The sequence below is a fragment of the Actinomadura sp. NPDC049382 genome, assembly GCF_040677125.1.
GTDB lineage: Bacteria > Actinomycetota > Actinomycetes > Streptosporangiales > Streptosporangiaceae > Spirillospora > Spirillospora geliboluensis.
In genome coordinates, this window is the sequence record NZ_JBFARO010000037.1 from 21,643 (window position 1) to 70,371 (window position 48,729).

The 48,729-nt window shown below is 73.2% G+C and carries 49 protein-coding genes; 13 read left to right on the forward strand and 36 right to left on the reverse strand.

Annotated elements, in window-relative coordinates; translation table 11 throughout:
• Positions 1–683: 683 nt before the first annotated feature.
• The 6 genes from AB0K34_RS22520 to sodX all read right to left on the reverse strand — a co-directional run bounded on the left by AB0K34_RS22520 (position 684) and on the right by sodX (position 5,403).
• Positions 684–1,337: a response regulator transcription factor gene (locus tag AB0K34_RS22520; RefSeq protein WP_301174121.1), complete on the reverse strand. Its 654-nt coding sequence runs from the start codon at positions 1,335–1,337 to the stop codon at positions 684–686.
• Positions 1,334–2,470, reverse strand: a complete 1,137-nt coding sequence (locus tag AB0K34_RS22525; protein ID WP_364550614.1) for a histidine kinase — start codon at positions 2,468–2,470, stop codon at positions 1,334–1,336. Before AB0K34_RS22525 ends, AB0K34_RS22520 begins: the two co-directional genes overlap by 4 nt.
• On the reverse strand, positions 2,467–2,988 hold the full coding sequence (locus AB0K34_RS22530) for a hypothetical protein (RefSeq protein ID WP_301174123.1): 522 nt from the start codon (positions 2,986–2,988) through the stop codon (positions 2,467–2,469). The genes AB0K34_RS22525 and AB0K34_RS22530 overlap by 4 nt, the downstream gene beginning before the upstream one ends.
• A gap of 7 nt (positions 2,989–2,995) precedes the next feature.
• Positions 2,996–4,015 carry an ABC transporter permease subunit gene (locus AB0K34_RS22535; protein ID WP_301174124.1) on the reverse strand — a complete coding sequence of 340 codons (1,020 nt, stop codon included), beginning with the start codon at positions 4,013–4,015 and terminating at the stop codon, positions 2,996–2,998.
• The gene (locus AB0K34_RS22540; protein ID WP_301174125.1) at positions 4,012–4,908 is read right to left on the reverse strand and encodes an ABC transporter ATP-binding protein; all 897 of its coding nucleotides are present in this window, start codon (positions 4,906–4,908) and stop codon (positions 4,012–4,014) included. Before AB0K34_RS22540 ends, AB0K34_RS22535 begins: the two co-directional genes overlap by 4 nt.
• 105 nt (positions 4,909–5,013) lie before the next feature.
• Positions 5,014–5,403, reverse strand: a complete 390-nt coding sequence (sodX, locus tag AB0K34_RS22545) for a nickel-type superoxide dismutase maturation protease (RefSeq protein WP_301174126.1) — start codon at positions 5,401–5,403, stop codon at positions 5,014–5,016.
• A 185-nt stretch (positions 5,404–5,588) separates the two neighbouring features.
• Between sodX and sodN the strand changes: the two genes are divergently transcribed.
• Positions 5,589–5,990 (forward strand): superoxide dismutase, Ni, encoded by a 402-nt coding sequence (gene sodN / locus AB0K34_RS22550; RefSeq protein WP_205719495.1) that lies wholly within the window; start codon positions 5,589–5,591, stop codon positions 5,988–5,990.
• 76 nt (positions 5,991–6,066) lie between these two features.
• Here the strand turns inward: sodN and AB0K34_RS22555 are convergent, their stop codons facing one another.
• The 12 genes from AB0K34_RS22555 to AB0K34_RS22610 form a co-directional block, all read right to left on the reverse strand.
• A complete protein-coding gene (locus tag AB0K34_RS22555) occupies positions 6,067–6,540 on the reverse strand; it encodes a GNAT family N-acetyltransferase (RefSeq protein WP_364550618.1) in 474 nt (157 codons plus the stop codon).
• Positions 6,541–6,550: 10 nt separating this feature from the next.
• Positions 6,551–7,786 (reverse strand): enolase C-terminal domain-like protein, encoded by a 1,236-nt coding sequence (locus AB0K34_RS22560; RefSeq protein ID WP_301174128.1) that lies wholly within the window; start codon positions 7,784–7,786, stop codon positions 6,551–6,553.
• 17 nt (positions 7,787–7,803) lie between these two features.
• A complete protein-coding gene (locus AB0K34_RS22565) occupies positions 7,804–10,974 on the reverse strand; it encodes a glycoside hydrolase family 38 C-terminal domain-containing protein (RefSeq protein WP_364550620.1) in 3,171 nt (1,056 codons plus the stop codon).
• A gap of 43 nt (positions 10,975–11,017) precedes the next feature.
• Positions 11,018–11,845 (reverse strand): carbohydrate ABC transporter permease, encoded by an 828-nt coding sequence (locus AB0K34_RS22570; RefSeq protein ID WP_138639564.1) that lies wholly within the window; start codon positions 11,843–11,845, stop codon positions 11,018–11,020.
• A 49-nt stretch (positions 11,846–11,894) separates the two neighbouring features.
• Positions 11,895–12,863 carry a sugar ABC transporter permease gene (locus AB0K34_RS22575; RefSeq protein ID WP_138639563.1) on the reverse strand — a complete coding sequence of 323 codons (969 nt, stop codon included), beginning with the start codon at positions 12,861–12,863 and terminating at the stop codon, positions 11,895–11,897.
• A gap of 4 nt (positions 12,864–12,867) precedes the next feature.
• On the reverse strand, positions 12,868–14,124 hold the full coding sequence (locus tag AB0K34_RS22580; protein ID WP_364550622.1) for an extracellular solute-binding protein: 1,257 nt from the start codon (positions 14,122–14,124) through the stop codon (positions 12,868–12,870).
• Between the two features lie 152 nt (positions 14,125–14,276).
• Entirely contained in the window at positions 14,277–15,041 is a 765-nt protein-coding gene (locus AB0K34_RS22585; protein ID WP_301174131.1) for a GntR family transcriptional regulator, read from the reverse strand.
• 34 nt (positions 15,042–15,075) lie between these two features.
• On the reverse strand, positions 15,076–16,050 hold the full coding sequence (locus AB0K34_RS22590) for an alpha/beta hydrolase (RefSeq protein ID WP_364550625.1): 975 nt from the start codon (positions 16,048–16,050) through the stop codon (positions 15,076–15,078).
• A gap of 178 nt (positions 16,051–16,228) precedes the next feature.
• Entirely contained in the window at positions 16,229–17,524 is a 1,296-nt protein-coding gene (locus tag AB0K34_RS22595) for a DUF5005 domain-containing protein (RefSeq protein WP_364550627.1), read from the reverse strand.
• 177 nt (positions 17,525–17,701) lie between these two features.
• Positions 17,702–18,514: an SDR family NAD(P)-dependent oxidoreductase gene (locus AB0K34_RS22600; RefSeq protein WP_138640683.1), complete on the reverse strand. Its 813-nt coding sequence runs from the start codon at positions 18,512–18,514 to the stop codon at positions 17,702–17,704.
• Positions 18,511–19,563: a DUF4432 family protein gene (locus AB0K34_RS22605; protein ID WP_301174134.1), complete on the reverse strand. Its 1,053-nt coding sequence runs from the start codon at positions 19,561–19,563 to the stop codon at positions 18,511–18,513. The genes AB0K34_RS22600 and AB0K34_RS22605 overlap by 4 nt, the downstream gene beginning before the upstream one ends.
• Positions 19,563–20,330: a phytanoyl-CoA dioxygenase family protein gene (locus tag AB0K34_RS22610; protein ID WP_364550629.1), complete on the reverse strand. Its 768-nt coding sequence runs from the start codon at positions 20,328–20,330 to the stop codon at positions 19,563–19,565. The genes AB0K34_RS22605 and AB0K34_RS22610 overlap by 1 nt, the downstream gene beginning before the upstream one ends.
• Before the next feature lie 122 nt (positions 20,331–20,452).
• Here AB0K34_RS22610 and AB0K34_RS22615 point away from each other — a divergent pair, with 122 nt between their 5' ends.
• The 3 genes from AB0K34_RS22615 to AB0K34_RS22625 all read left to right on the forward strand — a co-directional run bounded on the left by AB0K34_RS22615 (position 20,453) and on the right by AB0K34_RS22625 (position 22,868).
• Complete coding sequence (locus tag AB0K34_RS22615; protein ID WP_364550631.1) at positions 20,453–21,463, forward strand: sugar kinase; 1,011 nt, start codon at positions 20,453–20,455, stop codon at positions 21,461–21,463.
• A gap of 155 nt (positions 21,464–21,618) precedes the next feature.
• Entirely contained in the window at positions 21,619–22,047 is a 429-nt protein-coding gene (locus tag AB0K34_RS22620; RefSeq protein WP_067794237.1) for an anti-sigma factor, read from the forward strand.
• Between the two features lie 62 nt (positions 22,048–22,109).
• Positions 22,110–22,868, forward strand: coding sequence for an RNA polymerase sigma factor SigF (locus AB0K34_RS22625; protein ID WP_026401215.1), 759 nt, complete (start codon positions 22,110–22,112; stop codon positions 22,866–22,868).
• Positions 22,869–22,931: 63 nt separating this feature from the next.
• On the opposite strand, the gene AB0K34_RS22630 is transcribed toward AB0K34_RS22625, so the two are convergent.
• Entirely contained in the window at positions 22,932–23,450 is a 519-nt protein-coding gene (locus AB0K34_RS22630; protein WP_364550633.1) for a hypothetical protein, read from the reverse strand.
• Positions 23,451–23,500: 50 nt separating this feature from the next.
• Here AB0K34_RS22630 and AB0K34_RS22635 point away from each other — a divergent pair, with 50 nt between their 5' ends.
• Both AB0K34_RS22635 and AB0K34_RS22640 read left to right on the forward strand, forming a co-directional pair.
• The gene (locus AB0K34_RS22635; RefSeq protein WP_301174138.1) at positions 23,501–24,442 is read left to right on the forward strand and encodes a diacylglycerol kinase family protein; all 942 of its coding nucleotides are present in this window, start codon (positions 23,501–23,503) and stop codon (positions 24,440–24,442) included.
• Between the two features lie 343 nt (positions 24,443–24,785).
• Positions 24,786–25,046 carry a WhiB family transcriptional regulator gene (locus AB0K34_RS22640; RefSeq protein ID WP_138640679.1) on the forward strand — a complete coding sequence of 87 codons (261 nt, stop codon included), beginning with the start codon at positions 24,786–24,788 and terminating at the stop codon, positions 25,044–25,046.
• Between the two features lie 114 nt (positions 25,047–25,160).
• Here the strand turns inward: AB0K34_RS22640 and AB0K34_RS22645 are convergent, their stop codons facing one another.
• The gene (locus tag AB0K34_RS22645) at positions 25,161–26,840 is read right to left on the reverse strand and encodes a histidine kinase N-terminal domain-containing protein (RefSeq protein ID WP_364550635.1); all 1,680 of its coding nucleotides are present in this window, start codon (positions 26,838–26,840) and stop codon (positions 25,161–25,163) included.
• A gap of 76 nt (positions 26,841–26,916) precedes the next feature.
• Here AB0K34_RS22645 and AB0K34_RS22650 point away from each other — a divergent pair, with 76 nt between their 5' ends.
• The 3 genes from AB0K34_RS22650 (at position 26,917) to AB0K34_RS22660 (ending at position 29,705) form a co-directional block, all read left to right on the forward strand.
• A complete protein-coding gene (locus tag AB0K34_RS22650) occupies positions 26,917–28,092 on the forward strand; it encodes an 8-amino-7-oxononanoate synthase (RefSeq protein WP_364550637.1) in 1,176 nt (391 codons plus the stop codon).
• Positions 28,093–28,204: 112 nt separating this feature from the next.
• A complete protein-coding gene (locus tag AB0K34_RS22655) occupies positions 28,205–28,933 on the forward strand; it encodes a GntR family transcriptional regulator (RefSeq protein WP_089326354.1) in 729 nt (242 codons plus the stop codon).
• A 139-nt stretch (positions 28,934–29,072) separates the two neighbouring features.
• Positions 29,073–29,705, forward strand: a complete 633-nt coding sequence (locus AB0K34_RS22660; RefSeq protein WP_364550639.1) for a Uma2 family endonuclease — start codon at positions 29,073–29,075, stop codon at positions 29,703–29,705.
• A 4-nt stretch (positions 29,706–29,709) separates the two neighbouring features.
• On the opposite strand, the gene bioB is transcribed toward AB0K34_RS22660, so the two are convergent.
• Both bioB and bioD read right to left on the reverse strand, forming a co-directional pair.
• Positions 29,710–30,705 (reverse strand): biotin synthase BioB, encoded by a 996-nt coding sequence (gene bioB, locus AB0K34_RS22665; RefSeq protein ID WP_301174142.1) that lies wholly within the window; start codon positions 30,703–30,705, stop codon positions 29,710–29,712.
• A complete protein-coding gene (bioD, locus tag AB0K34_RS22670; RefSeq protein WP_364550666.1) occupies positions 30,702–31,427 on the reverse strand; it encodes a dethiobiotin synthase in 726 nt (241 codons plus the stop codon). Before bioD ends, bioB begins: the two co-directional genes overlap by 4 nt.
• A gap of 150 nt (positions 31,428–31,577) precedes the next feature.
• Here bioD and AB0K34_RS22675 point away from each other — a divergent pair, with 150 nt between their 5' ends.
• Positions 31,578–32,324 (forward strand): hypothetical protein, encoded by a 747-nt coding sequence (locus AB0K34_RS22675; protein ID WP_364550641.1) that lies wholly within the window; start codon positions 31,578–31,580, stop codon positions 32,322–32,324.
• Here the strand turns inward: AB0K34_RS22675 and AB0K34_RS22680 are convergent.
• Positions 32,321–33,985, reverse strand: coding sequence for a carotenoid oxygenase family protein (locus AB0K34_RS22680; protein WP_364550643.1), 1,665 nt, complete (start codon positions 33,983–33,985; stop codon positions 32,321–32,323). The genes AB0K34_RS22675 and AB0K34_RS22680 overlap by 4 nt on opposite strands.
• Before the next feature lie 142 nt (positions 33,986–34,127).
• On the opposite strand from AB0K34_RS22680, the gene AB0K34_RS22685 reads away from it, so the two are divergent.
• The gene (locus AB0K34_RS22685; RefSeq protein ID WP_240808177.1) at positions 34,128–34,634 is read left to right on the forward strand and encodes a GNAT family N-acetyltransferase; all 507 of its coding nucleotides are present in this window, start codon (positions 34,128–34,130) and stop codon (positions 34,632–34,634) included.
• Here the strand turns inward: AB0K34_RS22685 and AB0K34_RS22690 are convergent.
• From AB0K34_RS22690 to AB0K34_RS22705, 4 genes are all read right to left on the reverse strand, one after another.
• Entirely contained in the window at positions 34,616–34,807 is a 192-nt protein-coding gene (locus AB0K34_RS22690; protein WP_138639004.1) for a hypothetical protein, read from the reverse strand. The genes AB0K34_RS22685 and AB0K34_RS22690 overlap by 19 nt on opposite strands.
• Before the next feature lie 9 nt (positions 34,808–34,816).
• The gene (locus AB0K34_RS22695; RefSeq protein WP_364550646.1) at positions 34,817–36,163 is read right to left on the reverse strand and encodes a biotin carboxylase N-terminal domain-containing protein; all 1,347 of its coding nucleotides are present in this window, start codon (positions 36,161–36,163) and stop codon (positions 34,817–34,819) included.
• Between the two features lie 144 nt (positions 36,164–36,307).
• Positions 36,308–38,335 (reverse strand): elongation factor G, encoded by a 2,028-nt coding sequence (fusA, locus tag AB0K34_RS22700; protein WP_138639002.1) that lies wholly within the window; start codon positions 38,333–38,335, stop codon positions 36,308–36,310.
• Between the two features lie 107 nt (positions 38,336–38,442).
• Entirely contained in the window at positions 38,443–39,075 is a 633-nt protein-coding gene (locus AB0K34_RS22705) for a GntR family transcriptional regulator (protein ID WP_240808175.1), read from the reverse strand.
• Between the two features lie 80 nt (positions 39,076–39,155).
• On the opposite strand from AB0K34_RS22705, the gene AB0K34_RS22710 reads away from it, so the two are divergent.
• A complete protein-coding gene (locus AB0K34_RS22710) occupies positions 39,156–39,917 on the forward strand; it encodes an NAD(P)-dependent oxidoreductase (protein ID WP_138639001.1) in 762 nt (253 codons plus the stop codon).
• Between the two features lie 13 nt (positions 39,918–39,930).
• Here the strand turns inward: AB0K34_RS22710 and AB0K34_RS22715 are convergent, their stop codons facing one another.
• From AB0K34_RS22715 to AB0K34_RS22740, 6 genes are all read right to left on the reverse strand, one after another.
• A complete protein-coding gene (locus AB0K34_RS22715; RefSeq protein WP_364550649.1) occupies positions 39,931–40,878 on the reverse strand; it encodes a catechol 2,3-dioxygenase in 948 nt (315 codons plus the stop codon).
• Entirely contained in the window at positions 40,875–41,918 is a 1,044-nt protein-coding gene (locus AB0K34_RS22720; RefSeq protein ID WP_364550651.1) for a 4-oxalomesaconate tautomerase, read from the reverse strand. The genes AB0K34_RS22715 and AB0K34_RS22720 overlap by 4 nt, the downstream gene beginning before the upstream one ends.
• Positions 41,915–42,622 (reverse strand): 4-carboxy-4-hydroxy-2-oxoadipate aldolase/oxaloacetate decarboxylase, encoded by a 708-nt coding sequence (locus AB0K34_RS22725; protein ID WP_364550653.1) that lies wholly within the window; start codon positions 42,620–42,622, stop codon positions 41,915–41,917. Before AB0K34_RS22725 ends, AB0K34_RS22720 begins: the two co-directional genes overlap by 4 nt.
• Positions 42,619–43,359, reverse strand: coding sequence for a PIG-L deacetylase family protein (locus AB0K34_RS22730; RefSeq protein ID WP_364550655.1), 741 nt, complete (start codon positions 43,357–43,359; stop codon positions 42,619–42,621). The genes AB0K34_RS22725 and AB0K34_RS22730 overlap by 4 nt, the downstream gene beginning before the upstream one ends.
• Positions 43,360–43,411: 52 nt before the next feature.
• Positions 43,412–44,509 (reverse strand): FUSC family protein, encoded by a 1,098-nt coding sequence (locus AB0K34_RS22735; protein ID WP_301174152.1) that lies wholly within the window; start codon positions 44,507–44,509, stop codon positions 43,412–43,414.
• A 140-nt stretch (positions 44,510–44,649) separates the two neighbouring features.
• Complete coding sequence (locus AB0K34_RS22740) at positions 44,650–45,870, reverse strand: YncE family protein (RefSeq protein WP_364550657.1); 1,221 nt, start codon at positions 45,868–45,870, stop codon at positions 44,650–44,652.
• A gap of 138 nt (positions 45,871–46,008) precedes the next feature.
• Between AB0K34_RS22740 and AB0K34_RS22745 the strand changes: the two genes are divergently transcribed.
• A complete protein-coding gene (locus AB0K34_RS22745) occupies positions 46,009–46,659 on the forward strand; it encodes a TetR/AcrR family transcriptional regulator (protein WP_364550659.1) in 651 nt (216 codons plus the stop codon).
• A 30-nt stretch (positions 46,660–46,689) separates the two neighbouring features.
• On the opposite strand, the gene AB0K34_RS22750 is transcribed toward AB0K34_RS22745, so the two are convergent.
• The 3 genes from AB0K34_RS22750 to AB0K34_RS22760 form a co-directional block, all read right to left on the reverse strand.
• Positions 46,690–47,496: a VOC family protein gene (locus tag AB0K34_RS22750; protein ID WP_138633068.1), complete on the reverse strand. Its 807-nt coding sequence runs from the start codon at positions 47,494–47,496 to the stop codon at positions 46,690–46,692.
• Positions 47,497–47,586: 90 nt separating this feature from the next.
• Positions 47,587–48,144, reverse strand: coding sequence for a hypothetical protein (locus tag AB0K34_RS22755; protein ID WP_364550661.1), 558 nt, complete (start codon positions 48,142–48,144; stop codon positions 47,587–47,589).
• 96 nt (positions 48,145–48,240) lie between these two features.
• On the reverse strand, positions 48,241–48,729 hold a 489-nt coding region (locus AB0K34_RS22760; protein ID WP_364550663.1), incomplete at its 5' end, for a DUF5954 family protein.

Genomic DNA, 48,729 nt, shown 5'->3' on the forward strand with positions numbered 1-48,729 from the left:
GGACGCGGGCGGAGTGGGAGCGCGGGACGCGGGCGGAGTGGGAGCGCGGGACGCGGGCGGAGTGGGAGCGCGGGACGCGGGCGGAGTGGGAGCGCGGGACGCGGGCGGAGTGGGAGCGCGGGGCGCGGGCGGCGGCCTGGTCGTAGGCGTATACGTTGCGGTGCCGGATTGTGTCGGCCTGCGCCCAGCCTGGGGTGCGCTCCACACGCCTGTGGCCGCCGAGCTGGGCGTCTCACCGTCAACGGCCGCCAAGTGTGGCGCAAGAGGTTCACCGAGCACGGGCCAGCAGCATCGGCCGATGAGCCCCGGCCCCGGCGTCCACCCTCGATCCTGCCGGACGAGGCCTCGGAAGCGGCCCCGGAAGCGGCGTCCCCTCACGTCGGAACAGACCCCGCCCGGCGCCGCACACTGGTCAACCTGACGCCGGTTCGCTTCTCAAGCGCCCCCCGCCACCATCCGTCCGAGCATGCCGTTATGCCATGCGTGGACCTGCCTTCGCCACCTTCAACATCACGACGGCACCGAACTGCACCACCCGCACGACGCGACCGAGTTCAAAAGTTCCTGGCGCGATCGACAGGCCGTCCCGACCGAACTGGGGTGCAGCCGGTCTGCGACAACCTGGCTGCACACAAGACCCTCGCCCGATGCCTACAACAGATTCCAGGCGCGGAACAGGTGGGTCAGGACGGGTCTACCAGGCGGTTCTCCCATGCCCAGGTGACGATGCCGACGCGGTTGCGCACTCCCAGCTTGGCCTGGATGCCTGACAGGTGACTCTTGACGGTGCTGAGCGAGATGAACAGCTCGGCGGCGATCTCCTGGTTGGTGCGGCCTCGTGCGAGCGCGCGGACGACTTCCAGTTCGCGGTCCGACAGGGGCGGCTGGACGGTGCGTGGTGGTGCCGAGGCGGCCGTCAGGTGCCGCAGCAGACGAACGGTGACGGAGGGCGAGACCAATGCCTCACCGTTGTGGGCGGCGCGGACCGCCTCGACGAGGAGTGCGGGTCCGGCGTCCTTGAGGATGAAGCCCGCAGCGCCGCCGCGCAGCGCGCCGTAGACGTACTCGTCCAGGTCGAAGGTGGTGACCACGACGACACGCATCGGGTCGGTGGTCTTCGGGCCTGCCAGTGCGCGGGTCACCTCGATGCCGTCGAGCCGGGGCATCCTGATGTCGACCAGGCACACGTCCGGGCGCAGTCGGCGCGCCAGAGCGACCGCCTCGGCCCCGTCGGACGCCTCCCCCACGACCGTGATGTCGGGCTGGTCCTCCAGGATCAGCCGCAGCCCGCGGCGGACCATCGCCTGGTCGTCGGCGAGGAGAACCGAGATGGTCACCGGCGCTCCCCCGCGGGCAGCGTCGCTCGCACGGACCAGCCGCTGCCCGGGCGCAGTCCTGCCTGCAGTGAGCCGCCGAGCGATTCGACGCGTTCGCGCATGCCGATCAGGCCGTAGCCGCGGTGGGGGTGGCGAGCCACGGGTGCCGGGGCGTCGTCGGCGACCTCGATGGTGACGCCCTGTGTGCCCTGGTCGACGGTGACCGTGACCGATCGGGCCTTGGGCGCGTGCCGCAGGACGTTCGTCAGCGCCTCTTGCGCGACGCGGTACACAGTCGTCGTCACCTCCGGGGGCCATTCGTTCTCGTCCGGCATGGTCAACGTGACCTCGGGGCCCTGGCGGCGGAAGCGCTCGATGAGTGCGCCGAGGCCCTCCGGTCCGGGGGACGCCGGTGCCGCGTCGTCGGTGTCGCGCAGCAGGCCGACCACCCGCCGCATCGCGGCCAGGGCTTCGGTGCCCGCGGCCTCCATCTCGCTGAGGTACTCGCCCACCTGCTCCGGGTTGCGCCGCGCGACCACCTGGGCGCCCTGCGCCTGGAGCAGCATGCCCGTGATGTGGTGCGCCACGACGTCGTGCAGTTCCCGGGCCAGCTCCAGCCGCTCCTCTCGCCGGACCTGCTCTGCGGTCGCGCGCTCCCGCGCGTCCAGTATCCGGAGGGAGAGCCCGGCGCCGACTGCGGCCAGCCAGATCGGGCCGTCCAGCACCGTCACCGCCGCGAGTTCGGAGAACGGCGGCCCGGCCGCCAGCTGACCGGCGATGATCAGCGCCGGTCCGGCGGCCGTGATGGCGGCGGCCGGTGCCGGCGGGAGGGTTCGGAGGGCGGAGGCGGTCAGTACCGCCAGCCCCACGGCCATGGCCGGGCTGGGTTCGGCGGGAAGGTCGGAGCCGCTCAGGCGGGTGGTCGCGATGGCCGCCGCCGCGAGGACGAGCCCCGTGACGGCCGGCCAGAGCGGTCGGCGCAGCCCGGCCAGGGCCGTGAGGCACACCGCCGCCGCGAAGGCGCAGCCCGGCGCCCAGTACCAGCTGCCCCAGCTCTGCGCGATGGCGGCGGCCTGCACGGTGATCGCCGTGAGGAACGCGGCACCGAGCCCGGTCACGGAGGCGCCCCGGACCCATCCCGCCGGAACGGTCATGTCCGCCAGGCTATCGGCGTGCCGGACGACCGGACGGGCGCGAGCACGCGCAGCAGCGGCCCGACGGCGAGCCCACCGGCCATCAAGGCCGTGGCCAACACCGTCACTGCGGAGGGGCCGGGGAGCCAGCTGAGCGCGATCACGGCGACGCCGCCCACGGCGATGCAGACGGCCGATGGCGCCGGCAGCGCTCTGAGGGCGGAACCGATGAGGACGGCCAGGGCCAAGGCCGTCGCGGGGGCGGGCTCCTGGGGCAGTTCTGTCGCCATGGACGTCGCTATTGCTCCGGCCGCCACGGTCAGGCTCGCGGCTGCGGGCCACACTCTGCGGTGTCCACGCAGCAGAGCCAGTCCGCACACGACGACCGCGACGGCGGTGGTGAAGAGCCAGTAGGCGCCGCCCCAGCTGACGGCGAGCATGAACGCCGTGAAGGCGATGCCCAGGGCGAACGTCAGGCCCAACCCGATGTTGAGCAGGATGTCTGACCGGTCGGCGGCATTTCTGCAGTTGTTCTCCATCAGTGGCTCACACCCGCCTGATGCGACGCAGGGCGATGGCGGTCAGGAGCGCGCCGGTCAGCAGGTAGAGGCCCGTCTCGGCCAGTTGGAAGGACCAGTAGCGGTCGCCGGGCTGGTACTCGATGTCGACGTGCAGGTCGAGGGCGGACAGGCACACCGCGGCGTCACCGAACGTCCCTCCGGCGCCGGTCTTGGACGGGGTGTCGAGGCACGCGTTGAACTTCTTCTCGCTGAGCGTCCGACCGTCGGCGGTGCGCATCGGGCTGGTGTCGCTGATCCACGCGTCGGGTGCGCCGGGTACTTGCAGGCCGCCGATGACCGGGGCGCCGGTGATGCTGCCGAGGTTCTTGGCCCCGTTGATGGCCTGGGCGGTCAGCGGCAGCGTCACCTTCTCCGATGGCATGAGGTGCGGTCGCACCATGTTCGGCACCGTGAACTGGACGGCGAGGAAGACGACGCCCGTGATGGCCATCGCCGGGAGCGTCCGGCGGACGAGGAGCCCGATGGTGGTCCCGAGAGTGAAGGCGAGGAAGGCGTAGCCGATCGGGGCGATGTTGCGGGCGCCGAACTCGATCGCACCGAACCGGTCGGACGCGACCTCGTCGTAGGGGGCGGCCGCCCAGGTGAGCAGCAGGGCGGCCAGGCCCGTCACGGCCATCGCGGCGAGGGCGGTGAAGGCCATCCTGGCGATCAGCCAGCGGCGGCGGGTCACGCTCTGGCTCCACACCAGCCGGTGGGTGCCGAGTTCCAGTTCCCGGGCGATCAGCGGCGCTCCCCAGAACGCGCCGAGGACGACGGGGATCAGCCCGAGCCCGGCGGCCAGGAACAGCAGCGTGCTCCGGTAGCTCCCCGAGAACTGGCTCGCGGCCTGCGCGCACGCGGCGGTGTCGGCGCACCGGGCCTGGTAGGCGTCGTGGGCGTCCCGGATGTCCATGCCGAGGTACAGCAGATAGGCGGCGATCACTCCGAGCCCGATGGCGCCGGCGAGCGCGTGGAGGCGGAACTGCCGCCAGTTCAACCAGATCATCGTGCTCCCTCCCCGGCCACGGCGCCGACCCCGGCGACGGGCGTGTTCGCCCGCGACATGTACGCGAGCACCAGCTCTTCGAGCGAGACGGGCCCGGCCCGGAGCGGGAGCTCCGACGCCGGGAGGGCCGTGCGCACGAGCGCACCGCCCTGCTCCGCCCGGACGACCTCGACCCCTGCGGGAAGCCGGTCGAGATCGCCGGTCACCCGGTGGTGGCGGGCCAGCAGGTCGCGGACGTCCCCGGCCACCTGGACCCGCGCGTCGCACAGCACGATGAGGTAGTCGCAGACCTGCTCGATGTCGCCGAGCAGGTGCGACGACAGCACTGCGCTGGCACCGAGTTCGGCGACGAACTCCATCAGGTTCGCGAGGAAGCCCTGCCGCGCCAGCGGGTCCAGCGCGGCGGCCGGCTCGTCGAAGACCAGTAGCTCGGGACGCTTCGCGGCGGCGATCGTCAGCGCGAGCTGCGCGCGCTGACCGCCCGACAGCCGTCCCGCCTTCTGGCCGGGGTTGAGCCCGACCTGCGCGATGCGCCGCTCGGCCATGCCCTGGTCCCAGGACGGGTTCAGGCGCGCCCCCAGACGCAGATGGTCGGCCACGCTGAACGAGGGGTAGACGGGGGTGTTCTGCGCGACGAACCCGACCCTGGCCAGGTGCGCGGCACTCGCCGCCGGTGGGGACCCCAGCACGCGCAGGGAGCCCGACGTCGGTTCCAGCAGCCCGCAGGCCATGTTCAGCAGCGTCGACTTGCCGGCGCCGTTCGGACCTACCAGGCCCACGATGCGTCCGGCCGGGACGTGCAGGTCGACTCCGCTCAGCGCCTCGCGCCGGCGGCCATATCGTTTCGTCAGTCCCTCGGCGTGCAGCATCGGGACAGGGTCTTCATGTGGCATGACGGCATCGTCGTCAACGGCACCGTCCCAGATCACCGGCCCAAAGCACGGTTCGCCCTAGCAGCGGTCGTACTTTCGGCCAGTTCGTCCCCGTCCCCGCCAGGGCTACGGCACGCGCTTCACCGGGAGGGGCCAGTAGCGGGCCAGGATGCGTCCCATCATGAGGTCGTCGGGGACGGCACCGAAGTCCCAACTGTCACTGCGCCCGGGGGCGCGCTGGTTGTCGCTCTCCAGCCACCAGCCTTCATCAGTGCGGTGCGTGGCGCGCTTGACGATGAGAAGCCCAGGACGTTGAGGATGCTCCGCCACAACGATGGCACCGGGCGTGAGGCGGGTGCCAACCCGGACGATGAGCCAGTCCCCCGGACGCAGCCCCGGCAGCATCGACTCCCCGCTGACCTCCACCGTCCGCACCCGCCGCACCCCGACCACCGCGAGCACCACCCCACCGGCGAGCCCCCACAACACCGCACGGCGGCCCTCGCGGATACGCATGATCCTCCTTGGTCGGCCGCATACTCCGGCGGGCGGCGGTGACAAACACTGCTGGGAAGGTTCCGGGCCGCGCGCGGTCCGGGTCTTAGGCCGAAATACCGAGTGCCCTGGGCGGACGCGTCCCGCGGCACAAGGGTAATGTCGGTGACCTGAGCATGATCCGCAACGAGGGAAGGGATTCGCAGGTGTTGCTCAAGCTTCTGCGCCCGAAGACCACGGTGTCCGCGCACTGCGACCTGCCGTGCGGCGTCTACGACCCGGCGCAGGCCCGGATCGAAGCCGAGTCGGTCAAGGCGATCTGTGAGAAGTACGCCGCCAACGAGGACCCGGAGTTCCGCTCCCGGGCGATCCTGATCAAGGAGCAGCGCTCCGAGCTGGTCAAGCATCACCTGTGGGTGCTCTGGACCGACTACTTCAAGCCGCCGCACTTCGAGAAGTACCCGCAGCTGCACCAGCTGTTCAACGAGGCCACCAAGCTGGCCGGCGCGGCCGGCACCAAGGGGAGCATGGACCCCAAGGTCGCCGATGACCTGCTGGGCAAGATCGCGGAGATCGACAAGATCTTCTGGGAGACCAAGCAGGGCTGACCTGGACGAAAGCTGAGGCCCGGCCGGCGGCTGGCCGGGCCTCTGCCATGTCCGGGATCATCCGCCATGTCCGGGATCAGCTGGAGCGGGCGGCCTTGGTGAGGGCGTCGCCGGTGAGGCGGTAGACCGTCCACTCGTCCTGGGGGCGGGCGCCGAGGGACTCGTAGAAGCCGATGGCCGGAGTGTTCCAGTTGAGGACGGCCCACTCGACGCGTTCGTAGCCGCGCTCGTCGGCGATGCGGGTGAGTTCGGTGAGCAGGGCCTTGCCGTAGCCGTGGCCGCGGACGTCCGGCTCGACGAACAGGTCCTCCAGGTAGATGCCGTGGGTGCCGTTCCACGTGGAGAACGTGAGGAACCACAGGGCGAACCCGACGACGCGCCCTTCGTGCTCTACGACGTGGGCGAAGGCCTTCGGGTCGTCGCCGAAGAGACGGGCGGTGAGCTGCTCCTCGGTGGCCTTGACCTCGTGGAGGGCGCGCTCGTAGTCCGCCAGTTCGCGGATCAGCCGCAGGATGTCCGGGACGTCGTCGGGGGTCGCGTAACGAATCACAGGTGGCAGGTTATTCGAGCGGCGCCAGTGGGACGGCCGGGTCCGCCCAGCGGTCGTTCGGGATGATCGGGTACCAGCCGGGGCGGCCCGGGTCGCGGTCGTAGGGGTAGCCGCCCAGTTCCTTGTACAGCTCGGCGTACTCGGCGAGTTTGTCACGGTCCAGGCGGACGCCCAGGCCGGGTCCGGTGGGCACGGGGATCCTGCCGTCGGCGTACTTCATGAGGCCGCCCTCGATGACGTCGTCGGCGAGGTGGTGGTAGTGCGCGTCGGCGGCGTAGGTGAGGTTGGGCAGGACGGCGCCGAGGTGCAGCATCGTGGCGAGCTGGATGCCGAGTTCCCCGGACGAGTGGACGGCGACGCCGATCTGGAAGGTCTCGCACACCCCGGCCGCCTTCACGCAGGCCCGGATGCCGCCCCAGAACGTCGTGTCGAGCAGGACGACGTCCACGCTGCGGCGCAGCACGTTCGCGGCGAGCTGCTCGAAGTTCACGACGACGGTGTTGGTGGCGAGCGGGACGTCCACGCGCTCGCGGACGAGCCGCAGCCCCTCCAGGCCGAGGACGGGGTCTTCAAGGTAGTCGTTGTCGAGGTCCTCGATGGCCTTCCCGAAGCGCAGGCCCTCCTTCAGGCTGAGCACGGAGTTCGGGTCGTAGCGGAGGCCGTCGCCGGGGAACGCCTCGGCGAGGGCCCGGTAGCTCTCCAGCTCGTGCTCGGGCGGGAACACGCCGCCCTTGAGCTTGTGGACGGTGAACCCGTGCCGGGCCTTCAGGTCGCGGGCGTGCGCGACGAGCTGCTCCGGCGTGCGGACCTCCGGGACTCCGCCGGGCCCCGGCGGCCGGAAGAACAGGTAGGACGCGAACGGGACGGAGTCGCGGATGCGCCCGCCGAGCAGGTCGTGCACCGGGACGCCGAGGTGCTGGCCGATGAGGTCCAGGCAGGCGAACTCGATGGCGGCGAGCATCTGCACGCGGTTGTCGTAGAGGCTCGCCGTCGGGTTGGCGATCTTGAAGCGGAGCGCCTCCAGCTCGAAGGGGTCGTGCCCCTCCAGGTGCGGGGCGAGGGCCTGGAAGGCGGCCTCGGCGCTCTGCCCGCCGCCGCCCATCTCGCCGAGCCCGATCAGCCCGTTGTCGGCCTCGACCTCGACGATCGTCCGGACGAAGCGGCCCCAGTGGGCGCCGTTGCTGTGCAGGAGCGGCGCCTCCAGCGGCACGGTGACCGTGGTCGCGCGGATGCCTGTGATCTTCATGTGTCCCCGATCCGTGATCAACGCCGAACGGTGACGGTGGCGATGCCGCAGGCGGGCAGCCGGACCGTCATCGTGCCGTCCCGGACGGGAAGTTCCGCCGGGTGACGCTCCAAACCGCCGCTCAGCCGCGCGCTCACCGCGCCGGGCACGTGCAGCTCCGTCTCCACCGGGCCGGCGGCGAGCGACTGGAGCCGGACGGCGAGGCCGCCGCCGTCGCGGGCGCGGCCCACCGAGGTGACGAGCACGTCCGGGTCGTCGACGCGCAGGAACGTCCCCGACTCGGCCGCGGGCGCGGTGCCGGTGGCGAGGGTGGCGACGAACGGGTCGGTGAGGCCGGCGGCGGTGCGGGCGCCGAGGCGGCGGCCGGAGCCGGCGGCACCGGACGCGAACGCGTACCGGAAGGTCGTCTCGCCCTGCTGCTGGGACGGGAAGTTGGTGTCCCAGATGTTGTTCAGCGCCCACGAGTAGACGGTGCCGTCCTCGTTGTCGAGCGTGGGCGGGAACGGCGCGTACGGCATGTGGATGGAGCCGAACTGGACGAGCGGGGCCTCCAGCGTCGCCCACGCGACGGTCAGCTCGGGGTCCTCGAACGCGACCCAGTGCCGGATCGGGCGCATGTGCTCCGCCGACCCCGGGACGCTCGGGACGCCGGTGCCGCCGACGCCGCCGGTCAGCTCCCACGCGGCGGGCGGGCCGTCCACGGCGAACGGGAAGGAGAAGAACACCGCCTCCTTCGCCGCGGTGGGCTGCTTGCCGAGCTGGTAGCGGACGTCCACGCGCGGCACGCCCGCGTACAGGTCGATCGTGGTGCGCAGCCAGTCGACGCCCTTGCCGTGCAGTTCGATGACGAGGCGCTCGCCGGCGGGGGTGCGCTCGCACTTGGTGACGGTCGCGTGGGTGGCCACGGCCCGGTCACCGAGCATCGTCTTGTCATGGACGAGCATGTGCCCGGACATGTGGTTGAAATGCGGCGCGGTCGCGTACCGGTCGTAGATGTACTGCCCGAACCCGGCGATGCCGTCGGTGTTCACCAACTCGCGGCCGGCGGCCTTGTCGAAGACCGAGGCGATGTGGCCTTCCTTGAGGTCGTAGGCGACGCGGTAGAACTCGTTCTCGATCGTCCCGTCCAGGCCGAGGTCGACCGGCTCGGCGGCCGCGGTCCCGGCGCGGACGACGTCGACGCGGACGTGCCCGTGGCCGGGGACGTCCGGCAGCACGGCCTCCAGGTGGCGGCCGATCGGGCGGGTGGGCCACTCGTCCGGGTCGACCTCCTCCTCGCGGTGCGGGACGGGCTCGCCGGTGCGGGCGTCCACGAGCGCGATGGGGACGTCCGCGGCGACGACGTCGCGGGGCAGGAACGCGCGGGCGACGTCGGTGCGGGCTGCCGTGCCCGGGTTGACGACGAGGAACGAGGCGAGCGCGTCCGGCGCGGGCCCGAACGTCGCGCCGAGCCGCCGCGCGCCGGCTTGGAGCAGGTCGAGGGCGTCGTCGTGGGCCTGGTAGCCGACCTGCGACTTGCGGGTCCACTGCAGGCCGCCGGAGTCGCCGCCCTCCTCGGCGTCCTCCCACGGGTTGGCGGCGCCCCAGGTGTGCTCGTCGAACAGCGCGGCCCGGTCGTACGCCTCGTCGATCAGCCGGGACGCCCCGGTCCGGTTCCCGGAGCGCAGCTCCAGCGGAGCGGAGGGAAGCGGACCGGCCGGCTCTTGCGGGGGGTGTGGGGGGTCGTCCCCCCACGAGAAACCGGTCCGCTCGTCGCCGCGCTCGTCGGCGAGGGCGTGCAGCGTCTCCGCCGACCGCAGGATGTTCTGCGCCCGCCGGACGTAGCCGAGCGGCCGGGCGCCGGAGCCGAGGCCGTCGGCCCACCAGTCCGTCCAGTCGCCCTCGTGGGTCTGGAGCCGGTCGCCGTGGTGCTCCTCGACGTACTCGAAGAAGTCGGCGTTGGTCGCCATCCGCAGCCGCGGGTACGCCCACGTCTCGTTCCACCGCAGCGCGATGTCGGCGGGGACGATCGACGGCCCGGCGTTGTCGGCGTGCGCGCCCTGCACGCGCAGGTGGACGGCGTCCAGGAAGTCGGGGTCCTTGGCGGCGCCGACCTGGCCGGGCGCCGCGTACCAGCCGAACGTGCCGGGCCCGTACGGGTAGGGGCGGTCGGCGAGGGAGCCGAGGTAGCGGGGCAGCAGGTCCTCGGCGAGGTCGTAGGAGTCGACGAGGCCGACGGTGTTGCCCTCCATGTAGGCCATGCCGTGCGGGGTGTCGGTGAACCAGACGATCAGCTCGCCGCCGCCCGGCGACCGCCACCGGAACGGCCGCGCCAGCTTGTCGCCGCCGGTGATGTAGGGCACGGACCGCCCGGCCCAGTTGTGCGCGGCGGCGAGGTAGCGGACGCCGGCCGCGTTCAGGGCGTCCACCGTCCCGACGACGGCGCCGGGGATGTCGGTGTGCATCGCGGACCGGACCTCGATGCCGTACGCGCGCCGCAGGTCCTCGACGAAGCGGAGCTGGCGGTACAGCTCCTCCGTCGAGCACGCCTCCGTGTGCAGCTGCATCGGGAACGCGGTGACCTCGATGTTGCCCGCGCGGACCCGGTCGGTGAACTCGGCGACCTGGTCGGCGGAGCGGGTCGCGAGCCAGCGCAGCGCCGGCATCGACGACTCGACCGACCAGCGGAAGCGCGCGTCGTCCGGCCGCCCGTCGGTCTCCCGCGCGAGCCGCAGCGCCGCGTCGAGGTAGTCGAGGTGGTGCCGCAGGACGGTGCCCTGGGTGTCGGTGTAGCCGATGTCCAGGTGCGAGTGGTGGACGACGAAGACGTTCCACTTGCGCTGCGGGGTGAGGTCGAGCGGCGCGGCGCCGACGAGCCCGGCGGCGTCGCGCACCTCCAGGGTGACGCGGCGCGGGGCGTCCACCTCGGGGACGAGCAGCGTCAGCGTGCCGCCGTCCCCGGTGGCGGACGCGAGGTCGGCGTCGCCGTCCTTGAGGGCCACCTCCACGGCGCCGCCTCCGGAGAGGGTCACCCGGACGGCCTGCCGGAGCCCGCCGTCCTCGCCGCGCTTGAACAGCGGCAGCACGGCGGCGCGGACGGACAGCCCGCGCACGGCGAGCACCTCGGTGGAGGTGTCCTGGCGCAGCGCGTCGCGGATCCCGTCATAGTCGGGCGAACCGAGGCTCGCCTGAAGCAGACGACTCGTCATCGTTATGCGTCAATCTCTCTCTGGGGAGCGTTGGAGCGGGGCGTTAAAACTGGGCCAGGGTGAGGCCGCGGGTGAAGAGGCGTTGGGTCGCCAGGAACAGCACGACGGTCGGGAGGGAGACCACTAGCCCGGCGGCCAGTGCGATCGGTACGGGGGTTCCGGCGTACACGTCGGTGGTCAGCGCGGACAGTTCGGCCCACACCGGACGGACGGTCTCCGACTGGGAGAGCGTGAGGCCGAACAGCAGGTCGTTCCAGACGAAGGTGAACTCCAGGATGAACACGGCGGCGAGGGCCGCCGAGGAGAGCGGGAGGTAGATCCGCCAGAAGATGCGGAAGGTGGACGCGCCGTCCAGCCGCGCCGCCTCGAAGATCGACACGGCGACGTTGCCGAAGAAGTTGCGCATGACCAGCGCGGCCAGCGGCACGTTGATCGCCGAGTAGATGATGATCAGGCCGAGCCGGCTGTCGTACAGCGACACCTCGCTGTACCCGACGAACAGCGGGATGAGCAGCATCTGGAACGGCACCACCGTCCCGGCGAAGATCACCACGAACCAGGCGAAGCCGTGCTTGAGGCGCAGCACCACGATCGCGTACCCGGCGAGCGCGCCCAGCAGGACGGCCACCGCGGGCGAGACGACGCTGTACAGCAGGGTGCTGAGCAGCGTGTCGCCGACGGCGGTCCGGTCCCATGCCTGGGAGACGTTGTCGAACAGGCCGAGCGAGGACGGCGGCTTCACCGCGTCCGACGGATCGTAGTCGCCGGCCGGCCGCACCGCGTTCGCGATGATCAGGTACGTGGGGAACAGCCACGCCAGGCCCAGCAGCGCGAGGACGGCACGGCGCAGGTTCAGCGTCAATCGGTTCATCGGCGCACCTCGCGGGGGACGGCCCCCCGCACCCTCCGGTTCGCTTCGCTCATGACTTCTCCTCCCCGCCGATCTGCCTGCGCAGGTACACGTACGAGGCGAGGCCGGTGACGGTGGTGAGCAGGACCGCGACCGCCGAGCCGTAGCCGTACTCGTTGGCGACGAACACGTCCCGGTACATGGTCACGGCGAGGGTCTCCGACGAGCGTCCGGGCCCGCCCTGCGTCATCACCCACACGATGTCGAAGTTCTTCAGCCCGGCGACGAGCGCGAGGCCGAACACGACCGTGGTGATCGGGCGCATCAGCGGCCAGATCACGTGCCGGAACATCGCCCAGCCGGACGCGCCGTCGATGCGGGCCGCCTCGATCGGCGCCTTCGGGATCGACTGGAGGCCGACGACGAACAGCAGCATGTTGACGCCGAGTTGCTGCCACGTCCAGACGACGATCATCGCGATGGTGTTGCGGGGGCCGTCCTGCAGGAAGGCGGTGTCGCCGCCCGGCATCCCGAACAGGGTGAGGATCTGGTTGGCCATGCCGTCCGGCTGGAGGATGAAGCCCCAGATCACGCCGAGGCCGGCGCCCGACATCGCGTACGGGAGCAGGAACGGCAGCCGGAACCAGCCGCCGCCCTTGAGGTCGTAGGACAGCACCGCGACGAGCAGCCCGAGCCCCACCGGCAGGGCGACGGTCCCGACGACCCACAGCAGCGTGTTGCGGATGGACGTGACGAGCGCGTCGTCCTCGAGGAGCCGCTTGTAGTTGTCCAGGCCGGTGAACTCCGGTGACGCCAGCCCGTCGTAGCTGGTGAAGCTCAGGTACGCCGTCCACAGGAACGGCAGGTAGAGCAGGACGGCGACGAACAGGACGGCCGGGGAGACGTACGCGTGCCGGAACCGGCCGTGCAGCGCGAAGCCCTTCCCGGCCCGGCCGCCGCGCCCCGCGCGGCGGCCGGAGCCCGGCGCCTTCGCCACCGCCGTCTTCGGGCGGGTGGCGGTGGCCTTGTGCGTGCTCATCGGATCAGTTCGACTTCCAGTACGCCTCGTTCGCCTTCTGGATGCTCTTGAGGACGTCCATATAGGTCTCTGGCTTGTTCAGGAACTTGTCGAAGCCGCTCAGCGCCTCGGTGAGGACGGGCGAGGGCGCGGCCTCGAAGTAGCGCAGCACGAGCCGGTTCTCCGGCGACGCCGCCTCCTTGGTGACCGCGGTCAGCTCGGGGTCGGCGATCTTCACCTTGGGGTTGCCGGACACGTCGCCGCGCGCGTTCGCCCACTTCTCCTGCGCGGTGGGGGTGACCCACCACTTGAGGTACTTGGTGCTGGCCGCCGGGTCGGGGGCCTTGCGCAGCGAGCAGAGCGGGCCGCTCTCGAAGACCAGCGACCGCTTCGGCAGGGCCGGGTCGACGTTGGGGATGAAGAAGAACCCGTAGTCCTGGCCCTGCTTGAGGCCGCGCTGGGTCATGCTCGTGTTGAACCAGGTCCCGCTGATGACCATTGCGGCGTCGCCGGACTTGAAGTGGTCGGCGGGGTCGGCCTTGTCGCCGGGCTTGGAGAACCAGCCCTTGTCGATCATCGACTTCCAGCGCTCCATCACCTTCACCACGCCGGGGTCGGTGTAGGACGCCTCGCCCTTCGACAGCCGCTCGTACAGGTCGGGGTCGGTGCCGGCGAGGATCTGCTCGAACCAGGCGAAGGAGAACAGCGACGTCGGGGTGGTGTGGTTGAAGGGGACCTGCCCCTTCGACTTCAGCGTCTCCGCGGCCTTCTCCAGTTCCGCCCAGGTCGTGGGCGGCTTCACGCCGTGCTTCGCGAAGACCTTCTTGTTGTAGAACATGCCCCAGTAGGCGGTGTTCAGCGGGACGCAGTACTGCTTGCCGTCGACCGTGTAGTACTTCTTCAGGTCCTCGGTGAGGTCGCCGTTCTTGATGGAGTCCTGCCAGATGTCGGTGGTCTCGGCCACCTGCTTCTGCTTGACGATCTCCTCGAGGCGCCCGCCGGTCGACCAGGTGAACAGGTCGGGCTTGACGTTCGTGCGGAACGAGGTCTTGATGAACGCGGTGTAGGTCGGCTCGTCGGTGTAGCCGACCGGTGTCATGCCGAGCCCGGTCTGCTGCTTGCCCAGGGCGGCCATCTGCTCGAAGTAGGGCTTCCAGGCGCCCTTGTCGTTGTACAGCTTGAGCTCGGACTTGCTCCCGCCGGAGTCGCCGGACCCGCAGCCGGCGGCGAGCAGGAGCGCGCCCACGGTGAGCGCGGTCGCCCGCAGTCGCTTGGACACCATGGTGGCCTCCTTCATCGGGCGCCGATGCCCGATCGGGGTGGTCGAAGGTTTCTGGGATGGGTGAACCGGCCGCACGGCGCAGGGCCGTGCGGCGGGGGGTTGGGGACGGTGGGGGGTGGGACAGTGGGGGTGGGGACGGTGGAGCGGCCCGCTCAGGCGAGCCGCTGCTCGATCACGTGCTTGATGTCGGTGAGGTGGGACCGCATGAGCGCCTCGGCGTCCCGCTCGGCGCCCGCCTCGATGGCGGCGAGGATCGCGGTGTGCTCCTCGAAGTCGCGGACGCGGTCGTCGAAGATCCGCTGTATCTCGCGCTGCTCGGACGCGTGCACCGTGAGCAGCGAGTCGATGACCTCGCAGAGCACGGAGTTGCCCGCGAGGCCCGCGACCTCGCTGTGGAAGCTCATGTTGGCCTTGTGGAGGCGGGCCTCCGCGTCGGACGCGGGCGAGCCGTGCGAGCCGTGCGAGCCGTGCTGGGCGGTCGCGTCCCGGCCGGCGGGTTCGCCGCCGCGCAGGTCCGCGCCCGCCTGGTCGAGGATGGCGCGGAGCAGCTCGACGTCGGCGGGCCCGGCCAGCCGGGCCGCGCGGCCGGCCAGCGGCGGCTCGATGAGCAGCCGGGCGTCCAGCAGCTGGAGCAGCCGGCCGGCCTCCAGCTCCCCGACGTTGGGGTTGGGGATGACCACGCGTTCGAGGTCGGCGCCCACGTAGATCCCCGAGCCGTGCCGGAGCTGGACCGCACCGGTCGCCTCCAGCCGGCGCAGCGCCTCGCGCAGCGTCGGCGTGGTCACCGCGAAGCGCTGGGACAGCTCCCGCGCGGACGGCAGCCGGTCGCCGGGGCGCAGTCCGTCCGCCCTGATCAGCTCCAGCATCCGCGCGGTGAGCGCGTCCGCCAGGCTCGGCCGGGCCACATCCTGTGCCATCGCCACCTCGTTCCCCAGAAGTAAAGTCATCTAATCACTTAGCGACTGGCCATGTCCACCCCTCCGGAGAGGCTCCGGAGAGGCATCGCCGCAGGACCGCGCGCTGCTCCTCGAACGCGAGCCGCCCCAGCCGCGCCGACATGATGCCGTCGAAGCCGTGGCACGCGCCCGGCACATGGTGAAGCTCGGTGGGGACGCCCGCGACGATCAGCCGGTGCGCGTAGCCGAGCCCCTCGTCCCGCAGCGGGTCGTACTCGGCGACGAGGACGTAGGCGCGCGGCAGTCCGGCCAGGTCGGCGGCGCGGGCGGGCGCCGCGTAGGCGGGGACGTCCGCGCCGCCCGCCGCCCGCCCGCCGAGGTAGTGCCGCCACATGTGGCCGACGTCGGCCCGGTTGAACAGCGGCGGCTCGGTGAACGCCCGCATCGACGGCGTCTCCATCCGGTCGTCCAGGACGGGGTAGAGCAGCATCTGGAAGACCAGCGGCGGGCCGGCCTCGTCCCGCGCGCGCAGCGCCACCGCGGCGGCCAGCGCGCCGCCCGCGCTCCCGCCGCCGACCGCGACCCGCCGCGGGTCGCCGCCGAACTCGGCCGCGTGCGCGTGCGCCCAGACCGTCGCGGCGTAGCAGTCGTCGAACCCGGCCGGGAACGGGTGCTCGGGCGCGAGCCGGTAGTCGACCGACACGACGGCGATGCCGTCCTTGCCGGCGAACGCCAGGCAGCGCTCGTGCTCGTTGTCGAGCCCGCCGGTGACGAACCCGCCGCCGTGGAAGTACACGAGTACGGGCGCCGGGTGCGGCGCCTCACGCGGCCGGTAGATCCGCACGGGCACAGGCGGGGCGCCGGGCGGGGCGGGGATCGTCCGGTCCGCGACGTCCGCCCCCTCGGCGGTGGTGGGACGGGCCAGCGCGGAGACCAGGTCGCGCATGGCGGCGCGGGCCTCGGCCGGATCCGCCAGGCCGACGTAGGGCATGCCGTCGAACGCGGCGGCGAGTTCAGCGTCCAGGGTCATGGTGCGGACCTCCTGGTGGGTGGACGGGGCACGCTGGTGGGTGGACGGGCGCGCAGGTGGGTGGACGGGCGCGCGCCCCCGGGCGGGAGGTCACCCGGGGGCGCGCGGGGAGCGGTCCCACCGTGGACGGAACGGTGGTGCCGCGGCTTATCGGGCGGCCGTCAGCCCTTGCGGGCGGTCAGCCGGAGACCGGCAGGTTGATGTAGCGCGGCCGGTAGATGCTGACGTCGCGGTAGTTGTCGTTCGCCGGGCCCTTGGTCGTGTCCAGGCTGTTCACGTTGTAGGAGATGACCAGGTTGCCGCTGGACGACAGCGACACGTGCTGGTGGGCGTTGTAGGTGAAGATGTCCGGGTCGCCGTAGGAGCCGAACTGGCCGGTCTCGGGCGTGCGGTAGACGGTCTGCTCGCCGGTGAACGGGCCCGCGGGCGAGCACGAGAGCAGGACGTCGATCTCGCTGCCGAACGCGATGTTCGCGTCCTGGTTGACCAGGATGTAGTGCGAGCCGCGCCTGGCCACGCTGAACTCATTGGAGACGCCGCTCATCAGCCGGGCCGACGCGGTCTCCGAGTCCGACCATCCGTTGGACGTCCGGTACTCCCAGGCCGCGCGCAGGTCGCTGCCCTTCACCCGCGCGATGTGCAGGTACTTGGTGTTGGCCTTGGTGTCCGGGTCGATGTAGTCCTCGGTGCCGTAGACGTAGGTGTAACCGCCGTCCTTGAACAGCGCCGACCCCCACTGGACGCCCGACGCCGAGGGCATCGCCGTGACCTGCGTGGGCGCGGACAGGTTGCCGGTGGAGAACCGGGCCAGGACGTTGCTCTTGAACGTCATGTCCCAGCCGGTGCCGTTGTCCGGGTCCGGGTCGTAGTACTGGCGGTAGAGCTGCTGGACCTCCGCGCCGCTCTGGGTGAGGTCGCCCGCCCAGTACCAGTGCGCCGCCTGCGGCGGCGGCATCACGGCCTTCGGGGCGGCGGCCGTCCCGCCGTGCACGGTGGTCGTCCCGCCGCCCGTCCCCTGGACGACGAACGAGTTGTTGATGAACGGGGTCGTGCCGCCCTCCTCGATGACGACCGACCGCGACCCGTCCGCGTTGACCTTGCCGAGGAAGGTGTCGGAGTAGGCGTAGACGATGCGCCCGTCGGTGAGCTTCAGCGAGTAGGTCGAGTCGCCGCCGGTCCAGTCGTCCAGCAGGGTGTTGCTGTTGCCGTAGGCGGTGAACTTGCTGTTCAGCGCGGTGTTCTGGGTGGCCGTGCCGAACGTCGGCGGCGCGTGCCCGGAGCAGGTGGGCGCCGCGGCCGCGGCGGCGTGGCCCTTGCCGCGGGCCTTCTGGTGCCCGAGGCCCAGGCCGTTGGCGCTGGACGGGCCGTGGCCGTGCGCGTCGGCCGCGGCGGGGACGGCGGGCGCGGCCGCGAGGCCCGCGCCGAGCAGCAGGGAGGACGCGAGGGCGGCGGCGCGCCCGCCCGTTCCGAGCACGCGCCGGCGGCGCCCCGCGTGAACCGGCGGGGGCCGATCGGGAGAGTAAGGACGGGAGGGGACGGACTCCTGCATGGAAACCTCCGCGGGGTCGCTGGCACGCGCCGCTCGGGCGCGCTGCGCCAACATCATCAGTGATCAAATGACTTGGTGTCTAGATCTTTTAGCGATCCGGCTTCAGGTTTCCGGCAGGCCGGTGTCCGGGAGAGCGGCGGGATTGCGGGCCAGCAGCCCGCCGTCCACGCGGTGCTCGGCGCCGGTCACGAACGACGAGCGCGGCCCGGCGAGGAACGCCACGACCTCGGCGACCTCCGCCGCCGTCGCGACCCGGCCGAGCGGATGCGCCCGCCCCCACTCGGCGACCTGCGCGTCCTGGCTCGTCCCGCCGCGGAACAGGTCGGCGGCCCAGCGCAGCATCGGCGTGTCGACCGACCCCGGGCACACCACGTTCGCGCGGATCCCGTCGGCGGCGTGGTCCAGCGCCATCGCCCTGGTCAGGGCGTTGATCGCGGCCTTGCTCGCGCTGTAGGCGGCGACCCGGTCCTGGGAGACGAACGCCTGCACCGACGACATCGTGACGATCGTCCCGCCGCCCCGGCGGCGCAGCTCCGGCACGGCGGCCCGGCACGCGAGGAACACGCCCTTGACGTTCACGTCGAGGACCTCGTCCCACAGCTCCTCGGTGGTCTCCTCGACCGTCCCGTACCGCTGGACGCCCGCGCACGTCACGACCACGTCCAGGCCGCCGTGCCGGGACACCGCCGACGCGACCAGCGCGTCCATCCGCGCGGCGTCGGTGACGTCGGCCTCCACGCCGGCGACCTCCAGGCCGTCGGCGCGCAGCTCCGCCTCGGCCCGCCGGACGGCGTCCTCGCCGACGCCGCAGAACACCACGGCGGCGCCGTCGCGCGCGAGCCGCTCCACCACCGCCCGGCCGATCCCGAGCGACCCGCCGGTCACCACGGCGACCTTGCCCTCGAACTCCCTCACGTGCCCTCTCCCTCGATCACCGCCGCGCGCAGCCACAGGCTCCGCCGCGCGTGCGGTTCCAGCGCGAGCGCGGTGCCGTTCGCGACCGCCGCGGCCAGCCCGTCCGTCGGGTGGCCCGCGAACGGCTCCAGGCCCATCACGTACGCGCGGCCCCACCACGGATGCCCGGTCGTCGCCCCCAGCTCCTGCCACAGCCACAGGTGCGGCAGGACGGCCGCGTCCCAGCGCACCCGCAGGCCGAGGCCGCCGTCCGGATCGACGACCTCGTAGCGGCCCTCGTCCAGGCCGGTGAGGTAGACGATCTCACTCGGTTCGCCGCGGCCCGGGACGACGTCCAGGTCGACGGTCCCGCCGCCGGCGGCCGGGACGCGCGGCCAGTCGTGCGGGCCGCCCGCGCGCACCCGCCGCCCGCCCGGCGCGATCGCCGTCTCGTGCGGGACGACCCGCGCGCCGCCCGGCAGCCTGATCCGGTGCCCGGGGCGCAGGAACGGCGCGCCGAACACGATGTGGTGGCCCCACATCGCGTGCAGCGCCACCCCCGACTCGTTGACCAGTTCCTCCTCGATCGCGAGTTCGGGCTCGCCGGAGCGGAGCCGGAGCGTCTTGGTCACCCGCAGCGGCATCCGCCGGGCCCGGACGGTGAGGCGCACGGCGACCTCGCCGGCGTCGTCGGCCACGATGTCGGCGTCCCACGGCAGCCCGGCCACCTCGCCGTGCTGCGCGAACGCCGCGCCCCGGTAGGTGCTCGGCGCGCCGCCGTTCGGCAGGACCTCCTGCCAGCCGCCCTCGTAGCCGTCGAGGAACGCGGCGGTGTCGTCGGCCGCTCCCCCGGCGAGGTCGCGCGGGTCGCGCAGGCCGTCCGGCGACAGCCAGACGAAGTCCATGTCGCGCGGCTTGTAGCAGAACTCGGCGATGTCGCCGCCCTTGCCCGCGAGGACGGTCACCCGCAGCAGCTCGTTCTCCAGCACCAGGGCGTCCAGCCCGGCCCGGGTGATCTCGTGGACGCGGGCGCCCCAGTTGCGGGACGGCCGGTGCCGCCGGCGCCCCATCAGCTCCAGTTCTCCGCGCCGCGGAACGGGTAGTGCTCGCCGGGCGCGTACCGGGGCCGCGGCTGGTACTCGTTCACGCCCGGCTCGCCGCGGAGCAGCAGCGCGGACGGGAACGGCAGCGGCTCCTCGGTGATGCGCGTCGAGGTCGGGATGTAGCGGATGGTCAGGCCGCAGCGCCGGTGCGGCGACTCGTTGGCGTTGCTGCCGTGCATGATGTTCGGGTGGTGGACCTCGACGTCGCCCGGTTCGAGGACGAGGTCGACGGCCCGCGACTCGTCCACGCCGACCGCGCTCTCCACGCCGAAGACCGCCCCGGCGTCGTCGCGCTCGCGGACGTCGTGCAGGTCCTCCTTGTGGCTGCCGGGGATGACGCGCAGGCAGCCGTTCTCGGGCGTGGAGCGGTCGATGGCGAGCCAGAGCGTGACGACGCGCATCGGGTCGAGCGGCCAGAACGCGCCGTCCTGGTGCCAGAGCACGGCCTTGCCCGTGTAGGGCGGCTTGGAGATGTAGGCGGACGCGAACAGGGCGATGTCCGGCCCGATGAAGCGCTCGGCGACGTCGAGCAGGCGGTCGTCGGAGACCAGCCGCACCCAGAACGGGTCCTTGGCGACCAGCTCGGTGGACAGGTCCTCGCCGGTGCGGTCGGGGTGGCGCTCCTGCAGCCAGCGGACGTGCCCGTCCGCCTCGGCGATCAGCTCGGGGTCGAGGACGCTCTTGAAGATCGCGTACCCGTCGTCGTCGTAGCCTCGCATCGGATCGTTGCCCATGGACGTCCCTTCTCTGGTGGAGCGACACCCGAAGTCTTAGTCATCAGATCACTTGTTGTCTAGATGTATTGTCGCCCTATCGCGGACGCCCCCGGAGAGCGGACGCCCCCAGAGAGGACGCCATGAGCGCGCTGGACACCCTGGCCGGCGGCGGCCGGCCCGCCCGGGTCGCCCTGATCGGCGAGTGCATGATCGAACTGAGCCCGGTCGCCCCCGAGCTGATGGCCGTCGGCTACGCCGGCGACGTCTTCAACACCGCCGCCTACCTCGCCCGGTGCGCGGCGCCGGAGACGGCCGACGTCCAGTTCGTCACCCTCATCGGCGACGACCCCTACAGCGCCCGGATGCGGGAGGCGTGGGCCGAGCACGGCGTCGGCTCCGCCCACAGCCGCGCCGTCCCCGGCGGGCGGGCCGGGCTCTACCTCATCCGCACCGACGAGCACGGCGAGCGGACGTTCACCTACTACCGCTCCCAGTCGGCGGCGCGCGGGCTGTTCGGCCCCGGCCAGCCGGCCGAGACCGACGAGGCCGTCGCCGCGCACGACCTCGTCTACCTCTCCGGCATCACCCTGTCGATCATCGGCCCGGCGGCCCGCGACCGGCTCCTGGACGTCCTCGACGAGACCCGGCGGCGCGGCGGCCTGGTCGCCTTCGACGGCAACTACCGCCCGGCCGGCTGGCCGTCCCCGGACGCCGCCGCGGCCGCGATGGCCGCCGTCCTCGCCCGCACCGACATCGCGCTGCCGACGCTCACCGACGACCGGGCCGTGTTCGGGGACGCCACCGCCGCCGAGGCCGTCGCCCGGCTGCGCGCCGCCGGGGTGTCCGAGATCGCCGTCAAGCTCGGCGAGCGCGGCTGCGTGATCGCCGGCGCCGAGGGCGCCGAGGAGGCCGTCCCCGCCGCCCCCGGGGTCGAGGTGGTCGACACCACCGCCGCGGGCGACGCCTTCAACGGCGGCTACCTCGCGGCCCGGCTCGCCGGACGGGGGCGCCGCGCCGCCGCGGAGGCCGCGACCGCCCTCGCCGCCCGCGTGATCGGCCACCGCGGCGCCCTGCTGCCGCCCGTCCCGCGCGGGGCCGGGAACCGGGCCGAAAACCGCCCCGGAGACGCCTCCGCACCCGCGAGGACCTGATCACGGCGTGACGCATGCCTCCCCCGGCCCGGGTTTGGAACGCGTCCGTTCAGGTCGGCCCGGCGTTCGTAAGAAAGCCACGCGCGCCGAAGTCTCCCAGTGGGCCCCGCAGGCGGTAGTTTCGAAGCAGCGGGACCATCCTGCGAGGGAGTGACGTGACCGAGGAAACCGCTGCAATGCCGGCCAGTACGAAGTTGTCCGTCCGCGATGTGGTGACGGTGAAGCTGCCGGCCGCGAGCGCCTACCTGTCCGTGCTGCGGACGGCGACCGCGGGGCTCGCGGCCAGACTCGACTTCACGCTGGACGAAATAGAGGACCTGCGCATCGCCGTCGACGAGGCGTGCGCGATGCTGCTCGCCCAGGCCCTGCCCGGGACCGACCTGACCTGCGAGTTCGAGTTGACCGGGGACGCCATGCGCATCTCCGTGTCGGTGCTCACGGTGGACGGCGAGGAACCGAGCCGCGACACCTTCGCCTGGACGGTGCTGTCGTCCCTGGCGGGCGAGGTCGACGCGGCGGTGGGCTCCGACGACCGGGTCACCGTGACGCTGCAGAAGCGGCGCGGTGCGGCGGGGGCCCCGTGACGGAGAAGACGGAGGAGACGACGACGGTCACCGCCGCGAGCAGCGAGCGGTCGGAGTCCGCGGTGCCCGACCGGGCACGGGCCCGCGCGCTGTTCGAACGCCTCGCCGAGCTTCCGGAGGGCGACCCGGAGCGCCAGCGCATCCGCGACCAGCTCGTGGAGCTGCACCTGCCGCTGGTGGAGTACCTCGCCCGCCGCTTCCGCAACCGCGGCGAGTGGCTGGACGACCTGATCCAGGTCGCCACCATCGGCCTGATCAAGTCGATCGACCGGTTCGACCTGGAGCGCGGCGTGGAGTTCTCCACCTACGCCACGCCCACGATCGTCGGCGAGATCAAGCGCCATTTCCGCGACAAGGGCTGGGCGGTGCGCGTGCCGCGCCGGCTGCAGGAGCTGAAGCTGTCGCTGACCAAGGCGATCAGCGACCTCGCGCAGCGCGAGGGCCGCGCGCCCACGGTCAGCGAACTGGCCGCGCACCTGCAGATGAGCGAGGAGGAGGTGCTGGAGGGCCTGGAGTCGGCGAACGCCTACTCCACCGTGTCCCTGGACGCCCCCGACTCCGGCGACGAGGACGCCCCCGCGGTCGCCGACTCGCTCGGCATGGTCGACGAGTCGCTGGAGGGCGTGGAGTACCGCGAGTCCCTCAAGCCGCTGCTGGAGAAGCTGCCCGCGCGCGAGAAGAAGATCCTGCTGCTGCGCTTCTTCGGCAACATGACGCAGTCGCAGATCGCCGCCGAGCTCGGCATCTCCCAGATGCACGTGTCCCGGCTGCTCGCCCGCACCCTCGCGCAGCTGCGCGAGGGCCTGACCGCCGACGAGTGACGCTGGTGACGCTCATGTGAAAGGCCCCGGGACGCGCCGTCCCGGGGCCTTTCACATGAGCGGTCAGTTCTTGGTGGGCTGCTCCTTGAGCCGGTCCATGAGGCGCCGGCTCAGGGAGCGCGGCTCCGCCGCCGCGGTGGCGGCCGGTTCCGGCCCCTTCGCCGCCGCGGCCTCCCGCGGCTCGGCGCCGCCCTCGTCCTCGTCGTGGTCCTCGATCAGCCAGGCGGTGCTCGGCGGGCTGAGGACGGTGACCAGCGCCGCGACCGCGACCGCGCCCAGCGGGATCGCGAGGGCGGGCTGGTCGCTCTGCCACAGCGACCAGGCGATCGGCAGCGCGAACAGCTGGGTGAGGACCGAGGGGGCGCGGCTCCACTGGTCGGCGCGCAGCAGGCCCCGCGCGCACGCGAGCATGCCCAGCCCGCCCGCGAGGGCGAGGACGGTCACCCCGATCGCGCTGGCGGGGTCGACGGCCGCGCCCGCCGCGGTCTCCACGCCGGTGAAGACGCCGAACCCGACGGCGGCCAGACCCTCGGCGCCCATCAGGGCGGCCGCGGCCTGCACGGTGAAGGGGCGCTCGCTCACACCTGAACCCTACTCGTCCGTCCGGCGTGCGCGTCCCATACCCTGACCGCGTGCGCGCCATGCTCATCGCCAACCCCAAGGCGACCTCCACCTCCCGGCGGGCCCGCGACATCCTCATGCGGGCCTTCACCGGCGACATCGACCTCGTGCTCGCCGAGACGGGGCACCGCGGCCACGCGACCGAGCTGGCCCGGCAGGCCGCCGTGGACGGCTACGACGTCGTGATCGCGCTCGGCGGCGACGGGACGGTGAACGAGGCGGTCAACGGCCTGCTCGCCGACGGCCCGTCCCCCGATCTCCCGGCGCTGGCGGTGCTGCCGTCCGGGAGCGCGAACGTCTTCGCCCGCGCGCTCGGCCTGCCGGGCGACCCGATCGGCGCGACGCGGGCGGTGCTGGAGGCGCTGCGCGCCGGCCGGTACCGCACGGTCGGGCTCGGCACGGCGACCCCGCCCGGCGGCCCCGAGCGGTACTTCACGTTCTGCGCGGGCGTCGGGCTCGACGCCGAGGTGATCCGCGAGGTGGAGGCGCGCCGCGCGGCGGGCGTCCGCGCCGACCCGTCGCTGTACGCGCGGACCGCCCTCCGGCATTTCTTCTCCGGCACGGATCGGCGGCGCCCCGCGCTCACATTGGAGCAGCCGGGACGGCCGCCGAAATCGGGGCTGTTCCTCACCTTCATCTGCAATACGTCGCCATGGACTTTCCTCGGCCGGCTGCCGGTGAATCCGACTCCGCGGGCGAACTTCGGGCGCGGACTGGACCTGTTCGGGATGCGTTCGCTGGAACTCGGCCCGACGGCGGCGGCGCTGGCCCAGATGATGACCGCGCGGACCCGCCCGGTGCAGGGCAGGCACGTCCTGAACGTGCACGACGCGGCCGAGCTCACGGTGCGCGCGGACCGCCCGGCGGCCTTCCAGCTGGACGGCGAGTACCTCGGCGAACTGCGGAGCGTGACCTTCCGCTCGGTTCCGAAGGCGATACGCGTCGTCATTTGAGCGCGCGGGGCCGGGCACGGCGCGGATCCGTTCGGCGACGCGCGTCATTTGCGGCGCATGCGCGGCCAGGTGAGAGCCAAGTAACACGTTCGACCCACGGGTGTGACACATGCGACACCCATACTTTGAGAATCCTTTCTCAAAGGTCTTGCGTCGTCCGGCGCCGCCCTGACACGCTCAAAGTGCGCCCGCAGGACAGGGACCCCGACGACGCCGGTCCCCCGCTCGCGGCGCCGCCGAACATTCACCCCTGGACCTGGCCGTGGTCTCCCGGGCGTTCGCGACATGTGAAACCGTTCACAAAAGTGGAGTTCCTCCACCACCTGACGAAGGAGTGGACCGCATGGACTGGCGCCACCGAGCAGCCTGCCGTGACGTGGACCCCGAGCTGTTCTTCCCGATCGGCAACACCGGGCCCGCGATCCTGCAGATCGAAGAGGCCAAGCAGGTGTGCCGGCGTTGCGACGTGAGCGACGCGTGCCTGCGCTGGGCGCTGGAGTCCGGCCAGGACTCCGGCGTATGGGGCGGCATGGGCGAGGACGAGCGCCGCGCCCTCAAGCGCCGCGCCTCCCGCGCCCGCGCCCGCGCGAACATCGGCCTCTAGCCCCGCCGCACCGCCCCTCCCCGTTCCCCGGCGACGCGGCGCCACCGCCTCGAAGCTCCCGGCAAGAGAGCACGTGGCGCCGCCCCGGCCGGAACCCCCGGGTGCCGGAACCTGTCAGAACCTCCGGTGGACGTGGTCCAGCGGTACGTCCACCACCACCTCGGTGCCCCCGCCCGCGCGGGGGCGGAAGTCCAGCCGCCCGCCCAGCTCGCCCACGATCAGCGTGCGGACGATCTGCAGGCCCAGGCTGGTGGTGCTCTCCACGTCGAAGTCCGCGGGCAGCCCGACGCCGTCGTCCGCGACGACCGTCACCAGCCGCCGCCCGGCCCCCTCCGCAGGCTCCTCCTCGTGCGGGGCGCGCTCGTGCGGGGCGCGCGGCTCGTGCGCGCCCGGCACCGGCCACTCCCCCCAGACCTCCACCCCGCCCGGCTCGCGGCGCTGCTCGCCCTCGCCGTAGCGGCGCGCGACGACCTCCAGCGTCCCGAACCGGTTGGCGAGGCCGTGCTCCAGGGCGTTCTGCAGCAGCTCGGTCAGCGCCATCGCCAGCGGCGTCGCGATCTCGGCGGGCAGCACGCCGAAGCTGCCGGACCGCTTCGGGGTCACCTTCGTCTCCGGCGTCGACACCTCCCCCGCCATCGTGATCACGCGGTCCGCGATGTCGTCGAAGTCGATCAGCTCGTCCGGGGTGTGCGACAGGGTCTCGTGCACGATGGCTATGGACCCGACCCGCCGGACCGCCTCGTCCAGCGCCGCCCGCCCCTCCGGGATCCGCAGCCGCCGCGCCTGGAGCCGCAGCAGCGCCGCGACCGTCTGCAGGTTGTTCTTCACCCGGTGGTGGATCTCCCGGATGGTGGCGTCCTTGGTCATCAGCTCCCGGTCCCGCCACCGCAGCTCGGTGACGTCCCGGCACAGCACGATCGCGCCGATCCGGGTGCCGCCGACGACCAGCGGGATCGTCCGCAGCTGCATGATCGACCCGCGTGACTCGACCTCGACCTCGCGCGGCGCCCGCCCGGACAGCACCACGCTCAGCGCCTCCTCCATCGGCTCGCCGGTGTCGCACAGGTCCGCGGTGATCTGGCCGAGCGCCTCGCCGACCAGGTCGGCCGGGAAGCCGAGCCGCCGGTACGCCGACTGCGCGTTCGGGCTGGCGTAGGTGACCTTGCCCGACCGGTCCAGCCGCATCAGCCCGTCGCCGACGCGCGGCGAGCGGACCATGTTCGGCTCCTCGCCCGGCACCGGGAACCGGCCCTCGGCGATCATCGTCGCGAGGTCGCTGGCGCTCTGCAGGTAGGTCAGCTCCAGCCGGGACGGGGTCCGCGCCGAACTGAGGTTCGTGCTGCGCTGGATCACCCCGAGGATCTTGGCGCCGCGCCGCACCGGGATCGACTCCTCCCGGACGGGGATGCCGCTGCCCCACTCCGGGTCGCCCTCCCGGACGATCCTGCGCTCCCGCCACGCCACGTCGATCAGCCCGCGCCGCCCCGTCCGGACGACCTTGCCGACGAGGTCCTCGGGGTAGGCGGTGGGGCCGGTCGTCGGGCGCATCTGCGCGATCGCCACCCAGCCGGGGACGGCGGCGCCGGTGTCCATCCGGCCGCGCCGGCCGCGGCCCCCGCGCGAGCCGGCCTCCGCGGGCAGCGCGTCCGCCGACCGCAGCGGCACCCACAGCAGCAGGTCCGCGAACGAGAGGTCGGCGAGCAGCTGCCAGTCCGACACGAGCGCGTGCAGCCATTCCAGGTCGGTCTCGGTGAGATCGGTATGATCACGGACCAGATCGGTCAAGGTAGGCACCCGACCATCATCGCCCATCGTTCTTGGTGCCCGGGCGGTTGCCCCGGCCCCCGCGCGACCTGGCAGGATTCCCCGCATGACCGCGGTACGAGACCCCCTGGCCAGGCTCCGGGACGCCGCCGCGCGCCGCGCCGAGGCGGGGCTGCGCCGGACGCTGCGCCCCCGCCCGGACGGGCCGGCCGGCGGGCCCGTCGACCTCGCGTCCAACGACTACCTCGGGCTCGCCGGCGACCCCCGGCTGGTCGAGGGCGCCTGCGCCGCCGCCCGCGCGTGGGGCACCGGCGCCACCGGGTCCCGGCTGGTCACCGGGACGACCGCGCTGCACGCCGAGCTGGACCGGCGGCTCGCCGCGTTCACCGGCAGCGCCGCCGGCCTCGTGTTCTCCTCCGGCTTCCTCGCCAACCTCGGCGCCGTCACCGCCCTCGCCGGGCCCGGCACGCTCGTCGTGTCCGACCAGGCCAACCACGCCTCGATCGTGGACGCGTGCCGGCTGTCGCGCGCCCGCGTCGCGATCGTCCCGCACCGCGACGCCGCCGCCGTCGAGCGGGCCCTCGCCGACCGCGAGGAGGACGACGCGCTCGTGGTCACCGACGCGGTGTTCTCCGTGGACGGCGACCTCGCGCCGCTCGGCGCGCTGCACGCCGCCGCCCGCGCGCACGGCGCGCTGCTGGTGGTCGACGAGGCGCACGCGCTCGGCGTCGTCGGCGCCGGCGGCCGGGGCGCCGCGCACGCCGCCGGGCTCGCGGGCGAGCCCGACGTCGTCCTCACCCTCACGCTGTCGAAGTCGCTCGCGGCCCAGGGCGGCGCCGTCCTCGGCGCGCCCGAGGTGATCGAGACGCTGGTCGACACGGGCCGGTCGTTCATCTTCGACACCGGCCTGAACCCGCCCGCCGCCGGCGCCGCCCTCGCCGCCCTCGACGTGCTGGAATCCGACCCCGGCCTGCCCGCCCGCGCCCGTGACCGGGCCCGGCGGATCGCAAACCTCGCGGCCGGTTCCGGCCTGGAGACCACCGCCCCGGCCGCCGCCGTCGTCCCGGTCTTCCTCGGCGAGCCGCACACCGCGCTCCGGGCCGCCGAGATCTGCGCTGAGCATGGGCTCCGCGCCGGCTGCTTCCGCCCGCCGTCGGTCCCGAAGGGCCGCGCGTGCCTGCGCCTGACCGCCCGCGCCACCCTGGACGAGTCGGACCTCACACGCCTCGGCGAGGCCCTGGCGGAGGTCGCGTCTTCTACCGGTCGTAGTCTTCACGCATAACATCGGGGAGAACCCATGATGAACGTGAGGAGATGCCGTGACGGAGGTCAGGGGCGGGCCCCGGCACGGGGGCGGGTTCGAGCACGGCTTCGACCGTGCCTCGCTCGCCGGCATCGGCCAGCGGCACCCGAACCAGGCGCCGCGGATCCCCAAGTACTACAAGCTCAAAGAGCTGCTGGTCGAGCTGATCCAGTCGCTCCCGGCCGGTAGCCCGCTGCCGCCCGAGCGCACCCTCGCCGAGAAGTACGAGACGTCCCGCACCACCGTCCGGCAGGCCCTCGCCGAGCTCGTCGTCGAGGGCCGCCTCCAGCGCATCCAGGGCAAGGGCACCTTCGTCGCCAAGCCGAAAGTCGCGCAGGAGCTCCAGCTCGTCAGCTACACCGAGGACATGCGGCACCACGGGCTGCGCCCCGAGACCCGCATCCTGGAGGCCGGGTACGTCAGCGCCGACGAGAGCCTGGCGTCCCTGCTGTGCATCCGCCCCGGCGGCCGCGTCCTGCGCATCCACCGCCTCCGCCTGGCCGACGGCGAGCCGATGTCGATCGACACCTCGCACCTGCCGGCCCGCCGCTTCCCCGGCCTGCGCCGCGAGCTGTCGCGCCACCACTCCCTGTACGAGACGCTCGCCACCGCCTACGACGTCCACCTGACGGAGGCGGAGGAGACGATCGAGACCGTCCTCGCCACCCCCCACGACGCCCAGCTCCTCGGCGTCGACGTCGGCCTCCCCATGCTCCTGCTCTCCCGGCACGCCTTCGACACGACGGGCCAGCCGGTCGAATGGGCCCAGTCCCTCTACCGGGGCGACCGCTACAAGTTCATCACCCGCCTCAGCCGCTGACCCCCGCCCCCCTACCCCGAGGTCTTCGACCACGAGTTCGAATGATCCGACTACGTTGGGCATGGCTCTTCTCTACGATGAACGGGAGCAGAACGTGAGGGAGGGAGCACGAAGCGTGAAAATCCTGTCAAAGGAAGAAGTGTCGAGACTGCCCGATACGCCCTACAACCTGTGGGTGCGCGGCGAACTCGACGACCACGTTGACGCCCCCGAAGGATCCCGGATCGAGATCATCGGAGGAGAAGTCGTCGTGTCCCCGCCCCCAGGGCTCCCGCACAACGCCATCGCAGGGGACATCAACTACGCAACGGTCCGGGCCCACGTGCTCCGGCCCGACTTCGGCTGGAGGACCGACCAGGGAAGCGGGATGCCCCTCGTCGGCGTGGGGGACGGGTTCGTCCCCGACCTGATGATCCTGGACGAAGAGGTGTACCTGGCCGCGCGCCGCTCCCAGGTGCGGACGCTGGTCCCCGACCAGGTCGAACTGGTGGTCGAGGTCACTTCCCACAGCAACGCGGCGAATGACCAGCAGCCCACCGGGCGGGGACACGGCGACAACAAGGGGAACGGCTACGCCAGAGCCGAGATCCCCTACTACCTGCTGGTAGACCGCTCTCCGAAGGTCGCGCGCTCCATCCTCTACTCCATTCCGGACCAGGCACTGGGCGCCTACCTGCACCAGGAGTCCTGGGCGTTCGGCGAGGCGATCCACCTTCCCGAACCGTTCGACATCTCCATCGACACTTCTGAATGGAAGCCCTGGGACCAGTGAGTCCCTACAGGGTCTGGCTGAGGGCCTTGATGGGCATCTGGAGGTCGGTGAGCAGGTCCAGGTCCTTCTGGGCGGGGCGGCCGAGGGTGGTCAGGTAGTTGCCGACGATGATGGCGTTGATGCCGCCGAGCATGCCCTCGCGGGTGCCGAGGTCGCCGAGGGTGAGTTCGCGGCCGCCGGCGTAGCGGAGGATCGTGCGGGGCAGGGCCAGCCGGAACGCGGCGATGGTCTTCAGTGCCTCGGTGCCCTCGACCAGCGGGAGGTCGGCGAACGGGGTGCCGGGGCGGGGCGCCAGGAAGTTCAGCGGGACCTCGTCGGGTTCGAGCTCGGCGAGCTGGGCGGCGAACTCGGCGCGCTGCTCGACGGTCTCGCCCATGCCGACGATGCCGCCGCAGCACACCTCCATGCCCGCGGCCTTCACCATGCGGAGGGTGTCCCAGCGCTCCTCCCACGAGTGGGTGGTGACCACGTTCGGGAAGTGGGAGCGGGCCGTCTCCAGGTTGTGGTTGTAGCGGTGGACGCCCATCGCGGCCAGCTCGTCCACCTGCTCCTGGGTGAGCATGCCGAGCGAGCACGCGATGTTGATCTCGACGGCGTCGTTGATGGCCTTGACGCCCTCGCGGACCTGCGACATCAGCCGCTCGTCCGGGCCGCGGACGGCGGCGACGATGCAGAACTCGGTGGCTCCGGTCTGCGCGGTCTCCTTCGCCGCCGCCACCAGTTCCGGGATGTTCAGCCACACCGACCGGACCGGCGACTCGAACTTGCCGGACTGGGAGCAGAAGTGGCAGTCCTCGGGGCAGCCGCCGGTCTTCAGCGACACGATGCCCTCGACCTCGACCTCCGGGCCGCACCAGCGCATCCGGACCTCGTGCGCGAGCGCGAGCAGGTCCTCCAGCCGGTCGTCGGGCAGGGCGAGGACGTCCAGGACCTGCTGTTCGGTCAGGCCCCGGCCCTCCTCCAGGACCTGGCGGCGGGCGGTGTCGAGGATGTCCGTCACGTGCTCTCCTTGTCGAGGCCGAAGCTGTCGCGGAAGGCGGCGGCGTCGAAGCCGCCGCCGAACGAGGGGGCGAGGCCACGGTGCGCGGCCACCAGGAACTCCGCCGGGTCCAGGGCGCCCGCGCCGGCGGGCAGCGCGCCGGACAGCGGGCGGGCGGCGATGGTCTCCAGGTCGCGGATGTTGCTGCGCATCGCGAGGTCCGGGTCGTCCGGCCAGGCGCCGATCACGATGCCGGCGAGCTGCACCCCGCGGTGCGCCATCGCCTCCAGCGTGAGCGCCGTGTGGTTGAGCGTGCCGAGGTCGGGCCGGGCCACGACGACGACGGCGGCGCCGAGCCAGCGCGCCAAGTCGGCGATCGTGGTGCCCTCCTCGTCGTAGCGGACGAGGAGCCCGCCCGCGCCCTCCACGAGCACCAGCCGGCGGGTGGCGGCGAGTTCCCCGACGCGTTCGGCGGCCTCCGCCAGCCGGACCGGCGGCAGCCCGGCGGTGCGGGCCGCGGCGGCCGGGGACAGCGGGTCGGGGAAGCGCGCGAACTCGTGCACGTCGTCGAGGGCGGCGAGCCGGCGCACGTCGTCGAGGTCGCCGGGCCCGGCGCCGTCCACCCCGGTCTGGCCCGGCTTGACGACGGCGACCGACGCGCCGCGGGCGGCGGCGACCGCGGCCAGCGCCGCGGTGACGACCGTCTTGCCCACGCCGGTACAGGTCCCGGTCACAACGAGCACACTCACAAGGCGGCACACTAGCGCGGGCCCGCATCGGGGACGCCCGCCGGATCCCACAGTCTTCGGCGGCCGTTTTTGTAACGGGCGGAACGGCGGGCGGCGCGGGCGCGTCAAAGCTCCATGGCCGGTCCGTACACACGTTCCCGCTGGGTGCCGGCTCTCGCCTGCGCGGCGCTGACCGCCTGCGCGGCGGTCGCCTGCGGCGAAGGGTCCGGCAGCGCCGGGCCCCCGGCGCCCACCACGTCCGCGACCTCGTCCCCCGCCAAGGACACCCCCGCCGGTGAGCAGCTCGTGCTCCGCCGGCGCCAGACCGGAGGCATCGCCGGCATCGGCGGCCCCGGTAGCGTTCCCGACTTCTCGCTCTACTCGACCGGACGCGCGGTCGCGCTCGCCGGGAGCGAGCTGACCGAGTACCGCCTGAAACCGGACGCGCTGCGCCGCCTCCTCGACGAGGCGCGCGCGGCGGGTCTCGACCGCTCGCACACGGTCGGCTCCGACCGGATCGCCGACGCGATGGTCACGGTCGTGACCATGGGCGGCGCGACGACCCGCGTCATCCAGCCGGAGTCGCAGGCGGGCCCGGAGGCCCGGTTCCTGAAGCGGCTCGACCCGGCCGGGTGGCCCGCGTCCGACCAGGCCGCGAAGCCCGCGCCGTACCGGCCCGCGAAGACGGCCGTCCTCGCGGGCGAGGCGGCCGGGACCGGCACCGTCCGGACGTGGCCGCTGGACCCGCTCAGCGACGGGGTGCCGGTGGCCGGGGCCGTCTGCACGCTCGCGCCGTCCGCGAAGGTCCCGGACGCGAAGCCCGGCACGGCGTGGCGCAGCGAGGGCAAGACCTACTCGGTCCGCCTGCGGCCCCTGCTGCCCGGCGAGTCGTCCTGCCGCGACGTGGCTTAGCGTCCGTCCAGTTCGGCGGCGACCTCGCGCGCGGTCGCCGCCAGTTCGGGGTCGAGCCGGTCGAGGCGCTCGTCGAGGTCGTCGGCGAAGCGGAGGCGTTCGACGTCGGGCGCCGGGACGGCCTCCGGCATCCACGCCGAGTGGATCAGGAACGGCACCGTCGTGCCGCGCGGCGGCGCCAGGACGGCGACGGGGCCGCGCCCGACGCCGGCGGCGTCGAACAGCTCGACGCGGAACCGGTCGTCGTTGTGGACGGCCACGACCAGGTAGCCCTCGTGGCCGCCGGGGTCCGCGCCCGCGTAGCGGCTGCCGCCGTGCCCGCGCGGGACGAAGGACGGCGACGTCGGGTAGTCGTCCAGCGCGAACGTCCACTCCGACAGGGCCTTGAGGTCCTCGCGGTCGTGGCTCACCAGGACGGCCGGTGTCTCCTCGGGCGGGAACAGGGACGGGTCGATCCGGCCCGCGTAGTTGCGCAGGGCGCGCCGGTTCACCGCCTCCGGGTGGAACCCGAGGTAGATGAGGTGGTGCCGGGTCGGGGCGCGCTGTCCCTCGATGCTCCAGTCGATCGCGGACAGCTCCGCCTGCCACCAGCGCTCGGGGTCGCGGGCGCGGGCGCGCTCCAGGACGCGGCCGGTCTCGGGGTCGAACTGCATGACGGTGGTGAGCGCGGGCGCCATGCCGTGGCAGTACATGCCGCGCAGGGCGGGGTCGATCGGGCGGCCGTGGACGTCGACGTCGTCCTCGCGCAGGTACATGCCGATGTCGACGCCTTCGCCGTGCTCCATGACGACCTGGACGCCGTCGGAGTCGTCGTAGCGGGCGTAGAAGTGGTTGACCTCGGGCGCGAGCCGGAACTGCGCGCAGGCCACGGTCGCCCTTCCGGGAGTGAGGTCGTCCTTGCGGATCAGCAGGACGGGCCCGTCCGGGTTGTTGGGCGCGGTCCGGTCGCCGCCGAAGATCTCGTCGACCTCCAGCTTGAACGCGGTGTCGGCCAGGACCAGCCAGTCGCGGGTCTGGGTGATGGTGTGCGTGGCCTGCGGCAGCGCCGCGCCCTCGACCTCCCAGCGCCGGACGCGGGTGCCCGTCCCGTCGTAGCGGATCACCGAGACGGCGCCGGTCAGCACGTCGCGGCTGACGCTCCACAGGCAGCCGCGTTCGGGGTCGACGACGGGGTGGGCGGTGGTGGCGACGAGCGGCAGGACGGCGTGGTCCATCGCGGGCCTCCAGTCGTCGCGGTGGCCGACCTCGGCGACGAACTCCAGCGTGACCGGGTCGACCTCGACCGGGCGCCCGGCGTCCCAGGTGGCGAACAGCCGGTCGCCCCACGGCAGCGGCGCGGTGTTGGCGGCGTTGACGAACCCCCATGGCGAGTCGGTGCCGACGGGGCCGGCGGTGAACAGGTCGGGCCGCCGTCCGCGCAGCCGTACCGACGGCGTGCCGATGACGCGGGCCCGCCACGGGAACCGGCCGTCCGGTCCCGGCCGCAGCGGCATCCGCGCGACGATCCCGTCGCCGAAGAACGCGTGCCGGGGGCGGGTCCGCTGGTCGGAGGTGCTGACGACGTAGTGGCCGCGCACGTCGTCCGGCCAGGTCCCGGCGACGACCTCCAGGTCCAGGTCGGTGACGTCCTGTGTGCCGAGGATGGAGCGGGGAACCGGCATCAGTCCTCCAGTGTTATTGGCTCCCCGCCAATCAACAGGCGGGCGCCCGGCGCCGTCAAGCCCGCCCGGAGGGCCGCCGCGCATCCCGAATACCCTGGTTCGGCGCGGTTCGTCGGCCGCGGTGGCAGTGGGGGAAATGCGCATGCTCATGGAGGACGCCGGACGGGTCGTGGTACGGCCGGCCCGGCCGGAGGAGTACGGCCTTGTCGGCGAGCTGACCGTGGAGGTCTACGTGCACGGCGGGCTGGTGTCGCCCGAGTCGTCGTACGTGCGGACGCTGCGGGACGCGGGCGACCGGGCGGCCAAGTCGGAACTGCTGGTCGCCGAGGTCGCGGGCGAGATCGCCGGTGCGGTGGCGTACTGCCCGCCCGGCAGCCCGTACGCGGAGCTGGCCGGCCCCGGCGAGGCCGAGTTCCGGATGCTCGCCGTCCGGGAGGCGGCGCGGCGGACGGGCGTGGGGCGCGCCCTGGTGCTGGCCTGCGTCGAGCGGGCGCGCGCGGCCGGGCTCAGCGGGCTGCGGCTGTCGACGCAGCGCAACATGACCGCCGCGCAGCGGATGTACGAGCGGATGGGGTTCGTCCGCACCCCGGAGCACGACTGGTCGCCGGTACCGGGCGTCGACCTGCTGACCTACGCGCTGCCGCTCTGAGGCTGCAGCTCGCCGTGCGCGGCGCAGCGGGCCGTCCAGCCGAGCGGGGTCACCTGGACGACCATGCGGCGGCGGCAGTGCGCGCAGTAGCGGGGCGGTTCCATCTCGCGGGCGGCGCGGCAGGCGGCGTGGTCGCCCTCGGCGGCGGGCTCGCCGCAGCGGTCGCAGTACACGGGCCCACCCTATGCCGGGCCGCCGGCGCGCATGCGGGCGACGGTCCCGGTGTCGTAGGTCCCGTCCGCGAACTCGCGGCGGTCGAGCAGCTCGCGCAGGAACGGCAGGTTCGTCGGCGGCCCCTCGATGCGGAAGGCGTCGACGGCCGCGCGGGCGAGGGCGAGCGCGTGGACGCGGTCGGCGCCGTGCACGGACAGCTTCGCGATCAGCGGGTGGTAGTGCGGGGTGACGGTGTTGCCCTCGGCGTAGCCGGCGTCGATGCGGATGCCGTCGCCGACGGGCTCCTCCCACACCTTGATCTCGCCGGAGCCGGGCAGGAAGCGGTGCGGGTCCTCGGCGTGGACGCGGAACGCGATCGCGTGGCCGCGCGGTTCGGCGGCGGTGAACGAGACCGGCTCGCCGGCGGCGATCCGGAACTGCTGCTCGACGAGGTCGATGCCGGTGACCATCTCGGTCACGATGTGCCCGGACGGCAGGCGGGTGCTCATCTCCAGGAAATAGAACTCCTGCGCGGCCGGGTCGACGAGGAACTCGATGCTGCCGGCGCCCTGGTAGCCGACGGTCTCCCCCGCGCGGACGGCCGCCGCCAGCATGCGCGCCCGCAGCTCGGGGGTCAGGCCCGGCGACGGGGTCTCCTCGACGATCTTCTGGAAGTGGCGCTGGACGGAGCAGTCGCGCTCGCCGAGCGCGAGCACCGTGCCGTCCGCGAGGCCGAGGATCTGCACCTCGATGTGCAGGGCGCCCGGCACGTACCGCTCCAGCAGGACCTCGCCGTGCCCGAAGACGCCGTCGGCGGCGGCGCGGGCGGTCGCGTACGCGGCGTGGACGGACCGCTCGTCGTGCGCGACGGCGAGGCCGATGCCGCCGTCGCCCGCGGCGGGCTTGAGCATCACGGGGTAGCCGACGCGCGCGGCCTCCTCGGCGGCGGTGCCGGCGTCCGGGACCGGCTCCCACGCGCCGGGCGCGACGGGGACGCCGGCCTCCTTCATCAGGTTCCGGGAGTTGATCTTGTCGCCCATCCGGGCGACCGCGAGCGGCGGCGGGCCGACCCAGACCATGCCGCGGCCCGCGACCTGCCGGGCGAACGAGGCGCTCTCGGCGAGGACGCCGTCGCCCGGGTGGACGGCCCGCGCGTTGGTGCGGTGCGCGGCCTCCAGGATCGCGGCGGCGTTGAGGTAGCCGCGGGCGGGGTCGGCGGGGCCGATGAGGACGGCCTCGTCGGCCTCGGCGACGAACGGCAGGTCGGCGTCGGCCTCGGAGTACACGGCGATGGCCTTGAGGCCCATCGCCCGCGCGGTGCGCAGGATCCGGCCGGCGATCTCCCCGCGGTTCGCCACGAGCACGGACTCGAACACTGCGGCCTCCTCCTCGCGCGCGCCCGGACCGGGCGTCCCGTCCCGGCAGAGACTAGTGCCGATCGCCGCCGCATGCCCCCTCGCCGGCGGACGTGCGTCCGGCCCCGTCCCCGGTCTGGACCGGGACGGGGCCGGACGCCGCGTTCAGCCCGCCGCGATGATCTTCGCGGCGGCCGCGGGCGGGACCTCGGCGTGCGCCGCGAACCGCATGGTGAAGACGCCGCGGCCGGACGTCATGCCGCGCAGGTCCCCGACGTAGCCGAACATCTCCGCCAGCGGGACGAGAGCCTGGACGGTCCGGGCGCCGCCGCGCTCGCCCGTCCCCTCGACCCGGCCGCGGCGGCCGTTGAGGTCGCCGATGACCGCGCCGAGGTGCTCCTCGGGCGTGGTGACCTCGACGGTCATCACGGGTTCGAGCAGCACCGGGGACGCGCGCCGGAGCGCCTCCCGGACCGCCAGCGAACCGGCGATCTTGAAGGCGAGCTCGGACGAGTCGACCGGGTGGAAGTCGCCGTCGGTGAGGACGACCCGCACGCCCGTCATCGCGTAGCCCGCGACGGTGCCGGTCCGCAGCGCCTCCTGGCAGCCCGCGTCCACGGACGGGACGAACTCCTTCGGGATCCGCCCGCCGGTGATCCGGTTGACGAACTCGTACCCGTCCTCGATGGGTTCGAGGGCGATCTGCACCTTCGCGTACTGGCCCTTGCCTCCCGTCTGCTTGCGGTGCGTCAGGTCGACCCGCGGGACCGCCCTGCGGATCGTCTCGCGGTAGGCGACCCGTGGGCGGCCCACGTTGGCCTCGACATGGAACTCCTCCTTCAGGCGGTCGACGAGGACCTCCAGGTGGAGCTCCCCCATGCCGCCGATGACGGTCTGCCCGTCCTCGTCGCGGACCTGGAGGGACGGGTCCTCCTCCGCCAGCCGGTGGACGGCCGCGCCCAGCCTCTCCACCTCGCCCCGGGACCTCGGCTCGATCGCGACCTCGATGACCGGGGCCGGGAAGTCCATGGACTCCAGGACCACCGGGTGCGCGGGGTCGCACAGCGTCTCGCCGGTGGCGGTCTGCTTGAGGCCCATGACGGCGACGATGTCGCCCGCGCCCGCCGCGCCGATCTCCACCCGCTTGTCCGCGTGGACGCGGTAGATCTTGCCGATCCGCTCCTTGCGGCCCTTGGCGCCGTTCAGCACCGCGTCCCCCGGCTCCAGGCGTCCGGAGTAGATCCGGACGAAGGTGAACCGGCCCAGGTGCCGGTCGGTCACGACCTTGAACGCGAGCGCGGCCAGCGGCGCCTCGTCCGAGACCGGCGTCCCGCCGGAGACCGGCGCGACGTCCAGCGGCGACGGCAGGTACCGCACCACCGCGTCCAGCAGGGGCTGGACGCCCTTGTTCTTGAACGCGCTGCCGCACAGCACCGGGGTCGCGGCCGACGTGACCGTCAACCGGCGGATCGCGGCATGGAGCTGCTCCTCGGACGGCTCGACGCCGTCGAGGTACAGCGCCATGGCCTGCTCGTCGTGCTCGGCGACCGTCTCGACGAGCGCGCGCCGCCACCGCCGCGCGTCCTCGGCCAGGTCGGACGGGACGTCCACGACCGTGTGCCGCTCATCGGGCCAGACGTGGGCCCGCATGGCGACGAGGTCGACGACGCCCTCGAACCCGGCCTCGGCCCCGATCGGCAGCTGCACGGCCAGCGGCACGGCCCCGAGCCGTTCGCGAATCATGTCCACGCACCGGTGGTAGCCGGCGCCGGCGCGGTCGAGCTTGTTGACGAAGCAGACGCGCGGCACGCCGTACCGGTCGGCCTGCCGCCACACCGTCTCCGACTGCGGCTCGACGCCCGCGACGCCGTCGAACACGGCCACGGCCCCGTCGAGGACGCGCAGGCACCGCTCGACCTCGATGGTGAAGTCGACGTGGCCCGGCGTGTCGATGAGGTTGACCGTGTGGCCGTCCCAGTGGCAGGTCGTCGCGGCCGAGGTGATCGTGATGCCGCGGTCGCGCTCCTGCTTGAGGTGGTCGAGCGCGGCGGCGCCGTCGTGGACCTCGCCGATCCGGTGGGAGACGCCGGTGAAGAACAGGATCCGCTCGGCGGTCGTCGTCTTGCCGGCGTCGATGTGCGCCATGATCCCGATGTTGCGGACCTTGGCGAGGGCAAGGGCGGTGGTTGTCATCGGGATCCTCCTTTTCGCTCGATGACGACCGCCGCGGGACAAGATCGTCCTTCGCGGCATCCGCGACGGTAACCGCCGGGGCCGCGCGGGCGCGAGGGGTTTTCCCGTCAGGGGCCGGTGCCGCGCTCGACCTCGGGGAGGGTCTCGATGACGCTGCGCAGGTGGGCGCGGGCGGCGCGCTCGGCGGCGTCCGGGTCGCCGGCGGCGATCGCCTCGATGATGTCCAGGTGCTGCGGCAGCGAGGTCTGCGGCCGGCCGGGGTGCACGGCCAGCCGGAACTGGTGCCGGACGTTCTGCGCGCGCAGCCGCTCCAGGACGCCGGCCGCCGTCCGCTGCCCGCCGATCTCGCGGACGCGGCGGTGCAGGAGCTCGTTCAGCCGGGAGTAGCCGAGCACGTCGCCGGACGCCACGGCGGCGCGCATCTCCTCCCCGATCTCCCGCAGCTCGGCGGTGTCGGCGGCGGTGGCGCGCGCGGCGGCCTTCGCGGCGCACAGGCCCTCGACCACCATCCGGACCTCGGAGATCTCGACGGCCTCCGCCAGGGACACCGCGCGGACGCGGGCGCCGCGGTTCTGCACGCGCTCGATGAGCCCCTCGCCGGCCAGTTCGGCGAGGGCCGCGCGGACCCCGGCGCGGCTCGCGGCGAACTCCTCGGACAGGTCCGCCTCGATCAGCCGCTGGTTCGGCACGAACCGGCCGCTCAGGATCGCCTCGCGGATCCCGTTCACCACGTCGGACACCGGCACTCCCGGATTGTCGCCATTTTTGTCGCTGATCTAGGGTAGCCGGTGCGGGACATCTCGGCAGGGAGGAGAGCGGCATGCCCATCGTCGCCGTACTGGGACTGGGCGAGGCGGGCGGCGCCATCGCGGCCGACCTCGCCGCGGCGGGCGCGGCCGTGCGGGCCTACGACCCGGCCGTCCCCGCGCCGGACGGCATGACGGCCTGCCGGGGCGAGGCGGACGCCGCGGCCGGGGCCGATCTCGTGCTGAGCGTCAACAGCGCGCACGACGCCGCCGCCGCGCTCAGGGCCGGTGCCGGGGCGGTCGGTGACGGCGCCGTCTGGGCCGACCTGAACACCGGCTCCCCCGGCCTGAAGCGGGAGCTCGACGCGGTCGCGCGGGAGCGCGGCGTCCGGTTCGCCGACGTGGCGATCATGGCGCCGGTGCCGGGGCGCGGGCTCCGCACGCCGCTGCTGGTCAGCGGCGCCGGCGCCGACCGGGTCGCGGACGTCCTCGGCCCGCTCGGCGCCGATGTCCAGGTGATGGACGGTCCCGCCGGGCTCGCCGCGGAGCGCAAGCTGCTGCGCAGCGTGTTCTTCAAGGGCCTCGCCGGGGCGGTCGTCGAGGCCCTCGAAGCCGCGCGGGCCGCCGGCTGCGAGGACTGGCTCCGCGCGAACATCGTCGAGGAGCTGACCGCCGCCGGCGAGCACACCGTGGACCGGCTGGTCAGCGGCACCCGCAAGCACGCCGTCCGGCGCGCCGCCGAGATGGAGGCGGCGGCGACCATGCTGGCGGAGCTGGACGTCCCGCCCGCGATGGCCGCCGCCAGCCGCGACCTGCTGCGCCGCCTCGCCGGATGACCCCGGCGGTGCCCTAGCCGACCGGCGGGGTGCCGTGGGTGTGGAACGACTCGATCGTCTTCAGCCCCCACGCCTGGCCCTTCGCGCGCTCGGCCTCGGTCCAGGTGATCGTCTTCCAGTCGGGCGCGAGGACGAGCCGGGCGCACGGATTGCACAGCTCGACGCGGTTGCCGCCCGGCTCGTAGACGTAGAGGAAGAACGTCTGCTGGATGGCGTGCTTGTGCGGCCCGGTCTCGATGAAGACGCCGTTGTCGAGGAAGATGTCGGCGGCGCGGAGGATGTCCTCGCGGGTGTCGGTCGCGAACGCGATGTGGTGCAGGCGGCCGTTGCCGCGCGTCCAGTCCCGCGTGTAGACGAGGTCGTAGGACTTGTTGGTGAAGGTCAGCCACCGCGCGCCGATGGTGCCGTCGTCCAGCCGGATCTGCTCGGTCGGGTGCGCGCCGAGCACGTCCCGGACGAAGCCGGTGCTGGGCTCGACGTCGGCGGCCAGGAAGTTGACGTGGTCGAGGCGGCGGACGCACACGCCCATCGCCGGGTACGCCTGCGCCTGGTTCTTCAGCGACGGCGCCAGCTCGGGCGGCGCCTCGTACCACTCCGACTCCCAGTAGATCTCCAGCTCGTGCCCGTCGGGGTCGCGGAAGACGTAGGCCGGGCCGAGGCCGGGGTCGCCGTCCCGCCAGCCGATGCCGAGCCCCGCGTCCTCGATCGCCCGGACGCGCCGGTCGAGCGCCTCCGGGGAGGACGCGCGCAGCCCGGTCCGCCGGATGCCGGACGTGGTGTGCGCGGTGAGCTTGAGGGTGTGGTGCTCGTAGTCGTCCCAGGTCCGCAGGTACACCGAGTCGCCCTCGGCGCCGACCTCGGTGAGGCCCATGACGCGGGTGAAGAACCACAGGCTCTTCTCGGGCTCGGGGGTGAGCAGCTCGACGTGCGCGACGTGGGCGATCTCGTGCTCAACGCTCATGGGGAACTCCGGGGGAAGACGGTTCCGTCGAAGAGTTTGCGCGCGGTCCGGACGACGGCGGCGCGCCGGACGGCCGTGCCGTCGAGCTCGACCGCCGCGTCCAGCCGGCCGGCCAGGTGCTCGATGCCCAGGGGGGCGCCGGGCGGCGGGAGCTCGGCGAGGTCGCGGCCGACGGCGCCGTCCAGCAGCAGCGCGGTGGCGACGGTGACGGCGCCGAGGACGCCGATCGAGGCGTGCATCCGCAGCGGGATGAACGTGCGGGTGCAGATCGTCCCGCCGTCGCGGGGCGGCGCGACGAGGGTCGTCTTCGGGATCGAGCTGGCCGCGACGTCGCCGAGGCCCATCAGCTCGCCCGCCGCGAGCCGCAGCGCCTGGATCCGGTCGCGCATGTGGGACAGGTCGGTCTCGTAGCCGGTGGCCCCGAGGTCGGAGGCGGCGGCGACCACGACCGGCATCCCGTTGTCGATACAGGTGACCTCGATGCCGCCGACCACGTCGCGGACGCGGCCGGTCGGCAGCAGCGCCCCGCACGCCGAGCCCGCCGTCCCGGCGAAGTCGAGGTCGATCCGCGCCGCCGTGCCGGGCACGCCGGAGATCGCGGTGCCGCCGGCGTAGTCGACGGCGCCGCCCGGCGTCGGGAACGTCGCGGTCGCGACGCCGCCGGAGTTGACCATGCGGATCCGGACGCGCGTCGAGTCGCCGCCCGCCGGCACGAGCCCGCGCTCGACGGCGAACGGGCCGACGCCGGCGAGCAGGTTCCCGCAGTTCTGCCGGTCGGAGACCGCCGGCTCCTCGACGCCGAGCTGGAGGAACAGGTAGTCGACGTCGGCGTCCGGGCCGGCGGACCGGGACACGATCGCGACCTTGCTGGTCAGCGGGTGCGCGCCGCCGATGCCGTCGATCTGCCGCGGGTCGGGGGTGCCCATGATGCGCAGCAGCAGGCCGTCGCGCTCGGCCGGGTCGGACGGCAGGTCCCCGGCGAGGAAGTAGGCGCCCTTGGACGTGCCGCCCCGCATCAGCATGCAGCGCACGCCGCTCATGCGTCCCCGTGCCCGATGTAGTCGGCGTGGTCGACGTACTCGATGCCCATCCCGGCGAGCCGGGCCCGCAGCCCGTACCGGTCGAGGCCGAGTTCGCCCTGCTGGAAGGCGGCGCGGGTCGCGGCCTCCTTCTCCTCGCGGGCCCGCGCGGCCCGCACCGCCTCGGCGGCGGACTCCCGCGCGACGCGGACGACCCCGTCGTCGTCGGCGAGCAGCACGTCGCCCGGCCGGATGACCTGCCCGCCGATGGTGATCGGCACGTTCACCGCGCCGGGCGTGGCCTTCACCGTGCCCTGCGCGCTGACGGCCGCCGACCAGACCGGGAAGCCCATCGCGTGCAGGTCGGCGACGTCCCGCACGCCCGCGTTGATGACGAGCCCGCGCACGCCCCGGTGCTGGAGCGCGGTCGCGAACAGCTCGCCGAACATGCCGTCCGTGGACGGCGAGGTCGTCGTGACCGCCAGCACGTCGCCGGGGCGGCACTGCTCGACCGCGACATGGATCATCAGGTTGTCGCCCGGCCACGCGAGGACGGTCACCGCCGTCCCGGCGACGCGCGACCCGAGGTGCACCGGCCGGATCGACGGGCCGAGGTAGCCGGTGCGGCCCATCGCCTCGTGGACGGTCGCGACGCCGTACCCGGCGAGGGCGTCCACCGCGGCGGCGTCGGCGCGCGGCGGGTTCGTGACGACGACGGTCCTCATGCCAGCTCCGTCGTGGTCTGCGGGTACAGCCGGACGAACGCCTCGGCGCGGGTGTCGTGCGGCAGCCCGAGGTTCGGGCCCGCGTTGCGCTTCAGCTGGACGCCGCGCCGCTTGGCGAGGTCGGTGTAGTAGTCCCACATGTGGACCTGCGCGGGCAGGCACTCCATCGCCTTGCGCTTCCTGTCGAAGACGGAGGTGATGTCGAGCAGCACGTTCGGCTTGAAGTCGCACTGCTCCGGCTGGTGCGGTTCGAAGAAGAACACCGGCGGCGCCCCGAGCGGCTCCCCCGGCGCGTCGTAGCCGATCGCCTGCGCGAGCACGCGCGCCTGCAGCGCCATCCGCGCGGCCGCCGGGTGGTCGCCGTTGTAGGGGTCGGCGAGGGTGTGGGTCAGGACGACGGCCGGCTCGACGTCCCGGTAGACGCGGACCAGGCGGTCGACCAGCTCCGGCGACTCCACGAGCGGGTAGTCGCCAGCGTCCAGGAACTCGATCTCGGCGCCCAGTTCGGCGGCGGCGGCCTCGGCCTCGTCCCGGCGGAGCCTCTTGATCTCCTCCAGCCGCTTGCCCTCGCGCCACGCGCGGGCGGACTCGCCGCGCTCGCCGTAGCTGAGGCACACGACCTTGGCGCGGTCGCCGCGCGCCGCGGCCAGCGCGATCGCGCCAGCGGCGCGCCAGACGAAGTCGCCCGCGTGGGCGCTGATGACGAGGAGGGGGCCGGACGAGGCGGAAGGACTCATGGGTCGCACTCTTCATCTTGTCACCCAAATTGTCAACAATTCTGCGGACAAGCTAGCCCGGTGCGCGCAGGCCGTCCAGCAGCAGCCGGCTCAGCCGCAGGAGCTCCTTCTGCGGGTCCCACAGTCCGGGGGCGTCCGTGCCCGGCCCGAGGTGCGGTTCCTCCAGGCGGCGCTGGATCCGCTCCACCGCGGCGAGCGCCTCCTCCTCCGGCGTCCCCGGCAGCTCGCAGACGATCCCGGCGAGGCCGCGCAGCAGGTCGGCGTAGCCGCGCCGGAACCTCGCGCCGAGCCCCGGCTCCGCCGCGTCCTCGCCGTCCCCGTCGAGCTGGCGCAGCGTCCCGGAGATCGACCGGGCGTAGGCGGCCGTCTGGTCGAGCATGTTCAGCTCGCGCGGCGCCGGCCACCGGTCGCGGTGGCCCTGCCAGCGCAGCGGGTAGCCGCGCAGCTTCGCGCGCGGGTTGGCGCGCAGGCTCTCCTCGCCCTGCTCCAGCGAGTACCGCGCCTCCTCCTGCACCCTGGCCAGCCGCGTCTCGCGCTCGTCCCAGCGCGCCCGGCCGCCCTCCTCCTCGGCGGCCTCGCCGGCGAGGGCGTCGAGCGCGTCGGCGAGCGCGTCCCGCACCTCCCGCACGGCGTACTCGGCGCGGCGCAGGTACAGCGGCGGGAAGAGCGTCGCGTTCACGATCAGGCCCACCGCCAGCCCGAGCGCGACGTCGCCCAGCCGCGGCAGCGTGTAGCCGACGACCTCGTGGCCGCCGAGCAGCAGCGCGAACAGCGCGGTGAACGCGACCTGGGACGACTGGTCGCCGAGCCGCCGCCACCCGGAGGCCATCATCGCCAGGACGAGCACGACCGCGATGCCGAGCGTGGTGGGGCCGAGCAGCAGCCCGACCGGGATCGCGAGCCCGGCGCCGATCACGAACCCGGCGCCGTACGCCACGCTCTCCCGGACCGACCGGACCACCGACGGGTACACCCCGAGCAGCGCGGCCAGCGGCGCGAAGTACGGCTGCGGATGCCCGACCGGGTACTTGGCGATCAGCCATGCGACGACGGCCGCGACGACGGCCTTGGCGGTCAGCCTCGCCCGCTCCGCCCAGTAGCGGCGCCCCGCGAAGGGCAGCAGCCGGCTACGAAGTCCTCCGGTCGGCATCGCATGGCGGTTCCCCGCGCCCGCGCGCCCAATCATGGGGCCGCCGCGCGGCCCGCCGGGATGTGGGTGGCGGCGGGGCGCGCGGCGGCCGGTCTCGGAGCGGGCCCGGGGGGCGGCCCCGGAGACGGGCCCGCCGGGGGTCAGCCCTTGGCCGGGTCCAGGCCGGCGAGGGCGGCCGGGGTGAGCTTGGCGGCCCGCTCCCGCTGCGGGAAGCGTCCGACGTCGATGCGGGCGACCTCCTTGGCGGTGCGGTAGTCGACGACGGAGATCTGGTCGTCCTCGGCGAGCGAGACGAAGCAGTCGCGGCCGTTGGGGCTGGTCTGCGTCCAGTACGGCAGCGCGTCGGTGGCGTAGTGGACGGTCCCGTCCGTGGTCAGGCCGGGCCGGGAGACGATGGAGACGTAGTCGTCGATCGTCCCGGCCACGCACAGCTTGGACTCGTCGGCGTTCATCGCCATGCCGTGGTGCGCGGAGTTCTGCGGGTAGTCGTCCGGCTTCATCTTGGCGGCCTTGTCGCTGAACGGCATGTTCACCGTCCGGGTGGTCTTACCGGCCGCCAGGTCGTACTCGATGAACCCGTTGAGGTAGGACAGCTGCGCGTACATCGTCCTGTTGTCGCGGGTGAACACCGCCGGGCGGATCCCGTACTCGAAGGTGTAGGTGCGCAGCGGCTTGAACGTCTTCGCGTCGACCGCCGTCACGGCCCTCGACCCCTTGAGGCCGTTCAGCAGCTTCGGCAGCGAGGTGACGCCGATGCTGGAGTTGTAGAGGACCGTCCCGTCGGGCGAGTAGTCGTTCGCGTGCGGGTAGGCGCCGGTGGCGAAGCTCGTCAGGAGCTTCCCGGTGGCGGTGTCGATGACCTCGGCCTTGCTCGCGGTGGTGGCCGAGACGACGAACTGCCTCCCGTCCGCCGACAGCACCGCGTGGTCGGCCTTGAAGCCCTCGGTCTTGTGCCGCCACAGCATCTTCTTGGTGGCGATGTCGAACGCGACGGCGTCCGACAGCACGCCGCGCGAGATGTAGAGGGTCGTGCCGTCCGGGGAGACGGCCATGTCGTCGACGAGCTTGCGGTAGCCCTGCGCGGCGTTGACGGCCTCGTAGCCGATCCGCTCGACGATGTTCATCGAGTCGAGGCGCTCTTGCAGGTCCGGGACGACGTTGATGGAGCCGAGGTTCCGGTAGGTGGCGGTGTCGATGAAGCTGACGGTGCCGCCCTGGCCGTTGCCGACGGCCATCACGTCGCGCAGCGCCGGCGCCCCGGCCGGCCGGGCCTGCGCGGGCGGCGCGCCGGTCATCGCGGTCGCCGCCAGCACGGCGCAGCCGAGCAGCGCGGTGCGTCGGCGGAGACGTCGGGAAGGCATCGCGTCCTCCTGCGGGGGTGTGCCTCGGTCTGAAAACGACCGTGTTCCGACTTGGTTACTGGACAGTAATGCAGGGTGATGTGCGACACAAGACCCAAGATGGGGGAAAATGCGATCCGAGGGGCGGGGAGGAGCGACGTGGCGGGCAGGCGCGCGAGTCCGACCGGCCGGTACGGCGGCCGGTCCGCGGCCGAGCGGCGCGCCGAGCGGCGCCGCCGGTTCCTGGACGCCGGGCTGGAGATGTTCGGCCGCGGCCCCGGCTACCGCGGCACCACCGTCGCCGCGCTGAGCGAGGCCGCCGGGCTGTCCACCCGCCAGTTCTACGAGGAGTTCCGCACCCTGGAGGACCTGCTCGCCGAACTGCACCTGGAGGTCAACGACGCCGCCGAGCGCGCGGTCGTCGAGGCGCTGCCGTCCGTCGAGGGCCTCGGCCTCGCCGCGCGCACGGCCCGGCTCTTCCGCGCCTACGCCGCCGCCGTCACCGCCGACCGGGCCCGCATCCGGATCGCCTTCGTCGAGATCGTCGGGGTCAGCCCCCGGCTGAACCGGCAGCGCCTCACCCGCCGCGCCGGCTGGGTCGACTTCATCTGCGCGGAGGCGGCGGCCGCCGCCGCGCGCGGCGAGATCCCGGACCGCGACTACCGGATCGCCGCGACCGCCTTCATCGGCAGCATCAACGGGCTCCTGCACGACTGGAGCGCCGGCTGGGTCGACGCCACCCTCGACGAGGTCATCGACGAGCTGGTGCTGATGCTGCTCGGCCGGCTGCACGCCCCCGACGCGGGCTGAGGCGCCGGGGCGGGCTGAGGAGCCGGGGCGTCAGGGCCGCGTCCGCGTCTCGGTGACGTCGCGGATGGTCGGGGCGATGAAGGCCAGCCGGGCGCCGGTCGGGTCGGTGATGATGGCGAAGCGGCCCAGCTCGATGTCGCTCGGCGGCACCCGCACCCGGCCGCCCAGCTCGACGGCCTTGGTCGCGGCCTCGTCGCAGTCGGCCACCCAGTAGTAGGGGATCCAGTGGGGCGGGTAGTCGGACGGCCAGTGCTGGCCCATCGGCACCATGCCCGCGACGGACCAGTCGCCGATCTTCCAGTCGGTGTAGCCGGCGGTGTAGTAGTCGCGGTCCACGGGCCGCCAGCCGAAGACCTCGCCGTAGAAGCGGCGCGCCTGCTCGACGTCGCGGGACGCCAGCTCCACCCAGCACATCGCGGACGGCTCGTCCTGCACCCCGGCGCCCTGCAGGTGGTACGGGTACCAGAAGGCGAAGTCGGCGCCCTCCGGGTCCGAGCACAGCGCCATCCGCCCGAGGTTGGCGATGTCGGTCGGCTCCACCAGGACCAGGCCGCCCGCCGACTGCACGGCCTCCACCGACGCCTCGACGTCGTCGCTGCGGAAGTAGCACGTCCAGGACGAGGGCAGGGTGTCGTCGGCGAGGGCCTGCATCCCGCCGACCTCCGGCCCCTGGACACCGCCGAGGGTGAAGATCTCGTAGTCGCCGATGTCGACGGTCAGCGTGTAGGAGTGCCACCCGAACAGGTCGCAGTAGAACCGCTTCGAGGTCTCCGGGTCGGGGCTGGCCAGCTCCGCCCAGGTCGGGAAGCCCGGGGCGTAGGAGGTCACCTCGGGCATCGCCGGCCTCTGACAGGTCGCATGCCCCCACCGTAGGGAGGGGCGCGCAATCTGCGCTGTCCGGAATCGCCAAGATCGCTCAAAGCGGTCTCAGACGCTCACCACCGTCTGGAGGAGACCCCACACGAAATGGGCGACATACCGGTCACCGTCCGGCAGCGTGATGGTGGCGTGCCAGCGGCTCGGCGCGTCGCCGTCCTGGTGGGCCACCGCGCCGAGCCGCGCGTCGACGTCCCCCACCACGCACGACCAGGGGACGAGGTCGTCGACGCCCGCGAGCCGCGGCACGGGGGCGGCGTCGTCCCGGACGAGCCACTCCTGCACGACCGAGCCGTCCGGCGCCATCATGATCTCGAAGCGGAGCCCCGGCCACAGCGGCAGCGGCGGCCACCACGCGGTCGCGCAGGCGACGTCGCCGACGCGCCGCTCCGCCGTGCCGGCGGGCGGGCCGAGGACGGCCTCGTAGCGGCGCATGCCGCGCGGAAACGTCCGGGACCGCAGGATGCGCTGCCAGCGTGCGTTGGCCTCCCGCATCTCGGTGCGGGACGCACCGAGCGCGCGCATCGCGTCCTCGACCATGCCGGGCTGGTAGTCGGCCATGCGGCGGAGCAGGACGAGCTGGAACTCCCGCCGCGCGAATCCCTTCATCGCCCGCCACGCTACCCCTCCTCCCCCGGCCCGCGCGGCCTCCGGTTCAGCGCGGCCTCCTGTTCAGCGCGGGGCCGGGTCAGCGCGGCCTCCCGGTCAGCGAGGGAGACGGCCGGTGACCGGTTCCTCCAGGTCGCGCTCGGACGGCCGGGGCGGCTCGGGGCCGTCCGGGCCGCGGCGCACGACGTACTCGACGCGGACCACCCGGAAGCGGCGGCCGCGGACGGCGACCTCGGTGCGCCGCGTGCCGTCGCGCAGCAGCCGCGCCGCCGCCCGGTAGGCGGCGACGTCACCGGGGGACGGCCCGTCCAGCAGCGGCACGACGAGGTCGAAGTACGCGGCGAGGTGCTCGCGCACGGCGGCCGGGCTGTGCAGGAACGGGCCGTGCAAGAACGGACCATGCAGGGAGAGACCATGCAGGGACAGACCGTGCGGGAACGGACCGTGCGGGGCCGGGCCGTCGGCGCCGAGTTCGGCGACGGTGAACCGGGTCGGCAGCCGGACGGCGCGGGGGTGGGTGGCGAGCGCGCGGCGGGCGTCCCCGGCCAGCTCGGGCGGCACCGCCGGCCCCGCGGGGAGCCACGC

Coding starts and splice junctions, on each gene's coding strand:
- AB0K34_RS22755 (WP_364550661.1), bottom strand. CDS start 48,144: ATGAAGGGATTCGCGCGGCGGGAGTTCCAGCTCGTCCTGCTCCGCCGC.
- AB0K34_RS22570 (WP_138639564.1), bottom strand. CDS start 11,845: ATGAACCGATTGACGCTGAACCTGCGCCGTGCCGTCCTCGCGCTGCTG.
- fusA (WP_138639002.1), bottom strand. CDS start 38,335: ATGACAACCACCGCCCTTGCCCTCGCCAAGGTCCGCAACATCGGGATC.
- AB0K34_RS22725 (WP_364550653.1), bottom strand. CDS start 42,622: ATGAGGACCGTCGTCGTCACGAACCCGCCGCGCGCCGACGCCGCCGCG.
- AB0K34_RS22590 (WP_364550625.1), bottom strand. CDS start 16,050: ATGACCCTGGACGCTGAACTCGCCGCCGCGTTCGACGGCATGCCCTAC.
- AB0K34_RS22525 (WP_364550614.1), bottom strand. CDS start 2,470: ATGACCGTTCCGGCGGGATGGGTCCGGGGCGCCTCCGTGACCGGGCTC.
- AB0K34_RS22565 (WP_364550620.1), bottom strand. CDS start 10,974: ATGACGAGTCGTCTGCTTCAGGCGAGCCTCGGTTCGCCCGACTATGAC.
- AB0K34_RS22715 (WP_364550649.1), bottom strand. CDS start 40,878: ATGAGCGTTGAGCACGAGATCGCCCACGTCGCGCACGTCGAGCTGCTC.
- AB0K34_RS22720 (WP_364550651.1), bottom strand. CDS start 41,918: ATGAGCGGCGTGCGCTGCATGCTGATGCGGGGCGGCACGTCCAAGGGC.
- AB0K34_RS22540 (WP_301174125.1), bottom strand. CDS start 4,908: ATGCCACATGAAGACCCTGTCCCGATGCTGCACGCCGAGGGACTGACG.
- AB0K34_RS22580 (WP_364550622.1), bottom strand. CDS start 14,124: ATGGTGTCCAAGCGACTGCGGGCGACCGCGCTCACCGTGGGCGCGCTC.
- AB0K34_RS22650 (WP_364550637.1), top strand. CDS start 26,917: ATGACCGCGGTACGAGACCCCCTGGCCAGGCTCCGGGACGCCGCCGCG.
- AB0K34_RS22575 (WP_138639563.1), bottom strand. CDS start 12,863: ATGAGCACGCACAAGGCCACCGCCACCCGCCCGAAGACGGCGGTGGCG.
- AB0K34_RS22615 (WP_364550631.1), top strand. CDS start 20,453: ATGAGCGCGCTGGACACCCTGGCCGGCGGCGGCCGGCCCGCCCGGGTC.
- AB0K34_RS22680 (WP_364550643.1), bottom strand. CDS start 33,985: ATGCCGGTTCCCCGCTCCATCCTCGGCACACAGGACGTCACCGACCTG.
- AB0K34_RS22535 (WP_301174124.1), bottom strand. CDS start 4,015: ATGATCTGGTTGAACTGGCGGCAGTTCCGCCTCCACGCGCTCGCCGGC.
- AB0K34_RS22750 (WP_138633068.1), bottom strand. CDS start 47,496: ATGCCCGAGGTGACCTCCTACGCCCCGGGCTTCCCGACCTGGGCGGAG.
- AB0K34_RS22710 (WP_138639001.1), top strand. CDS start 39,156: ATGCCCATCGTCGCCGTACTGGGACTGGGCGAGGCGGGCGGCGCCATC.
- AB0K34_RS22685 (WP_240808177.1), top strand. CDS start 34,128: ATGCTCATGGAGGACGCCGGACGGGTCGTGGTACGGCCGGCCCGGCCG.
- AB0K34_RS22560 (WP_301174128.1), bottom strand. CDS start 7,786: ATGAAGATCACAGGCATCCGCGCGACCACGGTCACCGTGCCGCTGGAG.
- AB0K34_RS22585 (WP_301174131.1), bottom strand. CDS start 15,041: ATGGCACAGGATGTGGCCCGGCCGAGCCTGGCGGACGCGCTCACCGCG.
- sodX (WP_301174126.1), bottom strand. CDS start 5,403: ATGCGTATCCGCGAGGGCCGCCGTGCGGTGTTGTGGGGGCTCGCCGGT.
- AB0K34_RS22610 (WP_364550629.1), bottom strand. CDS start 20,330: ATGGGCAACGATCCGATGCGAGGCTACGACGACGACGGGTACGCGATC.
- AB0K34_RS22730 (WP_364550655.1), bottom strand. CDS start 43,359: ATGAGTCCTTCCGCCTCGTCCGGCCCCCTCCTCGTCATCAGCGCCCAC.
- AB0K34_RS22735 (WP_301174152.1), bottom strand. CDS start 44,509: ATGCCGACCGGAGGACTTCGTAGCCGGCTGCTGCCCTTCGCGGGGCGC.
- AB0K34_RS22740 (WP_364550657.1), bottom strand. CDS start 45,870: ATGCCTTCCCGACGTCTCCGCCGACGCACCGCGCTGCTCGGCTGCGCC.
- AB0K34_RS22530 (WP_301174123.1), bottom strand. CDS start 2,988: ATGGAGAACAACTGCAGAAATGCCGCCGACCGGTCAGACATCCTGCTC.
- AB0K34_RS22605 (WP_301174134.1), bottom strand. CDS start 19,563: ATGGGGCGCCGGCGGCACCGGCCGTCCCGCAACTGGGGCGCCCGCGTC.
- AB0K34_RS22640 (WP_138640679.1), top strand. CDS start 24,786: ATGGACTGGCGCCACCGAGCAGCCTGCCGTGACGTGGACCCCGAGCTG.